The sequence below is a fragment of the Sutcliffiella rhizosphaerae genome, assembly GCF_917563925.1.
GTDB lineage: Bacteria > Bacillota > Bacilli > Bacillales > Bacillaceae_I > Sutcliffiella_A > Sutcliffiella_A rhizosphaerae.
Map to the genome: position 1 here is coordinate 1 of NZ_CAKJTJ010000017.1, position 57,671 is coordinate 57,671.

50 protein-coding genes, 1 pseudogene and 1 other annotated feature (1 of these 52 running past the window's edge) are annotated in these 57,671 nt (G+C 37.8%); of the genes and pseudogenes, 16 read left to right on the forward strand and 35 right to left on the reverse strand.

Annotation, left to right across the window (positions count from 1 at the left end):
* The 3 genes from LRP81_RS14405 to LRP81_RS14415 all read right to left on the reverse strand — a co-directional run.
* Window positions 1–397 (reverse strand): N-acetylmuramoyl-L-alanine amidase (locus tag LRP81_RS14405; protein ID WP_230502279.1); only part of this gene is annotated, 397 nt, incomplete at its 3' end.
* Window positions 398–515: 118 nt separating this feature from the next.
* Window positions 516–791, reverse strand: a complete 276-nt coding sequence (locus LRP81_RS14410) for a phage holin (RefSeq protein WP_230502281.1) — start codon at window positions 789–791, stop codon at window positions 516–518.
* 14 nt (window positions 792–805) lie between these two features.
* Window positions 806–1,072 (reverse strand): hemolysin XhlA family protein, encoded by a 267-nt coding sequence (locus LRP81_RS14415; protein ID WP_230502282.1) that lies wholly within the window; start codon window positions 1,070–1,072, stop codon window positions 806–808.
* Between the two features lie 221 nt (window positions 1,073–1,293).
* On the opposite strand from LRP81_RS14415, the gene LRP81_RS14420 reads away from it, so the two are divergent.
* The 3 genes from LRP81_RS14420 (at window position 1,294) to LRP81_RS14430 (ending at window position 3,657) form a co-directional block, all read left to right on the forward strand.
* Window positions 1,294–2,217, forward strand: a complete 924-nt coding sequence (locus LRP81_RS14420; RefSeq protein ID WP_230502284.1) for a phosphotransferase enzyme family protein — start codon at window positions 1,294–1,296, stop codon at window positions 2,215–2,217.
* A 319-nt stretch (window positions 2,218–2,536) separates the two neighbouring features.
* On the forward strand, window positions 2,537–3,352 hold the full coding sequence (locus LRP81_RS14425) for a lipid II flippase Amj family protein (protein WP_230502286.1): 816 nt from the start codon (window positions 2,537–2,539) through the stop codon (window positions 3,350–3,352).
* 140 nt (window positions 3,353–3,492) lie between these two features.
* Window positions 3,493–3,657, forward strand: coding sequence for a YjcZ family sporulation protein (locus tag LRP81_RS14430; protein WP_230502288.1), 165 nt, complete (start codon window positions 3,493–3,495; stop codon window positions 3,655–3,657).
* A 152-nt stretch (window positions 3,658–3,809) separates the two neighbouring features.
* On the opposite strand, the gene tyrS is transcribed toward LRP81_RS14430, so the two are convergent.
* Window positions 3,810–5,072, reverse strand: coding sequence for a tyrosine--tRNA ligase (gene tyrS / locus LRP81_RS14435; protein WP_230502402.1), 1,263 nt, complete (start codon window positions 5,070–5,072; stop codon window positions 3,810–3,812).
* 49 nt (window positions 5,073–5,121) lie between these two features.
* Window positions 5,122–5,347: a binding site (T-box leader), on the reverse strand.
* A gap of 254 nt (window positions 5,348–5,601) precedes the next feature.
* On the opposite strand from tyrS, the gene LRP81_RS14440 reads away from it, so the two are divergent.
* Window positions 5,602–8,457, forward strand: a complete 2,856-nt coding sequence (locus LRP81_RS14440; RefSeq protein WP_230502290.1) for a transglycosylase domain-containing protein — start codon at window positions 5,602–5,604, stop codon at window positions 8,455–8,457.
* Window positions 8,458–8,719: 262 nt separating this feature from the next.
* On the opposite strand, the pseudogene LRP81_RS14445 reads toward LRP81_RS14440, so the two are convergent.
* Window positions 8,720–8,973: pseudogene (locus LRP81_RS14445) on the reverse strand (group II intron reverse transcriptase/maturase); the annotation flags it as partial.
* A gap of 213 nt (window positions 8,974–9,186) precedes the next feature.
* Complete coding sequence (gene acsA / locus LRP81_RS14450; RefSeq protein WP_230502292.1) at window positions 9,187–10,905, reverse strand: acetate--CoA ligase; 1,719 nt, start codon at window positions 10,903–10,905, stop codon at window positions 9,187–9,189.
* A gap of 170 nt (window positions 10,906–11,075) precedes the next feature.
* Between acsA and LRP81_RS14455 the strand changes: the two genes are divergently transcribed.
* The 3 genes from LRP81_RS14455 to LRP81_RS14465 are packed head-to-tail and all read left to right on the forward strand — an operon-like array spanning window position 11,076 to window position 13,574.
* Window positions 11,076–11,708, forward strand: coding sequence for a GNAT family N-acetyltransferase (locus LRP81_RS14455; protein ID WP_230502294.1), 633 nt, complete (start codon window positions 11,076–11,078; stop codon window positions 11,706–11,708).
* A 49-nt stretch (window positions 11,709–11,757) separates the two neighbouring features.
* The gene (locus LRP81_RS14460; protein WP_230502296.1) at window positions 11,758–12,402 is read left to right on the forward strand and encodes an acetoin utilization AcuB family protein; all 645 of its coding nucleotides are present in this window, start codon (window positions 11,758–11,760) and stop codon (window positions 12,400–12,402) included.
* On the forward strand, window positions 12,372–13,574 hold the full coding sequence (locus LRP81_RS14465) for an acetoin utilization protein AcuC (protein WP_317987077.1): 1,203 nt from the start codon (window positions 12,372–12,374) through the stop codon (window positions 13,572–13,574). Before LRP81_RS14460 ends, LRP81_RS14465 begins: the two co-directional genes overlap by 31 nt.
* 65 nt (window positions 13,575–13,639) lie before the next feature.
* Here the strand turns inward: LRP81_RS14465 and ccpA are convergent, their stop codons facing one another.
* The 3 genes from ccpA to LRP81_RS14480 all read right to left on the reverse strand — a co-directional run bounded on the left by ccpA (window position 13,640) and on the right by LRP81_RS14480 (window position 16,177).
* The gene (ccpA, locus tag LRP81_RS14470) at window positions 13,640–14,638 is read right to left on the reverse strand and encodes a catabolite control protein A (protein ID WP_230502300.1); all 999 of its coding nucleotides are present in this window, start codon (window positions 14,636–14,638) and stop codon (window positions 13,640–13,642) included.
* Window positions 14,639–14,853: 215 nt separating this feature from the next.
* The gene (locus LRP81_RS14475; RefSeq protein WP_230502302.1) at window positions 14,854–15,054 is read right to left on the reverse strand and encodes a hypothetical protein; all 201 of its coding nucleotides are present in this window, start codon (window positions 15,052–15,054) and stop codon (window positions 14,854–14,856) included.
* 46 nt (window positions 15,055–15,100) lie between these two features.
* The gene (locus LRP81_RS14480; protein ID WP_230502304.1) at window positions 15,101–16,177 is read right to left on the reverse strand and encodes a bifunctional 3-deoxy-7-phosphoheptulonate synthase/chorismate mutase; all 1,077 of its coding nucleotides are present in this window, start codon (window positions 16,175–16,177) and stop codon (window positions 15,101–15,103) included.
* Between the two features lie 166 nt (window positions 16,178–16,343).
* On the opposite strand from LRP81_RS14480, the gene LRP81_RS14485 reads away from it, so the two are divergent.
* Window positions 16,344–18,497: a cell division protein FtsA gene (locus LRP81_RS14485; protein WP_317987078.1), complete on the forward strand. Its 2,154-nt coding sequence runs from the start codon at window positions 16,344–16,346 to the stop codon at window positions 18,495–18,497.
* A 484-nt stretch (window positions 18,498–18,981) separates the two neighbouring features.
* Here the strand turns inward: LRP81_RS14485 and ytxJ are convergent, their stop codons facing one another.
* From ytxJ to LRP81_RS14500, 3 genes are all read right to left on the reverse strand, one after another.
* Complete coding sequence (gene ytxJ / locus LRP81_RS14490) at window positions 18,982–19,308, reverse strand: bacillithiol system redox-active protein YtxJ (protein ID WP_230502309.1); 327 nt, start codon at window positions 19,306–19,308, stop codon at window positions 18,982–18,984.
* A gap of 184 nt (window positions 19,309–19,492) precedes the next feature.
* Window positions 19,493–19,969, reverse strand: a complete 477-nt coding sequence (locus LRP81_RS14495) for a YtxH domain-containing protein (RefSeq protein WP_230502311.1) — start codon at window positions 19,967–19,969, stop codon at window positions 19,493–19,495.
* Between the two features lie 13 nt (window positions 19,970–19,982).
* A complete protein-coding gene (locus tag LRP81_RS14500; protein ID WP_230502314.1) occupies window positions 19,983–20,417 on the reverse strand; it encodes a DUF948 domain-containing protein in 435 nt (144 codons plus the stop codon).
* 220 nt (window positions 20,418–20,637) lie between these two features.
* On the opposite strand from LRP81_RS14500, the gene LRP81_RS14505 reads away from it, so the two are divergent.
* A complete protein-coding gene (locus LRP81_RS14505) occupies window positions 20,638–21,753 on the forward strand; it encodes an aminopeptidase (RefSeq protein WP_230502315.1) in 1,116 nt (371 codons plus the stop codon).
* Between the two features lie 298 nt (window positions 21,754–22,051).
* Here the strand turns inward: LRP81_RS14505 and murC are convergent, their stop codons facing one another.
* The 4 genes from murC to LRP81_RS14525 all read right to left on the reverse strand — a co-directional run bounded on the left by murC (window position 22,052) and on the right by LRP81_RS14525 (window position 28,298).
* Entirely contained in the window at window positions 22,052–23,359 is a 1,308-nt protein-coding gene (murC, locus tag LRP81_RS14510) for a UDP-N-acetylmuramate--L-alanine ligase (protein ID WP_230502317.1), read from the reverse strand.
* Window positions 23,360–23,651: 292 nt separating this feature from the next.
* Complete coding sequence (locus LRP81_RS14515) at window positions 23,652–24,737, reverse strand: nicotinate phosphoribosyltransferase (protein ID WP_230502319.1); 1,086 nt, start codon at window positions 24,735–24,737, stop codon at window positions 23,652–23,654.
* A gap of 131 nt (window positions 24,738–24,868) precedes the next feature.
* Window positions 24,869–27,325: a DNA translocase FtsK gene (locus LRP81_RS14520; RefSeq protein WP_230502321.1), complete on the reverse strand. Its 2,457-nt coding sequence runs from the start codon at window positions 27,323–27,325 to the stop codon at window positions 24,869–24,871.
* 163 nt (window positions 27,326–27,488) lie between these two features.
* Entirely contained in the window at window positions 27,489–28,298 is an 810-nt protein-coding gene (locus LRP81_RS14525; protein WP_230502323.1) for a DUF1444 domain-containing protein, read from the reverse strand.
* A gap of 652 nt (window positions 28,299–28,950) precedes the next feature.
* On the opposite strand from LRP81_RS14525, the gene LRP81_RS14530 reads away from it, so the two are divergent.
* Window positions 28,951–33,354 (forward strand): S8 family peptidase, encoded by a 4,404-nt coding sequence (locus tag LRP81_RS14530; protein WP_230502325.1) that lies wholly within the window; start codon window positions 28,951–28,953, stop codon window positions 33,352–33,354.
* A 134-nt stretch (window positions 33,355–33,488) separates the two neighbouring features.
* Here LRP81_RS14530 and LRP81_RS14535 read toward each other — a convergent pair whose 3' ends face one another.
* Together LRP81_RS14535 and LRP81_RS14540 are read right to left on the reverse strand one after the other, a co-directional pair.
* Entirely contained in the window at window positions 33,489–33,806 is a 318-nt protein-coding gene (locus LRP81_RS14535; RefSeq protein ID WP_230502327.1) for a thioredoxin family protein, read from the reverse strand.
* Between the two features lie 4 nt (window positions 33,807–33,810).
* Entirely contained in the window at window positions 33,811–34,824 is a 1,014-nt protein-coding gene (locus tag LRP81_RS14540) for a PTS transporter subunit IIC (RefSeq protein ID WP_230502329.1), read from the reverse strand.
* A 273-nt stretch (window positions 34,825–35,097) separates the two neighbouring features.
* Between LRP81_RS14540 and LRP81_RS14545 the strand changes: the two genes are divergently transcribed.
* Window positions 35,098–37,248 (forward strand): methyl-accepting chemotaxis protein, encoded by a 2,151-nt coding sequence (locus tag LRP81_RS14545; RefSeq protein WP_230502331.1) that lies wholly within the window; start codon window positions 35,098–35,100, stop codon window positions 37,246–37,248.
* 71 nt (window positions 37,249–37,319) lie between these two features.
* Here the strand turns inward: LRP81_RS14545 and LRP81_RS14550 are convergent, their stop codons facing one another.
* On the reverse strand, window positions 37,320–37,838 hold the full coding sequence (locus LRP81_RS14550; RefSeq protein ID WP_230502333.1) for a hypothetical protein: 519 nt from the start codon (window positions 37,836–37,838) through the stop codon (window positions 37,320–37,322).
* Window positions 37,839–38,001: 163 nt separating this feature from the next.
* On the opposite strand from LRP81_RS14550, the gene LRP81_RS14555 reads away from it, so the two are divergent.
* Window positions 38,002–38,442, forward strand: a complete 441-nt coding sequence (locus tag LRP81_RS14555) for a YtoQ family protein (protein WP_230502335.1) — start codon at window positions 38,002–38,004, stop codon at window positions 38,440–38,442.
* 36 nt (window positions 38,443–38,478) lie between these two features.
* Here LRP81_RS14555 and LRP81_RS14560 read toward each other — a convergent pair whose 3' ends face one another.
* Both LRP81_RS14560 and LRP81_RS14565 read right to left on the reverse strand, forming a co-directional pair.
* Window positions 38,479–39,015: a DUF84 family protein gene (locus LRP81_RS14560; RefSeq protein WP_230502337.1), complete on the reverse strand. Its 537-nt coding sequence runs from the start codon at window positions 39,013–39,015 to the stop codon at window positions 38,479–38,481.
* Window positions 39,016–39,203: 188 nt separating this feature from the next.
* The gene (locus LRP81_RS14565; RefSeq protein WP_230502339.1) at window positions 39,204–40,274 is read right to left on the reverse strand and encodes a M42 family metallopeptidase; all 1,071 of its coding nucleotides are present in this window, start codon (window positions 40,272–40,274) and stop codon (window positions 39,204–39,206) included.
* Window positions 40,275–40,702: 428 nt separating this feature from the next.
* Between LRP81_RS14565 and LRP81_RS14570 the strand changes: the two genes are divergently transcribed.
* Entirely contained in the window at window positions 40,703–41,014 is a 312-nt protein-coding gene (locus LRP81_RS14570) for a PepSY domain-containing protein (protein WP_230502341.1), read from the forward strand.
* An 88-nt stretch (window positions 41,015–41,102) separates the two neighbouring features.
* On the opposite strand, the gene LRP81_RS14575 is transcribed toward LRP81_RS14570, so the two are convergent.
* Both LRP81_RS14575 and trmB read right to left on the reverse strand, forming a co-directional pair.
* Window positions 41,103–41,951, reverse strand: coding sequence for a YtnP family quorum-quenching lactonase (locus tag LRP81_RS14575; RefSeq protein WP_230502343.1), 849 nt, complete (start codon window positions 41,949–41,951; stop codon window positions 41,103–41,105).
* 290 nt (window positions 41,952–42,241) lie between these two features.
* Window positions 42,242–42,883 carry a tRNA (guanosine(46)-N7)-methyltransferase TrmB gene (gene trmB, locus LRP81_RS14580; RefSeq protein ID WP_230502345.1) on the reverse strand — a complete coding sequence of 214 codons (642 nt, stop codon included), beginning with the start codon at window positions 42,881–42,883 and terminating at the stop codon, window positions 42,242–42,244.
* A 159-nt stretch (window positions 42,884–43,042) separates the two neighbouring features.
* On the opposite strand from trmB, the gene LRP81_RS14585 reads away from it, so the two are divergent.
* The gene (locus LRP81_RS14585) at window positions 43,043–43,321 is read left to right on the forward strand and encodes a YtzH-like family protein (RefSeq protein WP_230502347.1); all 279 of its coding nucleotides are present in this window, start codon (window positions 43,043–43,045) and stop codon (window positions 43,319–43,321) included.
* Here LRP81_RS14585 and LRP81_RS14590 read toward each other — a convergent pair.
* From LRP81_RS14590 to thpR, 6 genes are all read right to left on the reverse strand, one after another.
* Complete coding sequence (locus tag LRP81_RS14590) at window positions 43,316–44,116, reverse strand: phosphotransferase family protein (RefSeq protein WP_230502404.1); 801 nt, start codon at window positions 44,114–44,116, stop codon at window positions 43,316–43,318. The two genes, LRP81_RS14585 and LRP81_RS14590, sit on opposite strands and share 6 nt — an antisense overlap.
* A gap of 201 nt (window positions 44,117–44,317) precedes the next feature.
* Complete coding sequence (gene pulA, locus LRP81_RS14595; RefSeq protein WP_230502349.1) at window positions 44,318–46,465, reverse strand: type I pullulanase; 2,148 nt, start codon at window positions 46,463–46,465, stop codon at window positions 44,318–44,320.
* A 91-nt stretch (window positions 46,466–46,556) separates the two neighbouring features.
* Complete coding sequence (locus LRP81_RS14600; protein WP_230502352.1) at window positions 46,557–47,495, reverse strand: NERD domain-containing protein; 939 nt, start codon at window positions 47,493–47,495, stop codon at window positions 46,557–46,559.
* Window positions 47,496–47,511: 16 nt separating this feature from the next.
* Window positions 47,512–48,198, reverse strand: coding sequence for an LrgB family protein (locus LRP81_RS14605; protein WP_230502353.1), 687 nt, complete (start codon window positions 48,196–48,198; stop codon window positions 47,512–47,514).
* Window positions 48,195–48,587 carry a CidA/LrgA family protein gene (locus tag LRP81_RS14610; RefSeq protein WP_230502355.1) on the reverse strand — a complete coding sequence of 131 codons (393 nt, stop codon included), beginning with the start codon at window positions 48,585–48,587 and terminating at the stop codon, window positions 48,195–48,197. Before LRP81_RS14610 ends, LRP81_RS14605 begins: the two co-directional genes overlap by 4 nt.
* Before the next feature lie 9 nt (window positions 48,588–48,596).
* Complete coding sequence (thpR, locus tag LRP81_RS14615; RefSeq protein WP_230502357.1) at window positions 48,597–49,154, reverse strand: RNA 2',3'-cyclic phosphodiesterase; 558 nt, start codon at window positions 49,152–49,154, stop codon at window positions 48,597–48,599.
* Between the two features lie 242 nt (window positions 49,155–49,396).
* Between thpR and cysK the strand changes: the two genes are divergently transcribed.
* Window positions 49,397–50,335 carry a cysteine synthase A gene (cysK, locus tag LRP81_RS14620; protein ID WP_263458250.1) on the forward strand — a complete coding sequence of 313 codons (939 nt, stop codon included), beginning with the start codon at window positions 49,397–49,399 and terminating at the stop codon, window positions 50,333–50,335.
* Between the two features lie 47 nt (window positions 50,336–50,382).
* On the opposite strand, the gene LRP81_RS14625 is transcribed toward cysK, so the two are convergent.
* The 4 genes from LRP81_RS14625 to LRP81_RS14640 form a co-directional block, all read right to left on the reverse strand.
* Window positions 50,383–51,585 (reverse strand): MFS transporter, encoded by a 1,203-nt coding sequence (locus LRP81_RS14625; protein WP_230502359.1) that lies wholly within the window; start codon window positions 51,583–51,585, stop codon window positions 50,383–50,385.
* A 230-nt stretch (window positions 51,586–51,815) separates the two neighbouring features.
* Window positions 51,816–53,231 carry a dipeptidase PepV gene (gene pepV, locus LRP81_RS14630; protein WP_230502361.1) on the reverse strand — a complete coding sequence of 472 codons (1,416 nt, stop codon included), beginning with the start codon at window positions 53,229–53,231 and terminating at the stop codon, window positions 51,816–51,818.
* Window positions 53,232–53,236: 5 nt separating this feature from the next.
* The gene (locus tag LRP81_RS14635; RefSeq protein WP_230502362.1) at window positions 53,237–54,373 is read right to left on the reverse strand and encodes an ABC transporter permease; all 1,137 of its coding nucleotides are present in this window, start codon (window positions 54,371–54,373) and stop codon (window positions 53,237–53,239) included.
* The gene (locus LRP81_RS14640) at window positions 54,370–55,083 is read right to left on the reverse strand and encodes an ABC transporter ATP-binding protein (RefSeq protein WP_230502365.1); all 714 of its coding nucleotides are present in this window, start codon (window positions 55,081–55,083) and stop codon (window positions 54,370–54,372) included. Before LRP81_RS14640 ends, LRP81_RS14635 begins: the two co-directional genes overlap by 4 nt.
* 300 nt (window positions 55,084–55,383) lie before the next feature.
* On the opposite strand from LRP81_RS14640, the gene LRP81_RS14645 reads away from it, so the two are divergent.
* Window positions 55,384–55,605 (forward strand): DeoR family transcriptional regulator, encoded by a 222-nt coding sequence (locus tag LRP81_RS14645; RefSeq protein ID WP_230502367.1) that lies wholly within the window; start codon window positions 55,384–55,386, stop codon window positions 55,603–55,605.
* Window positions 55,606–56,134: 529 nt separating this feature from the next.
* Here LRP81_RS14645 and LRP81_RS14650 read toward each other — a convergent pair.
* A complete protein-coding gene (locus tag LRP81_RS14650) occupies window positions 56,135–56,848 on the reverse strand; it encodes a pseudouridine synthase (protein WP_230502408.1) in 714 nt (237 codons plus the stop codon).
* Between the two features lie 46 nt (window positions 56,849–56,894).
* On the reverse strand, window positions 56,895–57,671 hold the end of the coding sequence (locus LRP81_RS14655; RefSeq protein ID WP_230502369.1) for a putative polysaccharide biosynthesis protein. The gene runs 840 nt beyond the window's last position; 777 of the gene's 1,617 nt are visible here — the last part of the coding sequence; its start codon lies beyond the right edge, outside the window — the gene reads right to left on this strand; it ends in the stop codon at window positions 56,895–56,897.

Below are 57,671 nucleotides of genomic sequence, written 5' to 3' on the forward strand. Positions count from 1 at the left end.
ATTCACGAAGCATATGAAAATTAGCTGTCTTTTTCCCACGATCTCTGAAATTTACTAGCTTAATGATTTCTTCATGAATGAGATTCTGATAAGTCGTTGTTGGAGCTCCTACGCCTGGATAAATGAAATCCTCATAACCTGTACCCCCACCAGCATTGATGTGGATGGATAGTAAGAAGTTAGCTCCCCATGCATTAGCTGCGTTTGTACGTTGTGTGAGTGACAGAGTTTGATCTCCAGTCCGGCTCATTAGTATAGATACATCGTTATACTCATTAACGAGCATATCTCTAATAGGTGTTGCAATCTGTAGATTAAGGTTCTTTTCTTGTAAACCGTTTCCTACAGCACCTGGATCTGTTCCACCATGACCTGAATCAATAAATATTTTTACCATGTTTTATCACCTCATATAATTTTTTATGACACTATTAGATACAATGCTTGTACGATAGTCCCAAATTGATCACATTTCCGACACCTTCCCAAAAGAAAAAGCCACCCCGAAAGGCAGCTTATAAACTTGATCTAGGTTTTTTATAACGTTTTGCTTGTTCACTATCACTTAAACTAACGGTGGTTGGATCCTGAACAACTCCTAATGTGGCAAGCACTCCAAACAAAGCATTTACAACTTCAAAGCCCCATCCTTTAATTTCTTCTGTTAATTGAAAGTCTGTCAGCCCTACAGCGTGTGCCCCTACCAACATTACCTCCACCAAAATAAATAGCTGTGTGATGAAAGAAATCACCCACAGCCTGTTAGAAAAACGTACTTTCCAGTTAATCATTCTTTTCTCCTCCTTTATTGTTGTAAAACTGCATAAAAAATAGCCATCGCCCCACCAATAATCCCCACAATAAATGCGTTCGTTATGGATCGGCGTAGCCATTTAAGATCATCCTTAATTTCCGCTAAATCTTGTTTCATGTCTCGTATGTCTCTATCATGCAGCAATGATTTATCTTGTAAATCTCGTATACCCTTTTCGAATCTATTGTTGTTCTTTTTTAAATCCTCGATATCTTTTTTGATTTTTTCTTGCCAGATATCCACATTTACTTCCTCCAATCACTTGACCCCCTATAATGGTAATTACGGATGTGTCTCGTTCACGTGCTGAGGCACTTGTTCGAACAGAAGCAAATTTCTTTCATAATGCTGCAGCAAAGTAGGGAACGTAAGATTACATGGAAAAAGAAGTAAGAAGGTTAACAAACTTTTTAATATAACAGGAAAATGAATCACAAACACTGAATATAGTAGTATTCAACTAATGGGGGAAAAACTAAATGAATCTCTTAGATATGAATAATATTTCTTCTAGTTTTGGAATAAAAACAATAGAATTTAAAACGCTTTCTGAACGAGCAATCCTCATTATTACGAGTGGTGAGGATAAATTCATCCTAAAAGAGAAAGGAACTCTAGAACAAATAAAACGTGAAATCAAATTACTTAAACATCTTCAATATCATTTCATACACACTCAAACTCCTATCATGAATGATTCTGGTGAATACACAGTATGTTATAAAAACAAAAACTACTGTATATACAATTATCTTGAAGGCTTAACCTTTCATGCAGAAGAGAGTTTACTGAACCCTTCCGTACCTAAATTACTTGGTGAAACAATTGCTCATTTAAATCAAGCAATGAAAACTATTCGTTTTTCCAATGAGTTTCCCAATAATGATATATTCTTATCAGTGTACAGTTTCGCAGTCGATGAAATTGTCAAAGTAGATGCATCCGAACATTTAATTACAATTTATCAACAGTTAAAAGAAGATATAAAAGCAGTATTAAGTACTCTACCAAAACAAGTGATACATAGAGATGCGCATATTCATAATATTGTTATTAAAGATGATACCCTAGTAGGTTTAATTGATTTTGACTTAGCAGAAGTCAATGTTAATATTTTTGATATATGTTATTGTTCAACAAGTATATTAAGTGAAGTTTTTTCAAATGAGACGCAAAGATTAAACTGGTTATCTTTTGTTGGAGATTTAATAGCAAACTATAATCAGCATAACTCATTATCGATGATTGAAAAAAGGGGCATTTGGTATGTGATGCTTTGTATTCAAAGTGTATTTATGGCTTACTTTTCAAAAAATAAGGATATATTTAAATCTAATAAAGAAATGTTTCTTTGGATTTATGAAAATAAGAGTAACTTAGAACGTAAGTATTTGATTTCATAAAGTAATTTCTTGATGCTTTATGAATCGCTTGATTATGGAAGTTATCGCCAAATTATTTTCATTTACACTCAATATGCGTATTTTCGCTTGAATCCGATAGTAAACACCATCCTCCTAACCTAATTATCATTTCAAATGTCTCAAAGTGTTCTATTAGCTTCGGAATACAAACATAATAGGTAGATTTTCATTCAGCATCATCATGCATGTTAAAAATATTGATCAATTTCCACTAGAAGCAAAACTAGAACTACTACTAACAAAAATTTAAAGTGTTGTAAAATTAGGATAAAGTATTTTATGAATTGAAGGATGCTTAATGGAATTTATAACAGAAAAATTACTATTCATAGCTTTGTTTATTTTTATTATTCATTCGATAGAAACACTTGCATACGCTGTGAGGCTATCAGGTGCAAGAGTAAAAATGATAGCTTCCGCATTATCACTCTTTAATATAATGGTTATCGTTTCAAGGCTCGCTAATATGATGCAGCAACCATTTACTGCTAGTTTGATTGATACCGCTCCAAAAGAGAATACATTGGAATTTGTTGAGGCTCAATATCGACTACTTATAGGCGCATCAACGGTAGGTACTTTTTTCGGCATTATTTTACTCCCTACTTTTGTTGCTTTATTCTCCAGAGCAATCATTCATTTGTCCCAGGAAAAAGGCTCTGTCCCTTCTTTAATGGCTAGAATCTTTTCGTTAGGTTATATAAGGCGAGGTATTACACATTTCAGCCTTCCAAAATTTTCTTATTTGAAAGATACTAGATTATCGGATATACCAATAAAATTATTTTGTGCAAATATGATCATTACTGCCATATATACTATAGGAGTCTTGTCTGCTCTATATGCATCATTATTAGCTCCTGAACATAAAACTACCGCAATAATGTCATCTGGTTTAATAAATGGAATAGCAACCATTCTCTTAGTTATATTTATTGATCCGAAAATATCTGTACTTGCTGACGATGTTGTTAATCAAAGAGGAAGTTATAATAAACTAAAAAGTATTTCGTTAATGATGGTTACTTCTAGATTATTAGGCACCGTACTTGCTCAACTCCTATTCTTATGGGGAGCTAAATATATTGCATGGTTTACGAAGTTTATTGTATAAATTGGATTTATTAAACATCTCGCTTGATTTAAAAACATTATTTCTTTAAACTGCCCTTTTTATCCTATCTACACATTTGTCCCTTACCATCACCTAATATAGACATATGATAAATCACCTGAACTAAAGGTGGTGTAAATATGAGCGATGGGCATAGAGATGGCAATAAAGGCGGATTTGCTTTTGTTGTTGTATTATTTATTTTGTTGATTATCGTTGGTGCTTCCTTCGTAGGCGGATCATACGGCGGTGGTTATGGCGGCGGCTGTGGCGGCGGCTACGGTGGCGGCTACGGTGGTTGGTAATAAGAAATTAGACTTCTCAATTTTGAGAGGTCTTTTTTTGGTATTCTCGCAAAAAGTTTCCGTACAACATCCACGGCCTGAACTTTTCCTATATCCCCCCTATTTAAAATATAAAAGAGGCAGACCACACATCCACCTCTCTTCAAAAAACCTTAATATTTAATTAGGAAGTATTTCTTTTTCCCTCTTCTTACTACTGTAAATTGTCCTTCAATACGGTCACTTGCACTAAGTACATACGTTAAATCTTGGACTTTTTCTCCATTGATGGAGATGGCTCCATTTGTAATGTCTTCACGAGCTTGACGTTTAGAAGGGGCAATTTTGCTCGCCACCAACAATTCAACTAATGCAAGTTGATCTTCATTTTCCACAGTAAAAGATGGCACGTCAGCAAAGCCTTGTTTAATTTCTTCAGCTGTTAATTCGGAAATGGATCCACTAAATAATGCTTTCGAAATTCGAATAGCTTGATCAAGTGCAGCCTCACCATGGACGAGTTTTGTCACTTCCTCTGCAAGACGTTTGTGAGCTGAACGCTTTTCAGGTGCTTCTTGCAACTCGTTTTCTAATGATACTATCTCTTCGTGAGACAAGAATGTGAAGTATTTTAGGTATTTTACAACGTCACGGTCGTCTGTGTTAATCCAGAACTGATAGAATTCGTATGGAGATGTTTTTTCACGGTCTAACCATACAGCTCCACCTTCTGTTTTACCGAACTTTGTACCATCCGCTTTTGTAACAAGAGGGATAGTCAATCCGAAAGCTTTCGAGTTTTCTTCCGATTTCCGTATAAGTTCAAGTCCAGCCGTTATATTCCCCCATTGGTCACTTCCTCCAATTTGGAGTTTACACTTTTGTTCTTTGTAAAGATGAAGGAAATCTAATGATTGTAATATCATGTAGCTAAATTCTGTGTAAGAAATACCCGATTCGATACGGGATTGAACGGAATCTTTGGCAAGCATATAGTTTATTCCAAAGTTTTTACCAACATCACGAAGGAAGCTAATAACATTCATTTCCCCAATCCAGTCATGATTGTTTGCAATGGTTGCAGGGTTTACAGTTGCCTCAAAATCCAAAAATCTAGAAAGCTGGTCTTTAATACGGTTGGACCATTCCACGACAATATCTTCTGTATTAAGCGTACGTTCTGCCTTTTTTCCACTTGGATCGCCAATTAGACCAGTTGCTCCTCCTACTAGCGCAATAGGATGATGACCGGATTGCTGAAAGCGTACAAGTGTTAAAATCGGTAGTAAGTGCCCAATATGCAGGCTGTCACCAGTTGGATCAAAACCTGAGTACAGTTTTATTTTTTCTTCACTTAAGAGCTTTTGCAACCCTTCCTCATCTGTCACTTGATTAATTAATCCTCTAAATTGTAAATCTTCTAATAGATTCATGATTCATTCTCCTTTTAACAAAATACAAAAAAAAACCCATCCCTTCCATAAAAGAAGGGACGAGTTTATACGCGGTACCACCCTAATTGAAAAGCAAACTTTTGCTTTCCCACTTCATTTCCATAACGGTCAAAACCGTCTTTTGCTACTAAGCCCTAGCCGTTCCCAAAAGATGCTCGAGGAGGTAATTCATACAAATAGGTGTGCTGATTTTCACCGTCCATCAGCTCTCTGAAAACGTGCCTAAGCGTACTACTTATTCCTGTCTTTGCGCAGACTATAAATGATGTAATAAATATAAAGTCTTTTTACCATAAATCAAACCCTGTTGTCAATTATTTAACCATGAAAATTTTGGAAGAGTAAAAAAAATTATCGCTATAAAACCTCAATATGCTATAATTAGATTGATTTGCCGGGGGGTAGATAAATTATGTCAAACTACGACAAGTTCAAAGAAAAATCGCAGTCTTTTTTTCGTTTTTTTGTAAATAAAAGCACGAAAAAAGGAGCCAACATTACATACTTAGTAATGTGGAACTTAATATTAATTTTTCTCGTTATCGGATTGATAGGAGTCTCCTTTGCGGGTGGCGCAGGTGCTGGATATTTTGCGGCCCTTGTCAGGGAAGAACCGATTCGCTCTTATGATGATATGAGACAAAACATTTACAACTACGAAGAATCTACAGAAATGTATTTTGCAGATGATGTCTATTTAGGAAAGTACCGCGCAGACTTATTGCGGGAAGAAGTCTCTTTGGATCAAGTATCAAAACATTTAATCAATGCGCTTGTTTCAACAGAGGATGAGTACTTTTATGAGCATGAAGGTGTTGTACCAAAAGCAATTGTACGTGCAATTGTGCAGGAAGTAACTAACTCAACTAACCAGACAGGTGGTAGTACCTTAACGCAACAGCTCATAAAAAACCAAGTCTTAACAGATGAAGTATCCTTTGATCGGAAAGCAAAGGAAATTCTTCTTGCACTTAGGTTGGAGAACTATTTCTCTAAAGAAGAAATCTTAGAAGCATACCTAAATGTATCTCCATTTGGTCGAGATGCTAATGGTCGAAATATTGCCGGAGCAAAAACGGCAGCGGAAGGCATTTTTGGGGTAGATATTAGTGAATTATCCATTCCACAAGCTGCGTTTATTGCTGGGTTACCTCAAAGCCCATTTGCCTATACTCCGTTCACAAGAACGGCCGAAGTGAAAGACTCTGATGGGTTAGAGCCTGGGCTCCAAAGAATGAGGTATGTTCTTAGCAGAATGTATTCAATGGGCCACATTGATCAAAAGCAATATGAGGATGCTCTTGCTTATGATATTAATAAGGATTTAACTTCACCAACAAATAGTGCAATTGATGATTATCCGTATGTTGCCTTTGAAATTGAAAATCGTGCTCAAAAAATTATTGCCGAGCAATTAGCTTTAAACGATGGTTATGAAAAAGAAGAATTAGAATCTAACGAAGAGTTGTATAGAGAATATATACAATTAGCTGATACTGCATTAAGGCAAAAAGGCTACATTATAAAAACTACTCTCGACAAAGACATTTACACGAAGATGAGAGAAATAACAGAAGAATTTCCTTACTTCGATCGAACCGTTGCCTATAAAAATGAAGAACAAGTTGATCAAGAGACTGGTGAACTCGTCAGGAGAAATGCCGAACAAGTCGGTGCCATATTATTGGATAACCAAACCGGTGCCATTATCAGTTTTGTAGGTGGTCGTGATTTTAAAATAAGTGACCTAAACTTTGCTACCAATACGTGGCGACATAACGGTTCTACTATGAAACCATTGCTTGGGTATGCACCAGCTTATGAGTTAGGAACGCTTCAACCTGGAAGTATCCTTGCGGATACACCTTTAACAGTCCGTGCTGGAGGACAAACGTGGACTCCAAATAACTGGAACAATCAGTTTAACGGGCTAGTAACAGCTAGGGAATCAGTAGCTTTATCACATAACTTATCTGCCATTCGTGGTTACATGGAAATCCTTCCACAAAGACCAATGGATTTCTTATTTAAGCAAAATTTTAAAGAACTTACACAACAGGATGCTGGCAATATTTCAGCTGTACTTGGTTCTCCAGCAGTTGGGGTAAGTGTAGAAGAAAATACCGCTGGCTACGTAACATTTGCAAATGGTGGTAATTATGTTGAACCTTATTTAATTGAAAGCATCACAACGAAAGACGGAGAAGTGATTTATGAGCATAACGTGGAGCCTGTTGAAATTTATTCTCCGCAAACTGCTTATTTAATGATTGATACGATGCGTGATACATTTAGAAGAGGTACTGCCATCCCTGCTCGAAATAACCTACAGTTTTCTGCTGATTGGGCTGGTAAAACTGGTACAACTCAGGACACACATGATGTTTGGATGATGGGTTCAAATCCGAAAGTAACATTCGGATTATGGCTTGGCTATGATGAGCGGTATGTATTAGAAAAAATTAGTGGATATACTCCAACTCAACGCAGTCAAATGCTTTGGGCACAATTATTAAATGGAGCTTACTCCACTAACCCTGATAAAGTCAGTACCTCTGAACAATTCCAAATGCCTGGTGGAATTGTCCGAAGAAGCTATTGTAAATTATCAGGTCTGCTTCCATCAGAATTATGTCAAAAAGCAGGATTAGTTGGGGATGATCTTTTCAATGCAAAATTTGCACCAACCAAGACTGACGATAGTTTAACAACTGGAAAGTATGTACAAATTGGTGATGTTGCATATGCTCCACTAAGCTCTACACCTTCTGAATTTGTTAAGGAAGGTCCTATGCTAAAGCCAGATTTCTTAAAGAAATTGCAAATTGGAAGTATTGAAGAACTAGCTAAATATATGGATAACAAGGATGTTTTTAAAGGGCTGACCGTCCTATCTAAAGATCCACTGCCAACAAACAACTCAGCTCCAAAACAAGTCGGTGGAGTCAGCCTATCTGGAAATACATTATCTTGGTCAGGAAGCTCTGAAAAAGATGTCATTGGATATTACGTTTACTTTAAACAAAATAGTTCAAGCTCAGCCAGAAAAATTGCTTCTGTGCAGGCTGGCGATGATTTGAACTCAAAAATATCCCAGGACACTGGACTTTTTTATGTAACAGCGGTCAATGCGAGCGGAAAAGAATCTTCTGCTTCCAACACTGTCAAGCGTGGAGATCCTGATAAAAAAGAAGAAGAAAAGAAAGAGACAAAACCTGAAAACAAGCCACCTTCTAATGGCAACAGTGGTGGTGGCAACAGCGGCGGCGGCAACAGTGGCGGTGGCAACAACGGCGGCGGCAACAGCGGCGGTGATAACTCTACTGATCCCCCACCTGATGACAGCGGAGATGACGGAGACGATTAAACCATCTTAAGTAAAAGAGGCTGGGACATAACTATAATGTCCAACGCTAAAGACGAATAATTTTGGTTAAGAAAGCCCTTTAATAGTAAAAATCCGAACTAATTCAACATTCTAATCATAGAATCATGAATTGTAGTTCGGATTTTTCTTTAGCTAAAATACTTTTGTCCCAGCCTCTTTTTATAGAAATCGAGTAGGAGGGGGTGACTAACCCCCGACCTCTCACACCACCGTACGTACCGTTCGGTATACGGCGATTCAATTAAAGTTGACGTAAACTTTCATATCTTGCATATAGACTTTTGAGCCCTTGGGAACTCCAATAGGAGTTCCCAAGGGTTTTGTGTAGGATTGGACTGCTGGGGCTATTCTCCAGTATTTCTTCCTTGAATTTCCCCATTCATATGCTTTTGACGGATGGACACCTAACCCTTTTAGCTTTCTCACTATGGTTCTCGGGTGTTTCCATTCTTTCCATACAATCATTCGGAGTCGTCTTCTTATCCACTCATCCAATGATACCTAGCCTCCTATGAAGTTCGTGTTCCTCAGACCGGAAGTTTGCCGCCCGCTTCCTTCAGATTCCACGTCGCCATGGACACCCTTGCGTTAAGCTAACTGTTACTTCTGTCTTCACAGTTCGGGCTTGCACCCTATAGATTGCACCCATGCCGGGCGCACATAAAAACAACCTGCTACACAAAGATAGCAGGTTGTTCCATATTTATATTAGTCTTCCATTGTAGAAAGATCACCTGTTGGGAGGTCAAGCTCCCAGGCTTTCAAGACACGGCGCATAATTTTGCCACTGCGTGTTTTCGGAAGTTTATCACGAAACTCTATTTCACGTGGAGCGGCATGTGCTGCAAGTCCTCGTTTTACAAATTGACGTATTTCATCTTTCAATTCATCACTTGCTTTGTGCCCATCACGGAGTGCGACAAAAGCTTTAATGATCTCTCCGCGGACTGGATCAGGCTTTCCTATTACTCCCGCTTCTGCGACAGCAGGATGCTCGACTAGCTTACTTTCCACTTCAAAAGGACCGACTCTTTCTCCAGATGTCATAATGACATCATCTATACGTCCCTGGAACCAGAAATAGCCATCTTCATCCATATAAGCAGAGTCACCAGATACATACCAGTCACCAGGCATGAAATAGGATTCGTACTTTTCTTTATTGTTCCAGATTGTATGCATCATAGATGGCCAGCCTTTTTTGATAGCAAGATTCCCCATACGATAAGGTGGCACTTCATTTCCTTGATCATCAACGATCGCTGCTTCCACACCAGGAATTGGTTTCCCCATAGAACCAGGCTTAATTTCCATACAAGGGTAGTTACAAATTAACTGTGCTCCTGTTTCAGTCATCCACCATGTATCATGAATTCTAAGAGTAAACACTTTTACTCCCCATCGAATAACTTCAGGATTTAAAGGCTCCCCAACGCTTAAAATGTGGCGCAATGAAGATAAGTCATACTTTTTCACCACTTCATCACCAGCACCCATCAGCATTCTGAATGCGGTTGGTGCACTGTACCAAACAGATACTCCAAAATCCTCAATTGTTTCATACCAAGCTTCTGGGCTGAAGCGGCCCCCAACAATAACATTGGATGCACCAACAAGCCAAGGACCAAAAATACCGTATGCAGTACCTGTAACCCATCCTGGATCCGCCGTACACCAATATACATCATCATCTGTAAGGTCGAGTACCCATTTTGCAGTTTGATAATGTTGTATCATTGCGTTATGAACATGAAGCACTCCTTTCGGCTTTCCAGTTGAACCACTAGTATAATGAAGAATTAGTCCGTCTGTTTTTTCCACCCATTCTATATCCAGCTTTTTACTCGCATCTTTCAATCGGGAATTAAAATCAATAAATGGTCCGTCCTCTTCCACATCTTCTCCCACAAGAACGACATGCTTCAATGCTGGAAGATCTTCCAATGGAATACGCTTTAGCAATTCCGGTGTTGTAATAATTACCTTTGCTTGACTATCTTCCAACCTGTCTTTTACTGCACCTTCCATAAATGCTTCAAATAATGGGCCAACAATCGCTCCAAGTTTTATTGCACCAAGTACAGCAAAATATAGTTCTGGTGAACGGGGCATAAAAATAAAGACGCGTTCCCCTTTTTCCACATCACATGTTTGTTTTAGAATATTTCCCGCCTTGTTGGAAAACTCTTTCATTTCCTTAAATGTATATTTTTCATTACGTTCTGAATCACGATAGTATAAAGCAACTTTATTTTTGCGTGAATTCTCCGCGTGGCGGTCGATTGCTTCATAGGCCACATTTACTCTTCCAGAATTGGCAAAACTGAAATTTTTTTCTACTTCTGTCCAATCAAAATTATGGTAGGTTTGTTCATAGTCTTCTAGATTGTAGTTCCCCTTCGTTACTGGTAACGCTTCCACTTTCATCCACAAACACCCCTTATGTATTTTCTACACCTCTATTATAGTACAGATAAGTATTTTTCTCAATTTTTTAAAAATTGCTAGGATTACATGAATAATTTTCTGTTTTCTAGTAAACTAGTAATGAAAAGTTTTGTAAGCGTTTTATTAGGTAAAAGTAGGTGGATACTTAGATGGAACATAGAAAAACGTATAATGCAAAAGAGATTAAGACGAGAAACGATCGTCTTATAATTGAAGGACCTGTTACTGCTGCGAATTTAGCAGGCTTTGAATTTCATAAAGACCTTATTGCCTTCAGGCCACCAGAGCAGCAACGTAAAGCTTTACTTGAAATCGCACAACTTCCCGAAGGTAGAATTATTATTGCCAGAACACAAGATACCATTGTCGGATATGTTACTTATTTGTACCCTGATCCAATGGAAAGGTGGTCAGAAGGGAAAATGGAGAACCTTATTGAACTAGGTGCCATTGAGGTGGTACCAGAAGCTAGAGGTAGCTCTGTCGGAAAATCCCTCCTGCAAGTTTCCATGATGGATGAAATGATGGAAAACTATATTGTCATTACAACGGAATATTATTGGCATTGGGATCTTAAAGGAACTGGATTAAATGTTTGGGAATATCGCAAAGTGATGGAGAAAATGATGAATGCAGGTGGACTAGAATATTATGCAACTGATGATCCCGAGATTAGTTCTCATCCAGCAAACTGTTTGATGGCCCGAATTGGAAAAAATGTAAAAGCTGAATCGATTCAAAAATTCGATCAACTACGCTTTCACAACCGTTTCATGTACTAGCATAGAATGTAGTAGCACAAGCTTGTTTGTTTAAAGAGGAGGAATGGTAATGATTGTGGAAAGAATTATGAAGAAGAACGTTCATACACTACTTCCCACTGATACTGTTGAACAGGCACTTCTATTGATGGAGAAAAACGGGATTCGACATATCCCGATAATCACTGATACGCAACAGCTAGCTGGTATTGTAAGTGATAGGGACGTTCGAAATGGTCTTCAGGCAGCACTTCACGGCAACAAGATGCGGGATGATTTACAGCAGCCATTATCCAAAGTAATGAAAACCAATGTATTAACAGGTCATCCTCTTGATTTTGTGGAAGATGTGGCAGCTACGCTTTTTGATTACCGAATTGGCTGTCTGCCTATCATTCAAGATTCTAAACTAGTAGGGATTGTTACAGCAACAGATTTACTTTATACTTTCGTTCAGTTGACCGGTGCGAATTTACCAGCATCACAATTTGAGGTGAAAGTTGAAAATATTACTGGAAAATTAGCAGAAGTGACATCTATTTTAAGTAAGCGAAATTTAAACATTCTCAGTGTATTGGTTAATCCCCATCAGGATGAAAAATATAAAATCTTAGTTTTCCGTGTACAAACCATGAATCCAACTGCAGTCATTAAAGATATAAAAAACGAAGGCTATGAAGTATTATGGCCAAACTTGCCTGGTGTTACCTCATGAACAAGGCAGCATTTATTTACTCGGATGATTTTCAAACATATAAGTTTAGTGAGAATCATCCATTTAACCAACTGAGAGTAAAACTTACCTACGACCTTTTACAAAGTAGCGGACAACTTCCTTTAGAAAATATTGTCGCTCCAAGGACAGCAACTGATGAAGAATTGGCGCTCATCCACGATATACGTTATATAGAGGCTGTAAAACAAGCAGGACAGGGACTCTTGCCTAAAGAAAAAATGAGCAATTACGGGCTTGGGACGGAAGACACCCCTATTTTTCAAAGTATGCATGAGGCAAGTGCATTGCTTGTTGGCGGAACACTAACAGCGGTAGACCAGGTGATGAGCGGTAAAGTGGAACATGCTTTAAACTTGGGAGGAGGTCTTCATCACGGCTTTAGAGGGAAAGCTTCCGGTTTTTGTGTTTATAATGATACAGCGGTAGCAATCAAATACTTACAAGAAAAATATAAAGCACGTGTCTTGTATGTGGATACAGATGCCCATCATGGAGATGGTGTACAATGGGCGTTTTATGAGGATCCTGATGTTTGCACATTATCCATTCATGAAACTGGGAGATATTTATTCCCTGGGACTGGCAATATTAATGAACGGGGACAGGGTGAAGGCTATGGGTATTCCTTTAATATCCCAATTGATGCCTTTACCGAAGATGAATCCTTTCTTGAAGTGTATGAGCAGTCACTGACTGCAGTAGCTGCCTTTTTTAAACCTGATGTCATCCTTACCCAGAACGGTGCAGATGCCCATTTTTACGATCCACTCACACATCTATCAACTTCTATGAAGGCTTTTCGGGAAATCCCTAGGTTAGCCCATAAAATAGCTCATCAATATTGCAATGGCAGGTGGATTGCCGTTGGTGGGGGTGGCTATGATATTTGGCGAGTGGTACCAAGAGCCTGGTCCCACATTTGGTTGGAAATGATGGAAAAGAATACTGGGCAAGGTAAATTACCAAGCAATTGGATCGATAAATGGAAGGATCTTGCCCCTGTAGAGCTTCCACTGACATGGGAAGATACTCAAGATTTATACAGCCCCATCCCAAGAAAACAGGAAATTACCGAAAAGAACAAGCAGATATTATTAAAAGCCCTTTATCCGATTAGTCATTTGCAAAATGGAGACTCACAATTAGGCTAAGAGAGAACGTAAAAAAGAGGACAAAATTCATTAAAAATTTGTCCTCTTTTACTATCATAACGTATTTACTTTGTAGAGCGTCTAAATTCAATTCTATGTGGTAGTACAACTGTATGATCTTCAACTTTTTCTTTATTCATGTATTTAGTCAAAAGCCTCATTGCCACCGCACCGATATCATACATTGGTTGAACTACAGTCGAAAGCTGTGGACGGACCATTGTTGCCAGGCGGGTATTATCAAATCCAATTACTTCAATATCTTCTGGAATGTTTAGTCCATTATCCTGTGCACCATGAATAACGCCGAGTGCCATTTCGTCTGTGCCAACAAATATCGCTGTTGGTCTGTCTTCTAAACTAATTAGTTTCTCAACGGCTTCAATTCCGGAATCGTATGAATAATCCCCTTCTAAAACAATTTCTTCCTCGTAGGACAAACCTGCTTCTTCCAAAGCTTTTTTGTATCCAGCTAATTTCTTTTCACCATTGATTGGCTCTTCAAAAAGTCCCGAAACATACCCCACTCGTTTATGTCCTTTTTCAATAAGTGCAGTAACAGCATCATATGCAGCTTGTACATAATCAATCGTTACAGAAGGAACCTTATTATCCTTTTCAAGAGAGGCAGCTAATACAATCGGAACTGGTGACCGTTCAAATTCAGTAGCAAGTTCCTCGGTAATATTACCGCTCATAAACACAATACCATCCACCTGTTTGCCAAGCATCGTATTCAATAAGTGAAGTTCTTTATCCACATTCTGATCAGAATTACTTAAAATGATGTTGTACTTGTACATAGTTGCTATATCTTCAATTCCTCGTGCAAGTTCTGCATAAAAAATATTAGAGATATCAGGAATAATTACTCCAACAGTTGTCGTCTTTTTGCTGGCAAGGCCACGTGCAACTGCATTTGGTCGGTACCCAAGGCGTTCAATTGCTTCCAACACTTTCTTTCTCGTAGTTGGTTTTACATTTGGGTTTCCATTTACTACTCGGGAAACCGTTGCCATAGAGACGTTTGCTTCTCTGGCAACATCATAAATCGTTACGTTCATTAATACACACTCTCCTTCAGTTTTCATGCATCTATGTAGGATATCTTTTGTCTTGGAAGAAAACACATATATTCTGGCAAAATAACGCATTTATCTAATAATCATACGTTATTCTTCACATACAATCAACGAATTTACTATGGTCCTTAACATATCTTTTACAAAATCAGAAATTTTTATGAAATAAGTAATGCTAACGCTCCTTTTTCCCTATTTTATCCAATTATATTACCTATTTCAAACAGCTCTTTTCTTAATGATTGTTGCTGGTAACCGTAAAAAGTCGGTTTCTGACTTTGTTCCGTAAAAACTTTCCCTGATACTTTGCCTAAATTGCTGAAAAGAGTGCGACGATAACGTTTATTCCAAGTATCTAAAAAATTCGTAAAAGCAACAAAGTTTGCGAAAACAGCCATTCAAAAAGAAAAACGAGCGTTCTCCGCTCGTCTTTCATGAAGTGTATTATGCTTTGAATGCGTAATGACTTCGTAGCTCCGTAATGAAGCCGTTGAATTCTTCGATATCCATTTGTTGTGCGGAATCTGACAATGCAACAGCCGGATCTGGATGTACTTCTGCCATAACTCCATCAGCTCCAATCGCTAGTGCTGCTTTGGCAGTTGGTAAAAGAAGATCTCTTCTACCTGTTGAATGTGTCACATCAACGAATACAGGCAAATGTGTTTCTTTTTTCAAGATTGGTACTGCAGAAATATCTAACGTATTTCTAGTCGCTTTTTCATACGTTCTAATACCTCGTTCACAAAGAATTATTTGATCATTACCTTGAGCAATAATATATTCAGCTGCATTAATGAATTCATCAATGGTTGCCGCCAGTCCACGTTTTAAAAGAACTGGTTTATTTACCGCTCCTGCAGCTTTCAATAATTCGAAGTTTTGCATATTACGTGCACCTATTTGAATGACATCTACATATTCACACGCTACTTCAATGTCGGCAGGATTAACAATTTCACTAATAATCGCCATGTCATACTCATCGCCGACCTTTTTTAAGATTTTCAAGCCTTCAAGTCCAAGACCTTGGAAATCATAAGGGGAAGTTCTTGGTTTAAATGCCCCACCACGTAAGAGCTTAATACCTTGAGCTTTTGCTGCTTGGGCTACTTGAGCAACCTGCTCGTAGCTCTCAACCGCACAAGGTCCTATGATAAATTGTTGACTTCCATCCCCGATTTTTACTCCTTTTACCTCAACAACTGTGTCTTCTGGCTTTTTCTTTCTGGATACTAATAAAGCTTTTCTATGATCATCTTTTTGCAGTTCTAATCCTGCCTTAAAAATTTCTTTAAATAAATGTTGTAAAGTAGAAGTTTCGAAAGGTCCATCGTTATGTTCCGTAATTAAGTCTAACATCTTTCTCTCACGGACTGGGTCATATCGATTCACACCTTGCGCTTCTTTTAGCTTTCCAATTTCTTGGACAAGCTCCCCGCGCTTATTTATTACTTCTAATAGTTGTAAGTTTAATTCTTCGACTTGTTTTCGCAAGGCGTCTAATTCGTTATGACTCATATCATTTCATCCTTTCCGTATTTATAACCGTACCGAGTTATGGTACATTTCTATTAATTAGTTATTATAAACGAAGCTTTTCATAATGTCACGAGTTTTTTCTTTATTAATTAAACGCTTTTAAGCTTTTAAGCGATAAAGTATTATATGAAAATAAATTGGGATGGTGAATCATTTGATTTTCGCGTTAGATATTGGGACAAGATCCGTAGTAGGACTGCTATTAGAGCAAGAGCAAGATAAATTTCGTATACTTGATTTTGTCGTAAAAGAACATAAAGAACGTGCAATGTTGGACGGTCAAATACATGACATTCAAGCAGTTTCAAATGCCATTACATATGTTAAAGAATATTTAGAGAGATCTCATGGACCTTTAACAAAGGTTTGCGTAGCAGCTGCAGGACGATCGTTGAGAACCCAAACGGCTTTTGCCATACAAGACATTAAAGGAAAGGCTTTGTTTAATGAGGAAGACATCTTTTTATTAGAGCTTGCTGCTGTACAAGAAGCACAAAGAAAGCTTTTACAAGCAAAAGAACCGGTACAAGCCGATCAGTATTTTTGTGTAGGATATTCTGTATTAAGATATTACTTGGATGAAGAAGAAATTGGCAGCCTTTTAGACCAAAAGGGTGAACAAGCTTCTGTAGAGGTTATTTCAACCTTCTTGCCAAAAATAGTTGTGGAATCTTTAATTTCTGCTCTTCATCGGTCAGATTTACAATTAGAAGCACTTACACTTGAACCTATTGCTGCAATAAATGTATTAATACCTCCATCCATGCGCAGGTTAAACCTTGCCTTAGTGGATATTGGAGCAGGTACTTCCGATATTGCAATTTCTATGGACGGTACCGTCACTGCCTATGGAATGGTGCCTGTAGCTGGGGATGAAATAACAGAAGGATTAAGCGATGCTTTTCTGCTAGATTTTCCACAAGCCGAACAGACTAAACGAGAAATGCTTTCTAAGGAGGAAATTACCTTTACAGATGTTCTTGGGTTTGAGCAAACTTTAAGCAAGTCAGAAATCGTTCAACAAATATCCTCCTATATTGATAAACTTGCTACTGCAATCGCAACTGAAATCTTGAACCAAAACAATAGAACCGCTCCAAAAGCCGTCATGCTTGTTGGGGGTGGAAGTCTTACTCCCTCATTACCTGCTCTACTTGCAGAAAAATTGGGATTGCCTGAAAACAGGGTTGCCATTCGCGGTGTAGATGCCATCCAGCAGCTTTACCCAATGGATTTTCCGATTAAAGGTCCAGAATTTATTACACCAATAGGGATTGCCATAGCTGCAAAACAAAAGCCGATTGAATATGTATCCGTTACAGTGAATGATTTACCTGTTAGATTATTTGATGTAAAAAAGCTCACTATCGGAGACTGCCTGTTGGCCGCAGGAGTAAACATTCAAAAACTAGTCGGAAAGCCAGGTCTTGCCTTAATGGTCGAGTTAAACGGAAAAAGTATGACAATACCAGGAACCTTCGGGGAATCACCAAAGATATATAAAAATGGTCTTCCCGCTCAAAGTTTTGATCCAATCAATAACGGAGATGAGATACAAGTAGAAAAAGGGAAGGATGGAGTCGCCGCATCGGCTACAATTGCCCAAATAATCGGGGATGAAAAGCCAAAAGTACTTGAAGTAAAGGTGAATGATGAATGGTTGAAAATAGCACCAACCATTTTAGTAAACGAGCATGTTTCTTCTGAAGATCATGTATTAAATGACCGAGATAAAGTTAGCTTCCAATACCCTGTATCGATAAAGGATTTACTTCTTACTTCCTTTACATTTACAGAAAACGAAATAGAGCCTTTTCATTTACAAATCAATGATGAAAAAACGGTCATTAATGCCTTTTCCTTACAAGTGCAAAGAAATGGTTTACAGATTCCTTTAACCAGTACATTCGAGCATAACGATCAAATCAGCTGGGAAAAAGGAAAAACTCCTACTGTACAAATGCTTGCTATTCTCAAGCAATATGAAATGAAACAAGAAATATCTGTTACTTATAATGGGCAGAGAGTAGTCCTTCAGAAAGCGCTTATGGAATTTTATCGAAATGGCATACTCTTGAAAGAGGAGGACCTCCTCTCTAAAGGGGATCACCTACAATTAATGGTGAAGAGGAAGGAATCGTTTATTTTTCAAGATATTTTCCGGTTTGTTGAGATTAAACAACCTCAAGGAGCTGGCTCATTTTTATTAAAGAAAAATGGAACAGAATCATCTTTTTACGACCTAATCAGTCATGGCGATGAATTAGATATTCATTGGGAGAAAAAAGTATATCAATAGGCAGTGAATGTGGACACTAATCGTGGTTTTTCTCTTTTTTCGTGTTGCAAAGGCAGTGAATGTGGACACTAATTATGGTTTTCCCTTTTTTCATGTTGCAAAGGCAGTGAATGTGGACACTAATTGTGGTTTTTCTCTTTTTTCGTGTTGCAAAGGCAGTGGATGTGGACACTAATTGTGGTTTTTCTCTTTTTTCGTGTTGCAAAGGCAGTGGATGTGGACACTAATTGTGGTTTTTCTCTTCTTTCGTGTTGCAAAGGCAGTGAATGTGGACACTAATTGTGGTTTTCCTCTTTTTTCGTGTTGAATAAAAAACGAAAGGATCCTGGAGATACTCACATGTGCTTTGTCCAGCTCCGACATGTTAAATTTCTGCTGTTGAGGGTTGGTTTTCACCTTTTGAACAATTTAGCTTTTGAACTCGAGGGGCTAGGCGTTCCTCTTTCTTGAAATAATCAAGAGCGTGCCGATGAGCACGCTCTTGTTACTTAACATTTTCTTGGAGAGAAGAATACGTTATCTTCCAATGGGAGGCATTCCACACCACTTCTCCATTTTTAAACAAAAGGGCTTGTGGTGATTCATGTTTGATTTCATACTTTTCTGCGATATGATTGGAAAGAGGTCGTGCATCCTGAACGTTCAAATAGTAGCACGGAACAGTATCTTGGTCTTCTACAAATTTTTCATATTCCTCAAATGCTGCAAGTGAAATTGGGCATGTCGTACTGTTTTTAAAAATTAAAAAAGTAGCATTCTCTTCTGCAATTTGATTAAATTCTTCCACACTATAAATGTTTTTCTTTTCCATTTTTCTCTTCACCTTTCTACTATTCATGATAAGAAAAGCACCAGCACCTTATTTAGCCCCGACAAGTTCAAGACGACTTGGCTTTTGACCACCAGTGGGTGCTAGAGCTAGATACTAACTTAAATCTTTTTAAAATAAAAACGGCGAAGCAATCATATCACTTCGCCGTTTTATTCTCAAGTTTTTAGTTTTCTGTTAATTTCTTTTCAACGTCTTCTAATGCAGCCTTTGTATCCTCAAGCTTTTTTTTTACTTCATCCGTTAAATCCTCAGAACCAGATTCAATTGCAGTAGCAGCTTCCGAAATAATGTCTTGAACCTGCTCTTGTAGCTCTTTGGACACGTCTCCATTATTCTCACGCAAATGCTTTACTTTATCCATAACTTGTTGTGTTTGATCAGAAATTGCTTTTGTTAATTGATTTGTTTTATCTTTTGCAGACTCAGCAAGTTCGTTTGAAAACTCTGTAGCTTGAGCCTTCCAGTTATCTGTTTTTTCTTTAAGTTGGTTAGCTTGGTCTGTAATATCTTCACGAAGTTCTCTACCTGATTTTGGAGCTAGGAAAAGCGCAGTAGTAGCTCCCACAATTCCACCAATTAATGTACCAATTAAAAAATCTTTTGTATTGATGCCATCTTTGTTCGTTTCTTCTTTGCTCATTCCAGATTCCTCCTCAAACTTTATTAATTTGGTTTTTCTTTTTTCTTTCATTCCATTTGTCCACAAGTTCCATGGCAACATTGGACCATTGTACTACCTGAGACACTTTATCTTGGTTATGGTCTAGCTGTTGTGCAACATTATTAGATAAACGTGAAACGGAATGATTAAATCCTTGAATTGAGGTCCCAACATCCTTCACAGCAGTGACCACTGTATTAAGTTGCTGTGACTTATCTTGAATGTCATCCATTAATACATTGGTCTTATGTAAAATCTGCTCTGTCTCGGATGTGATTCCTTGCATCTGCTTTTCAATGCTTCCTAAAGTGCCGGCAACCTGATCTAAGGTCCCCTGGACAGATCGGAGAGTTTTAGATACAAATATAACTAATATTAAAAAAGCAATAGCAACAATAATAGCACTAACATAAAGCAACTCAACCAAAATGTGACACCTCCTGCTGTTCCGTGACATACTACTTCTTTACCCATCTTGTTACAGTTTAAACATCTCTTCCCCTTTTTTATTCTAGGACAATAATAAAATACCTTCTAGATTAAAAAGATTTTTTGAAAAAATATCTCACGTAAAAATTAAACAAACTGTTCAATATCGGTTACAATAAAAGATGTACATAAACCATTCAACTAGGGGGAAGTAATCAATGAAAGATCCTCGAATTCAAACATTGGCAAAAAACTTAATCAATTACTCCGTTCGTCTTCAAAAAGGAGAGAAAGTTTTAATTGAAAATTTCGGATTGCAAAAAGAGCTTGTTATCGCACTTGTAGAAGAAGCTTATAAAGCAGGTGGCCATCCGTTCGTATCCTTAAAAGATGTCCAAGTTGACCGTGCGCTTCTTCTTGGTGCCGAGGAAGACCAATATAACATGAAAGCTGATTTTGAAGCAAATGTTATGAGCAATATGGATGCCTATATTGGACTACGCTCCGGTGATAACATAAATGAGCTATCTGATGTACCAGATGTTAAACAAAAAATTCAAGGTAGTACGGTAGGAAAGAAAGTACACCGAGATATTCGAGTTCCAAAAACCAAATGGGTTGTACTTCGCTATCCAAACGCATCTATGGCACAGCTTGCAAAAATGAGTACAGAAGGATTTGAAAATTTCTATTTTGACGTATGTAACCTTGATTACGGGAAAATGAGTAATGCAATGGATGCATTGGTTGAATTAATGAACAGAACTGATAAAGTTCGTATTACCGGAAAAGGGACAGATTTAACATTCTCCATTAAAGATATCCCAGCAGTGAAATGTGCAGGGGAAATGAATATTCCTGATGGGGAAGTATATACGGCACCAGTAAAAGATTCCGTGAATGGTACGCTTACATATAATACGCCATCCCCATACCAAGGATTCACATTTGAGAATGTTACATTAACATTCCGAGACGGAAAAATTGTGGAAGCAAGTGCAAATGATACTGAACGTATCAACAAGATTTTTGATACAGATGAAGGAGCGCGCTATATTGGTGAATTTGCTATCGGCGTAAACCCATATATTCAGCATCCAATGCAGGATATTTTATTCGATGAAAAGATTGATGGCAGTTTCCACTTCACTCCTGGACAGGCGTATGAAGATACCTGGAACGGAAACAATTCTGATATTCATTGGGATATGGTAAATATCCAACGTCCTGAATACGGTGGTGGAGAAATTTATTTTGATGATGTATTAATTAGAAAAGATGGAAAGTTTGTTGTACCGGAATTAGAAGCTTTGAACCCAGAAAACTTAAAATAAACAAAAAGAACCGGGATAACAAATCCGGTTCTTTTTGTTTGTTTAGCGAATATCTGATTATTTATACAGTCCTTCCCTTGTTTTGAAAGCCCTAAAGTCCGAAAGACGGAATCGCTGTATCACCCTAAATATCTTTCGTTTTTTATAGAGTCCCTCATTCTTCTTTCAAAACGCAAGAGCTTCGGTCGAGCGAGACCCTTCTTGACAATCGTCTTATGATCTATAGGGGATTGACGCTTAAATTAATCATCCCGATACAACACTAAAAAAACCGGTCTCCAAAGAGGACCGGCTTTTTTTACAATTTAGGTTGTAATGATCTTTCGTAGGCTTCCTGGAATTTCGTTATATCTCCAGCCCCCATAAAAATAATTACACTGTTTTGGTGCTTTGCTAACGTTTGTGTACCTTCTTCTGTTAGAATTTCTGCTTGAGGAATTTTTTCCAACAAGTCATGGATCGTTAGCTGCCCTTGGTTTTCACGGGCAGAACCGAAAATATCACATAGATAGACATAGTCAGCGCCACTTAAGCTATCAGCGAACTCACTTAAGAAAGTTTGTGTTCTAGTGAATGTATGCGGCTGAAAAACCGCTATAACGTCCCGATCCGGATACTTTTGATTTGCTGCCTCAATTGTAGCTCTAATCTCTGTCGGGTGATGGGCATAATCATCTATTAATACTTGAGTGTCTACTTCTTTTTCGGAGAAGCGACGTTTCACACCTTCAAAAGATAATAACTGTTGTTGAATAACTTCAACAGGAATCTCTTCATAATGACATAATGCAATCACTGCAAGCGAGTTCATGATGTTGTGATCACCATAACCATTTATTTTAAAGGTTGCATAATAGTTATTTCGAACAAATACATCAAATGTTGTGCCTACTGTAGATTTTTCAACATGGCGTGCTTGAAAATCATTCTCTTCACCAAATCCGTAATAAATCACTGGAACTTTTGCTTGGATTTTTTGCAAATATTCATCATCACCACAAGCTATGATTCCTTTTTTCACCTGTAAAGCCATCTCTTGAAAAGCGGAGAATACATCATCTATGCTTCCGAAGTAATCAGGATGGTCAAAATCAATATTTGTCATGATGGTGTAATCGGGAAAATAGGACAAGAAATGACGCTTATACTCACAAGCTTCAAAAACGAAATACTCGCTTCCTTCTATTCCTTTACCAGTACCATCACCGATCAAATATGATGTCGGTTTTGCGCCTTGGATTACATGTGATAACAAGCCTGTAGTCGATGTTTTACCATGTGCACCAGTAACAGCAACGCTAGTATATTTTTCCATGAATTGCCCAAGAAATTGTGGATAACGAATAACAGGGAGATTCATCTCTGTTGCTGCGACAATCTCCTCATGAGTATCAGGGAAGGCATTACCTGCAATGACAGTCATGTTATCTTGAATATTCTCTTTATTAAACGGAAGAATAGTAATGCCTTTTTCTTCTAAACCTATTTGTGTAAAAAATCTTTTCTCGATATCTGAGCCCTGTACTTGGAAGTGCATATCATCTAATATGCCTGCAAGTGCGCTCATTCCTGAACCTTTTATACCGACGAAATGATAAATGGTCATGAAAAAACCTCCAACATTTATCTCTGAATCATCCAGCTCACAATTTATAGCTGAATAGTTTGATTGTTTTTTTGTGTCAGACATCGCTTTATCATTATTGATATTCCATTATATGATAAGCGTCTAAAAGTGCTAATTCCCGAAAAGAATGATGGGGAAACCTTTATGTACATATGACTCTTTGATGCACCGACCCATTATAGCATTATTTCCTCAATTGCTCCACCTGCAAAGAAAAACTGATAGAATCTGTTTTCTACCAGTTTCTCCATTTTTCTATAATGTATATACATTAATCCACTTTTTCAAGGCGTTCATTAAATCGATACTTTCTCCCTGCTTTTGCTTGGGGTTCCCCATTAAGTACCACATTGTCACCAGTGAAGCCGATGTGGATTTTCAACAGACTGCCACCTACACCATAAATGTCAACTGGTACTTTCAGTTCTTCAAATTCTCTAATACGTTGTTCGCTGAATCCCCCACTCACTACAATTTTCACGTGATGAAACCCTTCATTATCCAAGGCTTCTCGGAGAGCAAATACAAGCGGTGCATTAACCCCACGTGGATCAAAGGTTCCAAGTACATCAGAATTTCTGATGAAATACTGATCAATCATAGTTCGGGAAGTGTCAATTCGCACCCCTTTCAACTTACTTCCAAATTCTCTTGCAACACGCAATGCATCTGTGATGACATCATTGTTGTAATCGACAAGAACTAATAGATCGTCTTCTGGAAATTTAGCATGATATGCTTTGGATGCTTCTAAAACGTCTCCATTAAACAATTGGATAAGGGCGTGTGGCATCGTGCCCATTCCTTTTTTTCCCCACCACTCGTTCATTGCATGAGTCGCTTGTGCGGTAGATCCTCCGATATGTGCCGCATATCCGTCGCCTGCCTGTTGAGTGTAATGATCATCACGGTCCCCCATAAAAATAACTGGTTTTTGACCTGCAGCTTTGACCACATTATAGACATTCGTAGCCACTGACGTTCTTCTGGCCAGAATACCATCAATTACTCCCTCCAGATAACCAAAATGTTGATAAGGTCCTGTTATGGTCAGTACTGTTTCGAAGGGTGCTACTTTATCTCCATCTTTCAACGAGTAGATTTCTAGTGATTCTGGATCTTCAGCAAAGGTTTTAATTAAAGCAATTACTTCGTCAGTTCCACACAACACGGCATGATCTTTTTGAAAAAATTGCATGGTAACTATATTATCAGGTTTAAATTCTTTTACAATTTCTCTTGTTTTTAAAAAATAGACGGCAGAAAACCATCCTTCCTTCACACGTTCATCAAACTTGAAGGTCCGGTTAGTTAATCTTTTTATTTTTCCTTGTAGCTTCAGTTCAATTTCCTTCATCCTATTTAAAGCTCCTTACGACCCTGTTTTCGAGTTACTGTCTTTTCTCTGATATGCAAACTCGTAATGCTATCTATTATTTATAATAATAGAACTTTCTATCCATTTACAACATTTCCTGCAATAAGAATTCAATAGTCAGAATCTTGCATCTCACTTAACTCTTCATCTGTTACTAATACATCTCTAGGTTTACTTCCTTTTGGACCGGAAATGACTCCGTGCTCCTCCATCAATTCCATTAGCCGGGCTGCACGATTATATCCAATTCTAAACTTTCTTTGCAAGCTGGAAGTAGATGCGACATTTTGTTCAATGACGAATTGGCATGCATCGTAGAACAATTCATCCTCTTCCTGAATGTTCGCTTCCTTTAACAATTCAGCTTGTTCAAAAAGATATGTTGGTTTTTGTTCACTTCTAACATGTGAAACAGTCTTTTCAATTTCATCGTCCGATACGAAGTTTCCTTGTACCCTGATTGGTTTTGGTGCCCCATTTTCTAAAAGAAGCATATCCCCTCTTCCAAGAAGTCTCTCTGCACCCCCGATATCAATTATTGTCCTGGAATCAACTTGAGAAGAAACGGAAAAAGCGATTCTCGTTGGAATATTTGCTTTAATTAGACCTGTAATTACATCAACAGAAGGACGTTGTGTAGCAATTAATAAATGCATGCCACATGCTCTTGCTTTTTGGGCAATTCGACAAATTGCTTCTTCCACATCACTTGGTGCTACCATCATCAAGTCTGCCAACTCATCAATAATAATTACCATGTATGGCAGTTGCTCCTGATTATGTTGTTTAGCAATTTCATTATATCTTCCAATGTCTCTTACTCCAGCATGAACAAATAATGAATATCTTCTTTCCATTTCTTCAACTGCCCATTTCAAGGCAGCAGTTGCAGCCTTTACATCTGTGATGACAGGACTGACAAGGTGTGGAATATGATTATATGGCGTTAATTCCACCATCTTTGGATCGATTAATAACAATTTAACTTCATCTGGAGTGCTTTTATAAAGCAAGCTGACAATAATGGAATTCACGCAGACGCTCTTACCAGAACCTGTTGCACCAGCAATTAATCCGTGTGGCATTTTCTGAAGGTCCAATACGACAGGCTGTCCAGAAATATCAAGACCAAGCGCTACCGTCAATGGAGAACTATTTTGGATAAAAGACGGATGTCGAATAATCTCTTTAATTAAAACTGGTTTACTTACTCTATTAGGTACTTCAATACCAATTGTGTTCTTTCCTGGTATTGGTGCTTCAATTCGTATGTCTCTTGCAGAAAGACTCAGCTTAATATCATCACTCAAATTAGTAATCTTATTTACCTTAACACCTGGATCAGGTTGGACTTCAAATTGTGTCACAGATGGTCCTTGCGTCGCTTTGACAACTCTTGCACCAACTCTGAAATGATGCAGTGTCTCATCAAGCAACTGTCTTTGACCTTCAACCCATTCTCGATCATCTTCAGAATGATGAGGTGGTGTTGCTAAAAGATGAATGGTTGGTTTTTGAAAATAAGGTAATTGGTTTTCTTGTTGTTCTTGTTGTTCTTGTTGTTCTTGTTGTTCTTGTTGTTCTTGTTGTTCTTGTTGTTCTTGTTGTTCTTGTCGTTCTTGTCGTTCTTGTGATTGGACAGGCTGTAGCCTTTTTCTTTCCAAGGAGCGTTTATCCTCCTTTAACATGATGACATTAAAAGGGACATGTTGTCGTTTTCCTGACCTTTTCTCCTGCTGGTTATCTGTTTTGGGTGGTTGATGTTTATCTTCTATTACAGAGTAGGGTTCATCCTCTTCAACGATTTTTACTTCCTCTTTTTCACTGCTTTCAGTAATGCTATCCAACTTCGAAGCATTTGTGTAGGCTGTTTCTTCCTGATTATTTTCTTGCATCTCTGCTTCAGATACTTTCGAGGTATCTTCTTCTGGAGAGCTAATTTCTTCAATTTCTTCGTACAACCCATTTTCTACTTCCATAGCTTGCTGTGGTTGTTCTGTTTCTTCTATTAATCTATCAGCGAAAGATTGAATCTTTTCGTTCTCTTCCAAGTTATATTTGTCTGGATATGAACCGAATGTATCGTTTCGATCCGAGGTTCCTTTCCAATAAGTTTCTTGATCGTCATTTGTATTGGAAAGTACGAATTCTGGAACTTCCGCTGGTGGACGAGGGTTATTCCCGTAAATTGGCGAAGGTACCATCGTTGGATGAAATGGTTGGTTGTTTTCTTTCACTATTTTTTCAAACTTTTTTTGGAAACTAGGTTCTTTTTTGAAGCGACTATCACTTTGATCGTCTATAGGTTTATGATCAGTAACTTTTTCCTTTGCCGATTTTTCACTCTGTTGAATTGGCGGTGTTTTTTCTTTTTTCCTTTTAGGTGCACGGGTTGAACGCTCTTCATCCGGAATGAGTGGAAATCTGAATTTACCTTCTGGATATTGATAGGCTACTTTTGCTTTTGGTTGTTTTCTACTTGCTTCCTTGACTTCTTCATGCGGTTTTCCAACCAATATTTCATCTTCTTCCTCAAACTGACCAAACAGTTTTTTAAACCAATTCACAACTATCACACTCTTTCTAACTTTATAGACTACATGGTTGCAAAAAACCACTAGAAGAATTCTAATGGCCTACTTCAAATCATTCATTGTTTTGTTTCTTTTCTATCAATCTTCTTTCTATACCCTTCGAAACAATCTTGAAATTTTCTACCATAAAATTGTTTCATCGCTCTTTTTTATTATCTTTCCCTAAAATAAATATAGGTTCGAGAGTTCCTTCCTCATAAAGAAAAGACAAAGCGGTTATTGGGATTTTGCCGTTAACAAAAAAGCTCATTGTCAATTCAGCAAGAATGTCATATCCAACATCATTTTGAATATCTGCAAGTATTAATACATCCTGATGTGGAACCGCAACAGTCATCGAACCAATCACCTGTTTCTTAAAAGACTCAAGGAAGGATTCATTTAATATTCTACTTGCATCATATCCGTCATTGGAGCGAACAAAATAAAAGGTGTTTCCTGCGACTATGTCCTCTTTCACATTTATAGGCAAGGACCTAACATTAAACATTGCCATTTCCTTAATTGTGCTTTTAGATAAGTTCTCTTTTTCCAAGAGATTTTCATCTATTAATTTGTACGATTTCCCAAGATCCACTGCATAGTAAATCCGTGTTTCAGCAGTATGCTCGTCATAAATAAGGGGTACATCATTACTTGATGTCGGGAATGATGTTGAGCGAATAACAGGATATATATGGCGTTCTGACCCATTTAGTTGGATAGGCATTTTCATGCTTGTCAACGCCTCTCTCACATAATACACATACTCATCAATGGCTTTCATATCATTTGTCTGTTCGTACTTAGACAAAACCCCTTGGAGAGCTATGGTGATACCTTTTCCTGTCTCTTTATCTTCCACCCTTAATGATTCTTTTTCACGATCATATGTAATCATCCAATTGGAATGAGCTAATTTTTCTTCTAAAAGTCGTTTCACTTTTAGGACAGTTAATTTTTCCATGAGGAACAATCCCTTTCTCTCATTTGGTTAACTTTTATTGTACAACAAAACAAAAGAAAGTGTAATTGTCGAACAATGTTTTAATTTAACAAACTCTACTATTAAACGATCATATTATTTCTCCATTTTAGATTTAGGAGATTACACCTATTTTTTCACCATATCACTACATAAGCACTTACCGAAGTTAGATTATCCGACAAAAAAAAGCGTACTCTTTACCTCCTTTATTCTTTTAGGAATAGTAGCAATAGATAATTTTTCTTATTTTATTTTGAATATCTTTTTATTTCCCAAAAAATAGTTACTTATTCCTATTTATTCTTTTATGCCCTCCATCAAACATAAATAGTTTAAAGCTTTTATTTATTAGTATTTTTTTACATCATTACCCCTATTTTCTATAAAATATCCAACCTATACCAATTAACTAGCTGATAAAATATCATCTATATCATTTGATTTATTTTTTGAATTTTCTGATTTTTATCTTCTTTTTTCGACACTTTTCTTTAACTTCCTTTATTAATCTGAAAATGTCACCGAGATTCTCCTACATATACAGTATTCTGCCAAAAAAGCAGAACATTTTTGACAGGAAGGAGGATCGTTCATCAGTATTAGTCATTTCATTAATTAAGGGGGATATTGAATGAGTCGAAAGCGGAAACGTAATTTTGCTAGAGTGTTTAGTATCATTATGTGTTTATTACTAATTGTTCCAAGCTTTATCCCAGGGACTGCCTCTGCGCAAGGGAAAAAAGCATCCACCTCTTTAGCGGAATCCATAGAAGTGATGGCAAATAAAATTCCAGATCGTCTATCTAACCAATTTAGTAAGGATGGAGATAAGGTTACTTTCCTTATTAAATTCAAAGAACAAGTAGATACTTTGGCGGTCGCAGAAAAGGCATCTGATTCTGCTAAGCTACAAAAAGCTTCAGCAGGTCAGGAAAAACTAATGAAACGTAATGCAGTAGTATCTGAACTTAGAGCAACTGCTATCGGAACCCAAGCAACGGTTAAAGAGTATCTTGAAAAAGCTCAGGAAGAAGGAAAAGCAAAAGAGATACAATCATTCTATATAGTAAATGGAATGGCGGTTACCGCTACTAAAGAAGTGATGGAAGAGCTAGCTAAATTCCCAGAAATTGAAAAGCTGCTTCCTAACGAAGTTCGTCAACTGGACCCAGCTGCAGAAGCCGCAGGTACCGCTGACATTGAAAAGGATGATGAGAAGCCCGCTGCAGGCTTAGAAAATGTTGAGTGGGGTGTAACTCAAATCGGTGCTCCACAAGCATGGGATATGGGTGTAGATGGAACTGGTTCAGTTGTAGCAAGCATCGATACCGGTGTCCAATGGGACCATCCTGCTTTAAGGGAAAAATATCGTGGCTACAACTCTTCAAATCCAAACAGTCCAAATCATGAGTATAACTGGTTTGATGCTACTCCTCCAAACCAATCTATACCATATGATGATGACGGCCATGGTACGCATGTTACTGGTACGATGGTTGGTGCTGAACCAAATGGTTCGAATCAAGTTGGAGTTGCTCCTGGAGCAAAATGGATAGGAGTTAGAGCCTTCACTCCAGCTGGTGGTACAGATGTGGCATTACTTGCAGCAGGAGAATGGATTTTAGCTCCAAAAGATGCAAATGGCGTACCTAACCCGGCGATGGCTCCAGATGTTGTCAATAACTCATGGGGTGGTGGACCAGGACTTAACGAATGGTACCGTCCGATGGTACAAGCATGGGTCGCAGCTGATATATTCCCAGCCTTTGCTGCAGGGAATGTAAGGTTAGGAAATCCTGGTGGTCCTGGATCTGTTTCAACTCCTGGAAACTATCCAGAATCATTTGCAACTGGTGCTACAGATGTAAATATGAATCTTGCCAGCTTCTCCTTGCAGGGTCCATCTCCATATGGAGAACTCAAACCGGAAGTTTCCGCTCCAGGTGTAGGGGTTCGTTCTTCAACTCCTGGTAATAACTATGGAAACGCAAGTGGAACATCAATGGCAAGCCCTCACGTAGCAGGGGTAGTAGCATTACTAAAACAAGTAAATGCTAATCTTTCTATAGCTGATATAGAAGAGATTTTAATGACTACAGCTACACCGAGAACAGACTCCAACTTCCCTAGCACGCCAAATAATGGGTACGGTCACGGTATAATTAATGCCTTTGATGCAGTTTCTTCCATTATCTCCGGTCTTGGAAAGGTGAAAGGTCAAGTGGCCAAAGACGGAGAAGATAACGAACCTCCTACCTTTGAGCATACTGCTCCTGGAGAAACATACGCTGGCATGGATATACCTTTAAGTATTCATGTGCAGGACAATGTAAGTATCACATCCGTCAAACTTCAACATGAAAATGCCTCTGGGGAATGGGTAGAACTAGAAGCCACTCGTGCATCAGGCACCTATAACGATGCCACATATACTGCTTCTATCTCAGGTGAAGAAATTGTAGAACCATCTGTATCCTACCGTTGGCACATAGTTGATTTTGGTGGAAATGAAGTCACATCTGATACGTATGAAGTAAGCGTTCAACCTGGAATAACTCTTGGTTATTCTACAGATTTTGAAACAGATCCTGTTGGCTGGTACTCTTTCGGAGCCCAAAATTCTTGGGAGTGGGGCGTCCCGACAAGTGGTCCAAACGCTGCATATTCCGGTGAAAAATTATATGCAACCAATCTATCAGGTACTTATGGCAACAATGCAAATATGACGCTAGTAATGCCTCCTATCGATCTTCCAGAAGATAGTGGCGCATATTTACAATTTATGAATTGGTCAAACATAGAAGCAAACTGGGATTTCGGACATGTATTTGTTTCAACAGATCAAGAGAATTGGACACAAGTACTACGTATAACAGGCATAAGTGAACAATGGACAGCTAGAGAGGTCGATCTGTCCGCATATGCTGGTCAACGCATTTACGTAGGCTTTAACCTAAGGACAGACGGCAGTGTGGTTCGTTCTGGCTGGTACATTGATGATGTGGCATTATCTGCAGAATCTAACCAAGCAGAGTCTAAAGTACCAAAAACCTCCGTTGAAAAAGAAGAAAAAGTGGAAGCAAAAGAGGAAAAAGTAAACCCTGATAAAATCCAACCTGCAGCGGCTGCTGTAAAAGAAGAGGCAACGAAAGAGGATCTTAACCCTCAAGCCCTTCCGTTACATGCACAAGTGTCGGTATTGGAAACAAATCGTTCTGTTAACACCAATCCAGCAAATGGATTATACGAATTGTTACATGCAGCTGGTACGTATACCGTAAAAGCTGAAGCATACGGCTATCACCCTTCCGAGCAGTCCGTGGACATTGCTCCAGATGGTGAAGCTATAGCAAACTTTGTACTGGAAGAAATTGCACAAGGGACATTAACTGGAACTGTTACAAACAGCGTGACAGGAAATCCAATCTCTAATGCTACATTAATCCTAGTAGAAGACGCTGCAGTTGCACCTGTAACAACTGATGAAAATGGAAATTTCTCGATTACAGCTTATGAAGGTGACTACACCCTTCGTATAATGGCTCCTTCTTATTACAGTGAAAATGTCGAAGTATCAATTGAAGGTGATTCTTCTCTTGATATTGAGCTACGTCCATTCATCGGCTATCCTGGTGAAATTGGCTATGACGATGGTACAGCTGAAAACGCAAGAGCATTCTTTGACGCTGGAAACGGCTGGGCTGTAAAAATGTCCTTACCAGACGGACAAAATAGTGCCCTAGTAACTGGCGGACTATTCCGTTTCTGGGATACTACATGGCCAGTCCCTGGAGGTACAGACTTTAAAGTAGAAGTTTGGGATGCTAACGGCTCAAATGGTGCCCCTGGTTCCAAGCTAGCTGGACCATTTGATGGTACTGCCCTTCGTACAGGCGAGTGGACAACCGTTGACTTAGCGGAACACGGAATCATTGTGGAACAAGATTTCTACATGGTTTATATTCAGACACACGCTAACCCGAATACACCAGGCCTTGGTACCGATGAGAATGGACCAAATGCAGGTCGCAGTTGGCAATATGTCGGTGGTGCATGGTCACCTTCACCAGAAGCAGAGGGTAACTATATGATCCGTGCACTAGTTAATTTTGAGGTAACGGCTCCAACGATTACTTCTCCAGCAGACGGATCGTTTACAAATGAATCTACAGTTACGGTAGAAGGTAATGCTTCACCAACTACAACAGTTCATGTACTAAGTAATGGGGAAGAAGTAGGAACAACTACTGCTACTGAAGAGGGAATTTTCTCATTAGACGTTGAATTAGTAGATGGAGACAATGTCTTAACTGCTAAGTCTTCAACTGAAACTGGGGAAACAGAAGAATCTGCACCTGTCACAATAGTTCTTGATCAACAAGCACCGGAACTTGTTATTACAAGTCCTGAGCACGGTTCTAAAACAAACAGGGAAACAGTTACAGTAACAGGTACAGTTGAAGATGCTAATTTAGACTTTGTAAAAGTAAATGGTCAAAATGCAACCGTAAATGATGGCAAGTATTCTCATCGAGTGATGCTTAACAATGGTGAGAACACAATCCAAGTGGTAGCACAAGACCTTGCTGGTAATAGTACTAGCCAAGAAGTAACTATCTCTGCTAAGTATGATGCAGCAGAAATCACTAATTTGAAGCCAACAGAAGATAAACACTTAAGAGCAGGACAGTCAGTAAAAATTGAATTCAATAGCGAAGAAAGATTACGAGCAACGTTCTCCATCCGTATGCCGCTAACAAACACTGCGACGATGATGCAAGGGAACGATGTGAATAATGCTATTGAGCTTCCATTAATGGAGCAATCTCCAGGTTACTATGTAGGTTATTGGACAGCTACTTCAAGTGTAGTGGCAAGTGGAGCAGAAATCGAAGTAAAAGTTGCGGATGACTTCGGTAATGTAACCCGTGCTCTTGCAGAAGGTAAGTTGTATATCAATGAACCAAATGGTAATGGCAAAGGTAAGCCTGCTAATCCAGGAAAGCCTGAAAATCCTGGTAATAAAAACAATTAATTGATACTAAGATAAAGGGGCTGTGATGAAAGTCATGATCAATGGTTTTCTATCAGCCTCCTTTTTTTCTGGTGATTTCAGTAGCAGATTCAAAAAATGCCGGCCTACTTTATAAGTGGCCAGCATCCTCTATTTTATTTATCCAATGAAGATAGAAAACTCTCTATTTCTTCCTGTGTTTTGCGATCCTTACTCACAAATCTGCCTGCCTCTTCCCCATTTTTAAAAGCAACAAAACTGGGAATTCCAAAAACACTTAAATCGGTACATAAATCAATAAATTGATCGCGATCTACATAAATAAACGAATATTGATTAAATTTCTCTGTTATTTCAGGCAATACTGGCTCAATGATGCGGCAGTCTGGGCACCAGTCTGCTGAAAACATAAAAACTACGTCCTTCTCACTTTTTAGTTGTGAAAATTGCTCCAACGATTGTAATTTTTCCATTTTGCTAGCCTCCAATATTAATTTTCATATCACCATATTTAATATATAGTTTTTTCCTCATCCATTCGGATATTGCCAAACTTACCACAGCTGGACCAATAATGTGAAGTAAAAGAACTTTTAAAAGAACTGATAAAGAAAAACCCATTTCAGTAAAAGTCATGATTTGTCCTACTAAACCACTGGTCCCCATCCCAGCTCCCTCTTTTACATTTGTCATTTGAAATAATGTCGTTCCTAGTGGTGCAAAAATGATTCCTGCTATCGTCGGCGGGACTATAATCCAAGGATTTTTTATGATATTAGGTATTTGCAACATGGAAGTTCCAATTCCTAAAGCTAAAATACCTGACATTTTGTTTTCCCGATAACTGCTTACTGCAAACCCTACCATTTGGGCAGCACAACCTATCGTTGCAGCTCCTGCAGCAATCCCTTCAAGTCCAAGCATCATTGCAATTGCTGCACTTGAGATGGGAGCTGTCAAAGCCCATCCCATCAAAATAGCTACGAAAATCCCCATAATGATAGGTTGTTGTTCTGTTGCCCACATGATGACAGAACCAAGTGTGTTCATTCCTAAATCAATAGGTGCCCCAATAAACTTGGCGACTAGAAACCCAGTAAATATTGTAACAAAAGGAGTGACAAGAATATCTACTTTCGTTTCCTTCGAAACCATCTTACCCACTTCTGTTGCAAACAAAGCGGCAACAAAACTACCAGCAGGTCCTCCCAGCTGGGCTCCTGCAGCACCTGCGACGAGCGTAGCAAATAATACCAAAGGTGGCGCTTTCAAACCAAACGCAATAGCTGCTCCTATAGCAGGACCCATTAATCCCATTGCGAGTAAACCCATATCAGTAAATAGAGGCCATCCGAGCTGATCTCCTAATGTCTTTATTATCAATCCGATAATTAAGGAGGAAAATAGCCCCAAAGCCATATAGCTTAGTCCTTCTATAAAATATACTCTAAGGGATAAGAAAACTCCCTTTTTATGTAAAAAACCTTTCATATCCTCACTCTTTCTTCTTTCATATTTCTATTGCAATTACCATTAATAATAACGAAAAACTGTCGATATATACTAGTAGATTATTCAAATAATTTATAGATATCCATTTTACACCTTCCACAGCCTTACAATTTTTCATTATTATTTCAAAGAAGCCATTAATAAACTTTCTGTTGTGAAACTTGTAGAAATGTGTCTATAATTATTTTCAAATGTCTGATTTTTAGTAAAAGATATAAAATTCGAAAGTTTTTAATGATTTAGGGGGGTACCATGAATACAATTAGGGGTAGAGTAAGATTTATTTTATTGGCATCAATTGTTGGATTAATCATTGTATTGTTATTTAATTTCTTCTTTTACTTTACGCAGTCTAATGCAAAAGAACAAGAAGCAACTCTATTTGAAGCAGTAAATAGCAGTAAGGAAATAAAATTCGCTTTTTCTGATACGAGAAAAAATGAGCAAGAATTCTTAAGGATTCCAAGTGAAGATACATCCGGCAAAATTAAAGAAAATATGGCAAAAATTCAAGAGGACGCAGCTGAACTGAAAGCCGAATTTGCTGAGTATGAGGAGATAGCTGACAACTTTTCTAAAATTGAGCAGGAAGCAGCCAACTATTTAAGTGTATATATACCACTAGAAGAGCTTTATCAAGAAATCGGTTATACAGAGTTCACAGGTCTGCAGGGGGAAATGAACGGCTATGTTCGTAACCTCGTAATTAATGTAAGAGGGGCAAACAAAGAAAATTTAAACACAACATTAATGAATTTGCGACTTTACGAACAACAATTTCTTGCAACAAAGCAAGAAGCAAGATACCGAGACTTTATGAAGACTGCTGAAACATTCAAAGAACAAATTACAGAAACTGACCTTCCAGATGCACAAAGAGAGGGATTACTTAGCCTGCATACTCCTTATGTTCAAGCAATGCAGGATCTGTTTAATAACTATAACTCAACCTATGCATTTGTTCGCAGTTTTGAAGAGATCAGTAACTCTGTTGAACAAAGTGTTAATGAAGTAGAGGCAGCTGTTACCGACCTCCAATCTAGTTTACAACAAGAGTCCAATACTAAACTACAGACTATTATGATTTTAATTTTGGGAATCAGTTTATTATTGTTAGTGTTTTTAAGTGCGACAGGATACCTTCTCAACCGCAAGATAGCATCATCGATTAAATCTCTCAAAGATGGGGCAACAAAAATCGGAGAAGGTAATTTTGCCCATAGGGTTCCTATTACAACTAAAGATGAAATGGCTGAACTAGCTCATACATTCAATGCAATGGCAGAGAAAATGCAGACGTCTTTATTGAAAGTTATGAAAGCAACGGATGAACTTCAATCAGCATCCGAAAACTTAGCAGCAGTGTCTGAAGAAACAACCGCTCAATCTACTGAGGTAAATGAAGCGATTAAACAGGTTGCCATTGGTTCAAGCGAGCAAGCACTGCATCTTGATGAAAGTACAGATATTTTAAAAAGAGTAAAAGAAGCAGTCGAACAAGCAAATTTCTTAAGCAGTGAAATTAAATCAAAAGCAGACCTTGCAAAGGTGACAGGAGAAGAAGGTTTGACAGTAGTAAAAGATCTACATCAATCTTCTGAGCAGTTCCTAGAGCTTGCAAATCACTTAACAGAGCGAGTGCAACAAGCTACAAAACAATCACAACAGATTAACTCCATCGTCGCAACGATTCAAGAAATTGCGGAGAATACAGATCTTTTAGCGTTAAATGCAGCTATTGAGTCTGCAAGAGCTGGTGAAGCAGGCAGAGGGTTTGCTGTGGTAGCTCAAGAAGTTCGTAAACTAGCAGAACGCTCTAAACATGAGGCGCTGTCTATCAAAAAGCTAGTAAACGAAATGGGTACTCAAATGAACAAGCTGTCCAACGATGCCTTGCAGTTTAATGAATATCGTGATTTACAACAGCAATCTGTTGATACAACAAAAGTTTCTTTTGAAAGAATCGCAGGAAATGTACATGAAATCAATCAAAAAGTCGATGATGTACAAGAAGCGATTTTACAAGTTACCCAATCTAATCAGCAATTAGAAGAAAAGCTTTCAGAAGTGCATTATATTTCAGAAGAAGCTGCAGCTACTTCTGAACAGGTTAGTGCATCTAGTGAACATCAAATTGTGGCAATTGAACAAGTTAATCATGCTGCTATCTCTCTCTCCACGATTGCTACCGATCTTCAAGAAGAAGTAAGTCAATTTGTTGTAGAAGAAGAACAGACACTGACAGAAGTTGTTTCGAATCAAGATGAATTCACAACAGATCCAGAAGAGTTTATTTCAGATGAGATTTCGGAAGCTAAAGAAAATAATGAACATGACATTTTAGATGAAGTCGCAACCAGTATAGAAGAACCATTATCTACTGAAGAAGAGAAAGAGAAATAATAATAAAGGGGCATACCAGAAAGCAATTATTTTCGTCTGGTAGCCCCTTTATTTTAGAGGATTCCTTTAAATTATTTAATTGTGACTGAGGAAACTATTTCCATCATATTTTTCGTACTATTTTCTATATTACTAGTCTCTGTTACTGTAGTCATCCTCACACCACCAATTCCCACTGTCACCTCATGCATCCCCTCTTCTTCACCAGAAACCGGAGCGATAAGTAAGTATCCTAATCTCCCATCTTCTAATAGAGTGTGGTCTAAATGAGTTTGTGGATAACTAGATTTTATGGAATCGTACAGCACTTTGGAGTCTTGCTCTTCAAATAGATTCACAAATAAGATATATGGTTCGTCCTTATATGCAAAAATAATATTATTGTCATCCTCTGTATCTACTTCAAACTGGGGAGGAAGGTAATAATGAAAGGTACTTGCTTCTGCATTAACTTCCTTTTTCTCCGATTTCAAGACTTCATCAAAAGTTCCCTTTGCGTTTTCTGATGCGTCTTCCAAAGAAACTGAGCAACCTGTCAATAAAAATAGGGATACAAAAATAAAAGAAATAATGGCTCTTCCTAAAAACAAAATCTTCACTCCTTTAGTACAATAGAACTAAAATCACTAATTCTATCATAACGATTATTCTTTATGCTTGACAAGTATAATTTCGAATTATCACTTTATTATCATTTTTATGATAGACTAGTTTATAGAAAAATAACAAGAGGTACTATTTGGAGGGATTGACATGAAATTTACTGCTTATCTTGCGGGAGAAATCCATACGAGCTGGCGAGAAGAATTAACAGAAAAAGCAAAGGCATTGGACCTTCCACTTGAATTTGTTGGTCCCATGACAGACCATGATCGCTCTGACAACATTGGCGAATTAGTGATGGGACTCCAAAGCAACGCAATAGCTAAGGACGAAGCTGCTTCTCAAATTAACAATCTAAGAACCCAATTACTAATAAAACAATCTGACCTAGTTATTGCTTTGTTTGGAGAACAATATAAACAATGGAATACAGCTATGGATGCAAGTGCTGCCATTACATTACAAAAGCCACTAATATTGATTCGTCCTGAAAAACTTCATCACCCATTAAAAGAGTTATCCAATAAAGCCAATGTGACAGTTGAAAATGTTAATCAGGCATTAAAAGTACTTTCCTATGTATTGGAGTAACATACATATATCCGTTTCAACAATTTGAAGCAGGCATCATAATGCCTGCTTATTTTTATGGATCCACTGACCAACTAATAATCTGCAAACATGTTCAAACATTTGTGTTCGTGTAATTGCCCCTCCAGAAAAAATGCCAACGGCTCCTTCATGCTTTCTAATATCTTTACGTTGACAATATTCTTCCATGAGTTCACCCAGTTCTATTCCTTTTGATAGCGGTCCTCGAAATGCTTCTGGCAGAGGGATTCTTGCACCACCTGCAATAAACTCATTTCCTTCCTTATCAACAAGAGCTCCCCAGTTGCAAACCATTACATTATGTGTGGCGGTATCGTCTATCACCACTCCACCTTCCAATCCAATCGCAAACACTGCCTCGTCACATTCATATAATGCATTTCTTGCACGTTGTAAGGCCCCTCTAACTGTCTCATCATCTGATAATGGTTGATTACTGACACCTGAGTCAACATCTACCCTGACGGTTGAAGCCTCTATACTTAGACCAACAAGCGCTTGTTCTATTGCATTATACTTTGCAGGATTATTGGAACCTATTACAACTTTCATTCTCTTTCACTCCTAACATGATTGTCCATATAAAAAAGTGATGAGGATTTTTCCTCACCACTTCAGACTGGCGACAAAGATGTTTCATCACAATTTGCAACTGATTTATACCGCTCTACCCAAGGTCGCACAAAACAATTTCATCAGTCTGTTCCTATACATTTTTCACTATAATAAAGCACTGACATTTATCGGCTTCTGATGGAATCTACTGTAGATTGATCTGCTGATTTAACTAGATTTACGATTAGTTCTTTAGCTGCTGCATAATCATCTACATGAACGATAGAAGCGTGAGTATGGATATAACGCGAACAAATTCCTACGACTGCTGAAGGAACGCCTTCATTGGAAGTATGAACTCGTCCTGCATCCGTTCCACCCTGTGAAATAAAATATTGGTAAGGAATACTATTTGTCTCAGCAGTATCCAGTACAAAGTCTCTCATCCCTGTATGTGTAATCATGGAGCGATCATATATACGAAGAAGAGCTCCTTTGCCAAGATGTCCAAACTCTTTCTTATCTCCTGTCATATCATTTGCAGGTGATGCATCAAGCGCAAAGAAAATATCTGGTTTGATCATGTTTGCTGCTGCTTGAGCCCCTCTTAGACCAACCTCTTCTTGTACAGTTGCACCAGAATATAACACATTTGGAATGGATTCGCCTTGAAGAACTTTTAACAATTCGATCGATAGTCCACATCCATAACGGTTGTCCCATGATTTAGCTAAAATTTTCTTTTCATTTGCCATTGGTGTAAATGGACAAATAGGTACGATTTGTTGCCCTGGCTTAATCCCGATATTGATAGCATCTTCCTTATTGTCTGCACCAATATCGATCAGCATATTTTTCATATCCATCGGTTTAGCTCGAGTTGCTTCATCCAATAAATGAGGAGGGATGGATCCAATTACTCCTACAACTGGTCCATTATCAGTCATTACCTGGACACGTTGAGCTAGGAGGACTTGACTCCACCAGCCTCCTAGATTTTGAAAGCGTAGCATTCCGTTTTCTGTAATGGAAGTAACCATAAAACCTACTTCATCCATATGACCTGCAACCATTACTGTAGGACCTGTTTCATCTCCTCTTTTCACACCAAAAACGCCTCCGAGGCGATCTTGTACTACTTCATCTGCATACTTCTCCAATTCACTGCGCATGAAGCCACGCACGTCATGTTCAAAGCCTGGCGCACCTTGTAATTCTGTTAACGTTTTAAAAAGTGTCAATGTTTCCTGATTCAATTAGGTCATCCCCTTTTCATCATCAATTATGTATTCAAACATTTTCAAAGGCTCTTTTTTTTAAAAAAGTGTTGTTATTCCCCTGTGAAAAGTCAAGTTCTGGACTTTTCACATACAATTTGCACGGAAGCTTGCCATTTTTTTAAAATTAAAATACAGGAAAAGAGCAAGGCAATAAAGATTATTACTAGTTTCATGTAACCGTTGGCAAAGGCAACAAAGTTTGCGAAAACAGCCTTTTCATACTTCGTCGTTTAGATACTCGAAATATTTTAATTACATTGTATCGAACTTTCTTTTCTGTTTCCACCTTTATCATGACATTTATTTGATTTACACGATATACTATAAGTAATATAAATATAACCGGTGCATTTCGTATAAACGATGTAATTACTTAGACGAAATTTTGAAAGGATGAAGTGAATATGAAATGGAGAGCCTTGTTAATTGGTGCAGGCATAGGTGCTGCGGCTGCATTGTTCATTACTGAAGCTACAAAACAAACATCTATAAAACCGGAGAAAGCTTTAAAAATAGCTAAAGAAGCCTTTAAAAAGAAAGGACCTGTGGATGGTTCGTGGATACAAATGATTCCAGAAACCATTAGTAAAAATGATATTTCCTATAATATATACAGAGGTGGAATTTCACGAAGAGTGAATGATGTATTGGAACAGTATGAATTTATAGTAGATAAGCATACTGGTGTCATTTTAGATGTGAATCAAATAAAGTAATGTAACAAATGCTTGCTGAAGATTATTTCAAGATAAAATAGGCTGTCCGTCAAATATCAATTGGCTGACAGCCTTTCCTTTTGTTCTCCTATCTATGGCGTTCCACTTTTTCGGTTATTTCTTTTGACTCATTCCATTTCACTGCACGGTAAAAGGCATCATGGTAAAAGGTAAACCACGCATTCTGCTTTAGCCCTTCATTGATCCATTTTTCTTTCGCATGGATAGATGTCATTGGATAATCATCATATGCCAGTACCCATAAAGATGGCAAGTGAGCATGAGTTGGCATTAAATCCGCCATATGAAAGAGAATATCTTCTCCTTGTGTTAAAACAACAATACTATGTCCATCGCTATGCCCGCCAGTATGTATCATTTTTATTCCATCCACTACTGTCACTTCTGAATTAAACGTCTTTACCTGTTTTTCGATACCTTGCCAATTCATTTCCCAATAAGTGTTCTTTGAACGGATATTAGGATTACACATCTCGTACCATTCTGTATCGGATACATGAATTACTGCATTAGGAAAAACAGAAACATACTCACCTTTTGAAGAATCATAATTCGTTAAACCGCATACATGATCATAATGCAGATGTGTCATGATAATAATATCGATATCATTAGGCGTCAATCCAAGTTTACTTAAATCCTCTATTACTTGAGACTCTTCAGTCGCTCCAAAATTTCGTTTTTGTTTTTCAGTAAGCTTACCATTCCCAATTCCTGATTCCACCAGAATATTATGTTCTCCAGTTTGAATCAATATTGGATCAGTTCGTAATTCGATTTGATTAAGGTCATTTACAGGGTATTTCTTGGACCAGAGTGCTTTTGGTACGACACCAAACATCGCTCCCCCATCCAGATGTGTAACCCCCCCATTCAACCACGTTAATTTCCAGTTCCCTAAAGATAATGTTTCCATTTGTCTCTCCCCTTTTTTGAGTAGGCACCCTATGTTGCTAATTTGTAAAATGTACCTTTTGAACTTTGACCCTATGTTCGCAAATACAACAAAATGTGCGAATTTAACCTTTGTATAAGGCTAACTTCATTGTAACAAATCAGTCAGAAAAATTCGAAATAGTTCATTATTGAAATCTCTAAATAGAGCATTGAAATCTCCAAATCGTCACTGAATTCATCATGTTGAGGGACCACCATAGCACTCCAAACAAAAAAACTGCCCCACACAAAGAAAGGGACAGCTTCTGATTACTCTTTATATTGGACTTCACAGCGGTAGATAGGAAATCCTTTACTGGAAAATTTCTCTTCGTACTCCGTCATGATATTTCCTTCATAATCGCTATTATGCAAGTCAAGGCTAACGTAATTTAAAAGTAAGCCGTATTCTGAAAAACTCATAAGGGAAAATTCAAACAATCCACGGTTGTCCGTTTTAAAATGGATTTCCCCTTTAGGTACCAATACCGATTTATATAAATCAAGAAACGTTTTATACGTAAGCCTTCTTTTTGCATGGCGTTTTTTTGGCCAAGGATCAGAAAAATTCAAGTATACCCTGTCCACTTCGTTCTTATCAAAGTATTCTGTAAGCTTTTCAGCATTGACATTTAGTAGCTTTACGTTCGGAACGTTTGCAACTACTGCTCTTTCTAGTGCTTTTACTACAACACTTTCAAACAATTCAATACCTATATAATTAATATGGGGATTGGCTTTTGCCATTTCTGTAATAAATGTTCCTTTTCCAGTCCCAACTTCAATATGAATGGGATGTTCATTTCCAAAGACCTCGTGCCATTTGCCTTTACGGTTCTCTGGGCCAAGGATGCAATAATAGGAGTGTTCGGCAATATATTCTGCCGCCCAAGGTTTGTTTCGAAATCTCATTTATGTCACCTCAAACGTTAAATTATTCCATCTGTGATTTACCTTAGTAGACTTTTTTCACAGAAAAGAACCGATCACATTGGACCGATTCTTTTGCGTGTATAAGAATGATAAATAAACAAAGGCTAGTACATATATTAATTAAAGGAGTGCTGAAAAATGCCGTTAAATTATCATGATCAAATACATCTTTTAAAGGATATTTTGGCGGATCATCAAATTGATTGCTGTGGTTCTGTTGCAGAATATGAGCAACTAGAACGGGTAATCAAATCACTAATGGTCAATAGTGAAATTGATCAAAATGTGAAACACATCTTACAAGATATTTATACCTACAGTCAAGCTGGTATTAATTCTGATAATGACCATGACCATAACCAATTACATCAATCCAAATTTACCAACTGGATTGAAGTTATTGATTCCTACTCATAATTCAATGGGTAAAAGTCTATCCAGGTAGTTGAGCCAATTTTGTTTCTCTTTGTCAATATTCTTGTGATGGTACCATTGAACAGAAAGGATTGTTTGGGCAATCACGTACCAATGCATCCTGTGGCGAAGACTATCAGTTAATGTTATCCCATATGTGGATAGCCAGTCAGACCAATTATTTTCAGGTATATACCAATATAATAACATGCACAAATCTATCGCAGGATCAGCAATGACCGCACCGTCCCAATCAATCAAAAATAACTCTTGGTTATCCGAAAGCAGCCAATTGTTATGATTTAAATCACAATGGCATACTACCTTATCTTTAAAGTGGACGTTTACTATTTCTTTTGTTAGGAAATCCAATGATTTTTGAATCACTTCTAAAGACAATAGCTCTAGTGCCATACCGTTTCTGATATCTTCCAATATATTGGAAGGTTCAACCGGCTCTTTGCCAAGTCGTGTGAGCATATCGAGTAGCTCTTTTGAGTGGTGAATTTTGTGCAATAGCTGAGCTACAGACTCCATATTCATATCGTTTGGCTTTAGCTCTCTTGCACTAATCCAGTGCTGGGCCGTAATTACATCCCCATTTTCTAGGCGTTTCGTCCATACTAGCTTGGGGACAATCCCTTCAGCAGATAAAACAGCCAAAAATGGCGATGAATTTCTTTTTAGGAAAAGCTTTTTTCCGTCATTTTGAGCGAAATATGCGTCTCCTGTCAAACCACCGGCAGGACTAATTTTCCACTCATCACCTAATAAATGTTCCAACCATTTCACCTTCAATTTCAACACAACTTTTCATTATCATATATTAGAAAAGCGCAAGCGCTAAATTAAAATTAGTATCTACTTGTTCATAAGCCGGTAAGCCGTGCGAATTGAACAATTTGCTAATAAGCAAAAAAAACAGCTATTGAAATTTGCAATAGCTATCTTTTAAATTTTATCGTTAAATCAATATTAAATCAAGTCTTTGTGAAACAATTAGTTTCTAGCAAGGACTACTGTACTGATAGGCTCTATTGCAATGTTTCTATTCAATTTTGCAAAGGGAATTTCACTTGCTTGCTTGTTATTAACTAGAAGTTCCCACTCTCCTTCACCTGGCAAAGAGATGTTTTCAGCTTGGAGACCATTATGAAATAAAATAAGGATATGATTCCATTTTCCATATTTACTTACTTCATGAAGATGGCACATAATCAAATTTGGTTTCACAAGAGGAAACTTCAAATGTTGTTGAATCTCAGTAGTGGAAGATAGTCGGAATGCTTTATGGGATTTTCTGAGCTGAATTAACCCTTTAATAAAATCAACATTATCCTCGAATAAATGCTTTCTTCCCCAATCCAAACCATTGATGGAATCAGGTGACTTATAGCTGTTTTCTTCTCCATTTTTTGTTCGAAAAAACTCCTGTCCAGCATGTAAAAATGGGATTCCTTGCGAAAGAAGGACGATGGATGTTGCCAGCGTATGCCGCTTTCTTCTGGTCTCCTCATCTTCATGCTGGTTACTTAGATTTATTTTGTCCCACAAAGTATGATTATCGTGTGACTCTACATAGTTGATTGTTTGAATAGGTTCATTAAAAAGACCGTTAACACCTGCTTCAAACGGAATACTACCAGACAGGGTTTGCTTCATGAAAGAAATTTTATGATTGTTTCCTAACGCAAATCCCCTGTCAAACAAATTGAACGTGCTGCCTTTGATGGAATCCCGAAACATATCATTAAAAAAAGCAATATTAGGCATGTTTTTAGCATTCTTGATCATTGCTTTTTTCTCGGATGCCAGTGGGGTATTTAAATCCCATCCCTCTCCTAAAATAATTACATCAGGTTTAATGGCTCTTACTTCTTGATGGATAAGATTCATCGTATCTATATCCAAAATACCCATTAAATCGAAGCGAAAGCCGTCTACATCATATGTTTTCAACCAGTATTTCACAGAATCTATGATAAATTTTCGGACCATTTTTCGTTCTGATGCTAAATCATTTCCAACCCCTGTACCATTAGAGGGCATTCCGTGGTCATCATGTCGGAAAAAATATCCTGGAACAATCTTTTCAAAGGAAGAATCTTCCCTTATAAACACATGGTTATAAACCACATCCAAAATGACTCTTACATTTTGTTGATGAAATGTGTTTATCAGTTCCTTTAATTCTATTATCCTTGAGTAGGGATCCTCTGGATTTGTAGCATAGCTTCCTTCCGGTACATTAAATAAAAGAGGATTATATCCCCAGTTATAAGACTCATTTGGGTTTCTTTCGTCTACTCCTCCGTAATCGTTTACTGGTAAAAGCTCAACATGTGTAACACCAAGGTCGAGCAAATAAGGTAACCCAGTTTTACCGCATTCGCTGATGGGAGGTATTTCAGAAAATGCCGCATATTTCCCCTTGTAATTCATGCCGCTTTTGGAATGAGATGAAAAATCGCGAACATGCAGTTCATAAATAATGGCATCTGTTACCTCTTTAAATGGTAATAATGGAACTTTTGGGATGCTTGCTTTTTCTTCATTAATGATAATTCCAGCACCTGAATTAATACTGGACGCTGGTGTGTATGGATCAATTGCTTCTCTCCATATTAAGTTAACACAAACCAGATAAGTGTATCGGTATCCTTCTAAATCCCCTTTTACTGTTATTCGCCAAGTACCTTTATCTCCTCGTGTAAGGCTGTATAGAATAGGTTCTGTTATGTTCTGGGCAAGAAGCTTTATTTTAACCGAAGAGGCAGTTGGTGCCCAAAGTGTAAAAGCGGTTTCAGTTTTTTGATAGGCAAAACCTAGGTCATCCTTCTCATAGTGAAAAGCTTGGTCAAAGCTTTCTGTTCGAATCACTGCCCCAATTTGCAAATCCGTTATTCTATTATGTTCGTCCTTGACCATATACTTATCACCAATTAACACTCTAGCTTCTGTTTTACAAACATATTTCATGTTGTTAGGTAATGGGATTTTTTCAATAATAATTAATTCGGTTGTTGTTTTACCGTATAAAAGGGAAAAGGTAGAAGATTCGCCTTGATGAATTTCTTTCGGTAAAATAATGGTTATTTTATCCATTTCATCCAAATATGCTTCAAAATCTCTTTTGATGAAAATCATCTTTACTCTCCCCTTTTACTATTAAAATGCCGCTACCTGTATACTATTCATCATTTGTGTAAAGATTGAATGCAAATAGAATGTTCCTCCATTATTGCCATTCTGGTCTATCCATATAAGTGGATTGGCAATGGGATAGTAGTGCCCCTGCCGCTTTCAATTGATTAGCTTTCAAAGGCAAACTATTTCCTCTCATTTTCACAAACCAATTATCATATGTACGCTTGTCTACTACTTCCACTTCTGTTGGTACATCGAAAATATCTATATAGCCTTTAGGGTGCAGCAACAATTTTTTTATCGGATAATTTATTTCATAAGGTGTAAGGATATTCTTTATGATTGTACCCATCCGATTCAGACTAATGGTTGGATTGACCAATTTTCTTTCATTTTCTTTTTCACGTACGGACCAGAAACGTTCATTACTCCCCAATACCACGCTGTCAGTTTGTTCATCCAAATAATAGATGGCAAGTATTTCGCTTGGAGTAATGATGATTATTTCCAATTCTACTGGAGCTTGCTTAATAAGAAAAATTGGTTTGTACATCACAAAATATGTATCAGGAAATCGTTGAAGAAAATATTTTAAGAGACTATCCTTCTTATAATTTTGTTGAAGATAGGAAATCTTTCGAATAGTTGAGCTAGCCCATTTAATCTGAACAGGCAGAATGGAGTCAAGAAATTTTTGTTTTCTCTCTTCAGGTGTTAATCTTTCTGTTAGCTCTGGCAGCTCCCAATCGTCTTCTAAGTCTGATTCAGATGGATTAAGTTTCCCTACAAACAATTCTTCCTCCACCTCTTCCTTTTTTTTGAAAGTATTAACAAGAGTGCTCCATTTATTATCTTTCAATTGCTCTTTCTCTACCTCCACCACTTCAGGAGATGGTGCAACTGGAAATCTCCTCATTTCTTCGAATATATGCCATTTTTGTTTCTTTAAGCGAATGTATTGGCTTGGATAGCGAAATATATCTGCTTCATACCGAGTTATATAGTCTTGTAATTTAATTAATTGCGCCACAGGTGATCACTCTTTTCTATAAAAAATAATGAATGGTAGTCGGTAAAACAAGTGCATATAATAATGCCGAAAGTGTCATACTGATGGAACTGCAGGCTGCTTCCTTCTCACCATACTCCATTGCCTTTGCTGTACCAATTCCATGGGCTGCACATCCCAGTCCAAGTCCGACGCTTAAATAATGGGTGATTTTTAAAAAGTTTAATAGTTTTGGTCCAATGACTGCACCTATGACACCACTAATAATCACAAGTGCTGCGGCAAGGCTAGGAATTCCACCTGATATATGGGCAATGTCCATTGCAATTGGAGAAGTGACAGACTTTGGAAGAAATGAAACAGAATAGCTGAAATCTAAGTCAGCTACCTTTACGTAAAATAACCCTGAGACAATTCCTGCAGTTACCCCAGTTAGCAATCCTACAACTAAAGGAAAGCGATAACGAACGATCGTATCCCTTTGGCTGTATAATGGGTAAGCTAGTGCCACAACAGCAGGTCCCAGAAATTCTTGAATCCACGAACCGCCAATCATATATGTAGCATAATTGATATTCATCCCCAATAAGACGACTATAATGACAGCTGTAGTTGTAACTACAGGATTTAGGATGGAGAATTTATATTTGTAATAAATCATTCTCATGAACCAAAATACTATAATAGTAAAAAGGATATAAAGGCTCCCTTGCAAAACAATCATCTTGCCTTTCCCCCTAAAGCCTTTGTTTTATTATCGACCACATCAGTTGCTTTTTGAGCAACCCAACTTGAACTCAACAAAACTAAAAAGGTGCCCACTGAAAGGGCCAGAAGCATCACCATTCCAGGTTTACTGAATAGAAACCCAAAATGCCCCATGACACCAACAGTGGCAGGTACAAAAAATAGTGGCAAATATAAAAGCAAGCGCTCGGCTCCAGCCTTAAGGAAATTCTCTTTTATTATTCCTGTTAATAATAAAAGAAACAGAAGGAGCATACCTATAATGCTCCCAGGAATAGGTATGCCTGACATGTCTTGAAGCACCATCCCTATTAGATAAAACAAATAAATAATGCTAATTTGTACTATTACTTTTATTCCCCACATAACTAACCCCTACTCCCCTATTAAAGGAAATTCTGCCTTGGCTTCATATTTCGGTATCTTATTAATATGAGTTTCATACAAAATGATTGAACGAACATTGAACGTATTTTTTATCGTACTATATTCAGGAAGTGTATCCCTGCTAATGGATCCAGGTCCAACCCATTTCCTAGCCAATGTTATGTGTGGATGGAATGGGCGTGTATCCAACTGAAAGCCCACTTTCTCACATGCTTGGTAAACGTCTTTACGCAATTCATGGAGAGCATAAGATTCTTCTGTGCCATACCAAAAAATCCGAGGAGAATGCTGATTGCCAAAAGTGCCCAACTCACTAAATGAAAGGGGAAATGTGGCGTGTTCTTTTGCTACTTTCCGCAACAATACCTTCAACTTCTCTTTTTGATCCTCATCTACACTTCCCAAAAAAGCTAAAGTTATATGCAAATCATCAGGATGAACCCAACGGGCAAATGGAAATTTGCTGTTTATTTTCTGTATATAAAATGAAAACTCCTCTTTCCACGAACCTGGCAATGGTATTGCAAGAAAAAAATGATTTTTCATCCTTTCACCCCACTGTTGTTTATAATATAGATTTACATTCAAATAAACTGCGCTTATGTCTAATAACCCTATTTTACCAAAGAAAAAACTTACCTGTATTTATTCCCATAGAAATCTACATCAATCATAATTTTGACAAACCAAAACTTTAGACTTTCTTCTTGTTAGTAAAAACATCTTTAGTAATTTTTATGATACAATTCGGAATAATCGATGTTACAGATTGAAAGGTTGTGGATAATGTGAAAGTTGTAACTAATATGGCCGAACTAATCGGAAATACTCCCTTAGTGAAACTGAACCGGATTGTTCCAAATGGAGCAGCTACTGTGTACGTTAAGTTGGAATTTCAAAATCCTAGTGGCAGCGTGAAAGACAGAGCCGCTTTCAATATGATTATCCAAGCAGAGAAAGAAGGGTTAATTAGACCAGGGTTCACCATAATCGAGCCTACAAGTGGTAACACTGGAATCGGTCTTGCCATGAACGCAGCAGCAAGAGGATATAAGGCAATATTAACAATGCCTGATACAATGTCCAAAGAGAGAATAAATTTATTGAAAGCATATGGGGCAGAGGTAGTATTAACCCCAGGTGAAGAAAAAATGCCAGGAGCAATAAAAAAGGCAAAGGAATTAGTGAATGAAATTCCAAACAGCTTTATGCCCATGCAGTTTGATAATCAAGCAAACTCCGATGCACATCGAAAGGCAACTGCCCAGGAAATTATTGCTGCTATGAAAAAAATAGGGAAACCTCTTACAGCATTTGTAGCGACAGCTGGAACGGGCGGTACGATTACAGGAACAGGAGAAGAATTAAAGAAGCATTTTAATGGACTGACTGTGCATGTTGTCGAGCCTGCAGGTTCACCAGTATTGTCAGGCGGTAAACCTGGAAAGCACAAGCTTGTTGGGACAAGTCCTGGATTCATCCCAAATATTTTAAACCAAAATATTTATGATGAAATTTTTAAAATTAAAGACGAAGACGCTTACGATATTTCAAGAAAGCTAGCAAGTATGGAAGGTATTTTGGTTGGTCCATCATCTGGTGCAGCATGCTACTCTGCTATTGAGGTCGCAAAACGATTAACTCCTGACGATGTAGTAGTTTGTATAGCTTGTGATACTGGGGAGAGATACCTTACAACTGATTTATTTGATTTTGAAAATAAGTAAGGTTCATTTTGTTATTTATAAAAAAGAAGCTGCCAGAAAATCGGATTTCAAGATTTTCTGGACAGCAAGTTTTTTTTTGATATTCTAACCAATTTTTTTTCAGACAGGCGTATCAATATGAGTAAAATAAGTCCTCCCAAAGTTAATACACCAAAAAATAGATATACATGAGCAACTGAATAATATTCAATCAAAAAACCACCTAAAAATGTACAAAACCAGCATCCGAGACCATTACCGACAGCAGTATACAATGAAACGGCTGTTGCACGGGCAGAGGTTGGAGAAATATCTCGAACGAACTGCAATGCTGCAGGGATAAATAGACCAACAGAAAATCCTTGAGCAATGGTGGACACATAAACCACATACAATGGTGGCTCAAAAAAATATAAGGTCCAACGAATCATCGCAATGCTTGCAGCACTTATCATAATCACATATAGTCCGAACTTATTGATCCATTTACCCGCTATCCGCATGAAAGGCGCTTCACTACCTGCAGCTAAAAGAAAAGCAATACCAACACCAGTAACAGTACCCCCAATATCTGTAATCAATAATCCAAAATAGAAATTATTAGCAAATATCGGGCCGAATATCAGAAAAGTTGTCACTAAGAACATCACAAACTTTGGCATTCTCACTAAAGTACCTAAACCATCTCTAACATTAACACTGATTGCCTGGCTTTCTTTAGGCAATTGTGTGGTAACAAATGTAGCTATTAATAACGCAGCAGAAAACGTATAAAAGATCACTTTTAGTGAAAAAAAGTCGGAAAGCCAACCCGCTATCAGAACAGCAACTGCAAAACCAAAAGCACCCCAAAGCCGAATATATCCATAATTTCCTTTTACACGTTGAACATAACTTATCGTAATACTATCCGAGATGGGAACAAGCGCACTTTGTGTAACAGCTAGTAAAAAAGCTAGTATTAAGAGCCCTGCATAGGTTCCCATAAACGAAAAAACTATACCCGAAATAGCTGTTAAAAATAAGGTCCAAATTAATATTTGCTTTGGTTTTTGTGTATAGTCACTGAATATCCCCCAAAATGGTTGAACAAATATCATGACCACTGGGCTTATTGACATAATCATTCCAATTTGGGAACCAGTCAAACCAACATCCTCTTTCAAATAAACAGTTAATAGAGGGAACAGCGCGCCAAAGCTGAAGAAAGTCAAAAAGAAGTAGCTGTTAAAATACCTTGTTGTCTTGTTTATTTGGCTGACACTATCCATTTAATATCCTTCTTTCTCAAATCGTAAAAATAGCAGGAGGACCGAAAGCGCTTGCTGCTTGCTCAACTCCTTAAAATATTGGAATTGGCCTTTCGAGGGTGGATTTCACCTTCTTAACGACTAGCTTGTGATAGCTAATGCAACCAAACCTTATACCCATAATCCAAAATAAAGGCCACCTACATGAGGTGACCTTTATATTCTACCATAATCTACTATATTATAAGTATTTATTTTGCCAGCTCATAAATTGCTTGAGCATAGATGGCTGTAGCCTTCACCAGATCTTCAATAAATATATGTTCATCCTTCTGATGCGCTACATCCTCCCTGCCTGGAAATAGCGGGCCGAATGCTACTCCAGCCTGTAAACTTCTGGCGTATGTGCCACCACCGATTGCAAGAAGGTCTGCCTTTTCTCCTGTTTGTTCTTCATATACCTTTTGCAAGGTTTGAATTAGTTCGTGTTCTTTTGGGACATGGTGTGGAGGAACCACACGGAATTTATTCACCTCAAAGCTATTCTCTTGTGTCACTTGCATTAACTTCCCTTTTACACTCTCCGTATCGCAAGTTACAGGAAAGCGGATGTTAACTCCTATTGAACCAATTGAAGCTTCCTTTTCATAATGAAAAACACCGACATTTACTGTTAAGTCAGCAGATACCGCATCATGATAATCAATGCCAAGCTTTTTTCCACGAGAATCAAATGCTAATTTTTCACTAATAAATGCAACATATGTAGCAGCATTCAAATCTAATGGTAGGGTGTTTAAAAAGGTCGCTAAATGGTAGCCAGCATTCACACCATTATCAGGTTCCATTGCATGTGCCGATACTCCCTTTATAGATAGTGTCAGTGCACTTCCTTCTTCTGTAAACTCTCCTTCAACAGCATTTTCCGATATAAATGATTGGAAAGCATGGGTTATCTCATCCATTCCTTCTGAAATTTCGAGTGTCGCTTGGGCATGGTCTGGCACCATATTTAAACGGCGTCCGGAATCAAATGATAAAAGAGTGACCGCTGGTGACTGATTTTCTTCCCCTTCAAATTTCAAATGAAGTTGTATGTCACCAAGCCCTTTTTCTGCATGAATGATTGGAAAATCAGCATCAGGGGCAAAGCCTATGGTAGGCATTTCTTCTTGCTTAAAATAATGGTCGACACATTGCCAGCCACTTTCTTCGTCTGTACCAATAATGATCCTAACTCTTTTGGAAAGAGGAAGTTCCATTTCCTTCACTATCTTAAGGGCATAATAAGCTGCCATTGTTGGTCCCTTATCATCTATAGCACCACGAGCGAATATTTTTCCATCTCGGATCGTCGCACTAAATGGCTCATCTGTCCAACCATCCCCTTCAGGAACAACATCAACATGGCACAAGATTCCTACTAGGTCTTTTCCTTGACCATGCTCAATATGCCCGGCAAAGTGATCGACATTTTTTGTGACAAATCCATCTGCCTTTCCTTTTTGTAATAGAAATTGCAGTGCTTCTTCAATCCCTTTACCAAAAGGTGATTCAGGTGATACTTCTTCCTCATTCAGTACACTATTTATTTGCAATAAAGCTTGCGTGTCCTTTATTAAATCATCTTTACGCATTTCCACTTCATTTAGCCAATTAATCCCCATTTTTCTCACCTCACTAAAAAATGAACAAACGAATTCATGATCAGAGAAATCCCCACTATTCCTAATGCTGGATAATATAGCCAGCGGGTAACCATCTCCTGGTATTCTTCCTTAACCAATTTCTTATCCTTATGCATATCCAAAAAAGGATGGCCAACTAGCTCATCATATACTATATTTAACCACTCTTTCAGGAAAAAGAAAAATGCTACAAAGAGTCCAAACTTCAACCATAACGGAATGAAAGTCATGACTCCTATCGTAATGCCAATCAGTTTTAAATAAGAGAATATATGCCGAGAGTTTCGCAACAAATATTTAAAGAACAATTCTGTCAGTGCATGCTGTGGTTTTCTTTCCTGAAAGATCCTCTCAGACTTTCGGAAAAATAAAGGTTTCGTTCTACTCGAAGCTTTTGGAATATGAACATATTCTGAAGCAGAAAAAATCATTCCTACATACTTTTGGCGGATTTTTTCGTTCTCTTCCACATCACTCATAAAACTATCCGTTCTCCAGTAGTATAAATACAAGATCAATGTTCCTATTAAAAACATGGATATGACAGGTACCCATATTTCCCAATTAATAGTAAAGTATGTAATGCCTCCAAGCAGAACAAACAAAGCTATATTAACCGCTCTATTTTTCCACCCTAACCAAAACATAGCAATTATTTTTTTTAGGATCATGATGAATAGCATGATAGAAATATAATACAGTACCCATTCGAACCATGGCAGCAGACCAGGAGCAACTGCATTCAACAAAAGATACGAAGTTACAGCAACAAGAATTCCTTTCAAAAAAGTAATGAAAATAGAAGAAATTATGCCATATTTCTTCAGCCCCTTTAATAAATCATTCCGGTGAATAAAAAAGTAGTGATCAGCCTTTTGATAATAAATTCGTAACGTACCATTCCATGCAAAATAATAGACGATAAATAAGGTAAGACCAAATGGTATTCCCTGTAAAAGTGCTACTAAACTAGGAAACATATCATAAATCATTGCCCCTATGAATAGGATAAAAAGGAATAAATATATAAGAATCGTCCAATCAATAATCGCTTTCGTATTTTTCCATTGATATTTGTATTCTTCTCTCAAACGATTCCAATACAGTTGGAAAGAGCTCATGTCGCAAGCTCCTTTTCTGCAATCGTGAAGAAGCAATCCAAAAGGGAACCTTCAGGTAGATGACAACCGTCCTGAATATCTAGAAGTGTTCCTTCCGCCCTCACTTGTCCGTCTGATAAAAGCACAAATCTATCACAGATTTTTTCCGCAGTATCAAGAACATGGGTACACAAAAGAATCCCTGCACCTCTTTGCTGCTCTACTTTAAACAATTCCAAAAGCTTCTTCGTAGCAATCGGATCAAGTCCAATAAAAGGTTCATCCACGATATATAAAGATGGTTTTAACATGATGGCAAATATTAGCATGGCTTTTTGCTGCATCCCTTTGGAAAACGTAGCTGGGGACTCATGTATAACATGTGATAAATCAAATAACTCCAAAAGATCCCCAACTCTCTTTTTCCATACAGCCTCTTCCATCTCTAATAGGGCTGCCATTAAATCAATATGCTCCCATAAAGTCATGTCATAATAAAAAACTGGCTTTTCTGGGATATAAGCATAGGACTTATTGGAAGGAAGTGATACATTCCCTTTAAAATATGGGTTTAGCCCAAGGATCGTCTTAATTGTTGTACTTTTCCCAGCTCCATTTGGGCCGATTAATCCGACCATTTCCCCATTTCTAACATTAAAATTAATATTTTTTAAAACAGACATGTCTTCATCATAGCCTGCACTCGATAATTCAATTGATAAAAGTTCCAATTCCGTTCACTCCTTTCCATTGTAAATACGGAGCATTAGGTCGAAAGTTTCACATTTTTCTATAAACAACTCGCCATTTTCTGTCGAGTAGTGTAAAATAATGCATATAGTCACACACCATTTGGATATATTTATAGGAATAACATTATGAACATATGTTAAAATTGTGTAAATTGCATCATTATTCTAGTATTTTTTCCTTTAAATCGTGTACAATAAAAACTAACTTTATAACAATTGCCCTTTCATCAAGAATTTAGCTAGTAGTGTCATGTTAAATACCGGATAAGGAGTGGTTTTTTGAAGCCTTCAACTAACCGTATGCTAACCCGTATTAAAGCCGTCTACATGTTTATTCATGAAAAAGGAACTGTATCCACACAACAGTTGGTCGATGAATTCGGGATTACTCCCCGAACAATCCAGCGTGATTTAAATGTGCTAGCGTTTAATGACTTGGTTCATAGTCCAACAAAAGGTAAGTGGACTACTACGCAAAAAAAAGTTAGGCTGACTTCATAAAACTACATATTTAAATAAACCATAAGCCACGTTCCTATTTAAGGAAGGTGGCTATTCGTATTTCTGGGAATAATAGAGGGGAAATTGGTGATCAGTTTAATTTATATAACATTATTAAAGGCGGTAATATACCCTTGCTAGATTTTTGATAAATAAGTTTTGAACGTAAACATGGTGTCAGGTTTTCCACTAGGTGTGCGGAAAACAATGTGGTACTGAAAGAACATAAAATTGCAAATTCAGCCCTGCAGAACCGGATGCTGGACTGAAAAAACATGAAATCGCAATCTTAGTCCAGCAAGAGCCAAATGCTGGACTGATAAAGTGAAGTGTTTGTGCTACTAAAAAATAGAGTTTCTATTGTTCGTGTTTCAAAGCCTTCCGTTGGACGCAACCTCAAAATTTTTTCTTCGTTCATGCCCAAAGCCTTACATAGTCGACATCCAACTTAATCTTCCCACTGCAACAAAAGAAAAAGAGGCATGCTCAGATATTTAAAATCTCAAAGACAGCCCCCTTCACTAGGTTCTTAATTATTTTGTTGTAACATTTCAAGCTCTTCATCTGTGAGTTCACGATACTCACCTAGCTCTAATGTTTCGTCTAAAACAAGCTTTCCCATACTTAATCTTTTTAAGTATGTAACAGATTTTCCTACTGCCTGAAACATTCTTTTCACCTGGTGGAATTTCCCTTCCATAATTGTAATTTCTATTTCGGAACTTTCGCCAGATGATAGAATTTCCAAGCTTGCAGGTAATGTTTCATATCCATCATCAAGTGTTACGCCTTCTTTGAATGCAATGACATCCTCTTCTGTTACCTCACCATCTATCGTTGCATAGTAGGTTTTGGGTACATGTTTTTTTGGTGACAAAAGTTGATGGGCAAGCTGCCCGTCATTTGTAAGTATAAGCAGACCCTCTGTATCCTTATCAAGACGTCCTACAGGAAAAGGCGCAAAGATTTTGTCTTCTTCCTGCAGAATATCCACTACCGTTTCCTGTCGGTTATCTTCTGTAGCAGATAGAAGCCCGGGTGGTTTATGCATCATCAAATAAATAAATTCTCTATACTCTACAATATCATCGTGTACCGTAACTTCCTCCACTTCAGGGTCAACATGTACCTTTGCATCCTTCACAACCTCGCCATCCACTTTAACTACACCTGTTTTTAACAGCTTCTTTACTTCTTTTCTTGTTCCATAACCACTATTAGCTAACAGCTTATCCATTCTCATGCTTGCTACTCCCTTCATAGGGAAAGAGGCCTCTCTATTGAGACCTCTATCCTCTTGCTTTTCTATTTAAAAAGGAAAAACGATTTCCGAATAAATACATTAACAATCCACTTCTGTAGCTTAGAGCGAAATAAACTCCTACTCCTACAATGGCACTAATTCCCACAACAATGATTGCTTGCATGCGTCCCTCACTATAAAGAACCACACCATCTAGTAGTTGTAGAACGATTAATACTGCTCCAATCATAACAGCATTGAAGATAAGCATCAACAAACCTCTTCGAAAGACCATGGAATAGTTAAAATCAGTGAACTTTTGGATAGCCCAAAGGTTAAACATTACACTAGCAACATAGCCAATTGCTGTAGCAACAATAGATCCCTCTGCCTCCATTAAGTATATTAATGGATAGTTTAATACTATTTTTAAAACTATTCCGATTGCAAGTCCATAAACTGTGTATTTTTGTCTATTAATTCCTTGAAGTACAGAGGCAGTTACAGTAAATATTGCCAAAGGAATTGCCGTTGGTGCATACCAAGCCAATAAATATCCACCAAGTTCATCATATGAATAAAATGCTGCATAAGCTGGTCCTCCTAATATTGAAAGACCTACGCAGGCTGGAATAGTCAAAAACAACAATATCTGAAAAGTGACACTTAATTGACGTTGAAGTACATGTTGCTCGTTATTAACAAATGATTTAGTAATAGCTGGAAGTAAGGATAAAGCGAATGCTGTAGCAAGTGTAACCGGGATAATTACTAATTTTTGACCATACGTGTTAATGTGGGCAAATGCATCCCCGGAAGTAAG

Bases quoted from the DNA above. Each gene is read 5' to 3' on its own strand.
- LRP81_RS14410 (WP_230502281.1), bottom strand. From the start codon at position 791: ATGATTAACTGGAAAGTACGTTTTTCTAACAGGCTGTGGGTGATTTCT.
- LRP81_RS14420 (WP_230502284.1), top strand. From the start codon at position 1,294: ATGAATCTCTTAGATATGAATAATATTTCTTCTAGTTTTGGAATAAAA.
- LRP81_RS14425 (WP_230502286.1), top strand. From the start codon at position 2,537: ATGGAATTTATAACAGAAAAATTACTATTCATAGCTTTGTTTATTTTT.
- LRP81_RS14430 (WP_230502288.1), top strand. From the start codon at position 3,493: ATGAGCGATGGGCATAGAGATGGCAATAAAGGCGGATTTGCTTTTGTT.
- LRP81_RS14440 (WP_230502290.1), top strand. From the start codon at position 5,602: ATGTGGAACTTAATATTAATTTTTCTCGTTATCGGATTGATAGGAGTC.
- acsA (WP_230502292.1), bottom strand. From the start codon at position 10,905: ATGAAAGTGGAAGCGTTACCAGTAACGAAGGGGAACTACAATCTAGAA.
- LRP81_RS14455 (WP_230502294.1), top strand. From the start codon at position 11,076: ATGGAACATAGAAAAACGTATAATGCAAAAGAGATTAAGACGAGAAAC.
- LRP81_RS14460 (WP_230502296.1), top strand. From the start codon at position 11,758: ATGATTGTGGAAAGAATTATGAAGAAGAACGTTCATACACTACTTCCC.
- LRP81_RS14465 (WP_317987077.1), top strand. From the start codon at position 12,372: ATGGCCAAACTTGCCTGGTGTTACCTCATGAACAAGGCAGCATTTATT.
- ccpA (WP_230502300.1), bottom strand. From the start codon at position 14,638: ATGAACGTAACGATTTATGATGTTGCCAGAGAAGCAAACGTCTCTATG.
- LRP81_RS14475 (WP_230502302.1), bottom strand. From the start codon at position 15,054: ATGGCTGTTTTCGCAAACTTTGTTGCTTTTACGAATTTTTTAGATACT.
- LRP81_RS14480 (WP_230502304.1), bottom strand. From the start codon at position 16,177: ATGAGTCATAACGAATTAGACGCCTTGCGAAAACAAGTCGAAGAATTA.
- ytxJ (WP_230502309.1), bottom strand. From the start codon at position 19,308: ATGGAAAAGAAAAACATTTATAGTGTGGAAGAATTTAATCAAATTGCA.
- LRP81_RS14495 (WP_230502311.1), bottom strand. From the start codon at position 19,969: ATGAGCAAAGAAGAAACGAACAAAGATGGCATCAATACAAAAGATTTT.
- LRP81_RS14505 (WP_230502315.1), top strand. From the start codon at position 20,638: ATGAAAGATCCTCGAATTCAAACATTGGCAAAAAACTTAATCAATTAC.
- murC (WP_230502317.1), bottom strand. From the start codon at position 23,359: ATGACCATTTATCATTTCGTCGGTATAAAAGGTTCAGGAATGAGCGCA.
- LRP81_RS14515 (WP_230502319.1), bottom strand. From the start codon at position 24,737: ATGAAGGAAATTGAACTGAAGCTACAAGGAAAAATAAAAAGATTAACT.
- LRP81_RS14525 (WP_230502323.1), bottom strand. From the start codon at position 28,298: ATGGAAAAATTAACTGTCCTAAAAGTGAAACGACTTTTAGAAGAAAAA.
- LRP81_RS14530 (WP_230502325.1), top strand. From the start codon at position 28,951: ATGAGTCGAAAGCGGAAACGTAATTTTGCTAGAGTGTTTAGTATCATT.
- LRP81_RS14535 (WP_230502327.1), bottom strand. From the start codon at position 33,806: ATGGAAAAATTACAATCGTTGGAGCAATTTTCACAACTAAAAAGTGAG.
- LRP81_RS14540 (WP_230502329.1), bottom strand. From the start codon at position 34,824: ATGAAAGGTTTTTTACATAAAAAGGGAGTTTTCTTATCCCTTAGAGTA.
- LRP81_RS14545 (WP_230502331.1), top strand. From the start codon at position 35,098: ATGAATACAATTAGGGGTAGAGTAAGATTTATTTTATTGGCATCAATT.
- LRP81_RS14555 (WP_230502335.1), top strand. From the start codon at position 38,002: ATGAAATTTACTGCTTATCTTGCGGGAGAAATCCATACGAGCTGGCGA.
- LRP81_RS14560 (WP_230502337.1), bottom strand. From the start codon at position 39,015: ATGAAAGTTGTAATAGGTTCCAATAATCCTGCAAAGTATAATGCAATA.
- LRP81_RS14570 (WP_230502341.1), top strand. From the start codon at position 40,703: ATGAAATGGAGAGCCTTGTTAATTGGTGCAGGCATAGGTGCTGCGGCT.
- LRP81_RS14575 (WP_230502343.1), bottom strand. From the start codon at position 41,951: ATGGAAACATTATCTTTAGGGAACTGGAAATTAACGTGGTTGAATGGG.
- trmB (WP_230502345.1), bottom strand. From the start codon at position 42,883: ATGAGATTTCGAAACAAACCTTGGGCGGCAGAATATATTGCCGAACAC.
- LRP81_RS14585 (WP_230502347.1), top strand. From the start codon at position 43,043: ATGCCGTTAAATTATCATGATCAAATACATCTTTTAAAGGATATTTTG.
- pulA (WP_230502349.1), bottom strand. From the start codon at position 46,465: ATGATTTTCATCAAAAGAGATTTTGAAGCATATTTGGATGAAATGGAT.
- LRP81_RS14605 (WP_230502353.1), bottom strand. From the start codon at position 48,198: ATGATTGTTTTGCAAGGGAGCCTTTATATCCTTTTTACTATTATAGTA.
- LRP81_RS14610 (WP_230502355.1), bottom strand. From the start codon at position 48,587: ATGTGGGGAATAAAAGTAATAGTACAAATTAGCATTATTTATTTGTTT.
- thpR (WP_230502357.1), bottom strand. From the start codon at position 49,154: ATGAAAAATCATTTTTTTCTTGCAATACCATTGCCAGGTTCGTGGAAA.
- LRP81_RS14625 (WP_230502359.1), bottom strand. From the start codon at position 51,585: ATGGATAGTGTCAGCCAAATAAACAAGACAACAAGGTATTTTAACAGC.
- pepV (WP_230502361.1), bottom strand. From the start codon at position 53,231: ATGGGGATTAATTGGCTAAATGAAGTGGAAATGCGTAAAGATGATTTA.
- LRP81_RS14635 (WP_230502362.1), bottom strand. From the start codon at position 54,373: ATGAGCTCTTTCCAACTGTATTGGAATCGTTTGAGAGAAGAATACAAA.
- LRP81_RS14650 (WP_230502408.1), bottom strand. From the start codon at position 56,848: ATGAGAATGGATAAGCTGTTAGCTAATAGTGGTTATGGAACAAGAAAA.